The organism is Streptosporangium sp. NPDC004379 (assembly GCF_042873875.1).
In the GTDB taxonomy this organism is placed as follows: Bacteria; Actinomycetota; Actinomycetes; order Streptosporangiales; family Streptosporangiaceae; genus Streptosporangium.
In genome coordinates this window covers 57,177-114,007 of sequence record NZ_JBIAMC010000020.1, presented here as the reverse complement: position 1 = coordinate 114,007, position 56,831 = coordinate 57,177, and the positions used below count along the sequence as shown (strand labels likewise).

Annotated in this window: 48 protein-coding genes and 2 tRNA genes (2 of these 50 cut by a window edge); 19 read left to right on the top strand and 31 right to left on the bottom strand. The window is 71.7% G+C overall.

The window, feature by feature from the left end; genetic code table 11:
* From ACFYSC_RS32115 to ACFYSC_RS32100, 4 genes are all read right to left on the bottom strand, one after another.
* On the bottom strand, positions 1–61 hold the 5' end (the start) of the coding sequence (locus tag ACFYSC_RS32115; RefSeq protein WP_389969081.1) for a LacI family DNA-binding transcriptional regulator. It extends 935 nt beyond the left edge of the window; only the first 61 of its 996 coding nucleotides appear in the window; it begins with the start codon at positions 59–61; its stop codon lies beyond the left edge, outside the window.
* Positions 62–276: 215 nt separating this feature from the next.
* Positions 277–1,080 carry a carbohydrate ABC transporter permease gene (locus ACFYSC_RS32110; protein ID WP_362937670.1) on the bottom strand — a complete coding sequence of 268 codons (804 nt, stop codon included), beginning with the start codon at positions 1,078–1,080 and terminating at the stop codon, positions 277–279.
* A gap of 91 nt (positions 1,081–1,171) precedes the next feature.
* Entirely contained in the window at positions 1,172–2,155 is a 984-nt protein-coding gene (locus ACFYSC_RS32105; RefSeq protein WP_389969079.1) for a carbohydrate ABC transporter permease, read from the bottom strand.
* Between the two features lie 192 nt (positions 2,156–2,347).
* Positions 2,348–3,640, bottom strand: a complete 1,293-nt coding sequence (locus tag ACFYSC_RS32100) for an extracellular solute-binding protein (protein WP_389969077.1) — start codon at positions 3,638–3,640, stop codon at positions 2,348–2,350.
* 459 nt (positions 3,641–4,099) lie between these two features.
* Here ACFYSC_RS32100 and ACFYSC_RS32095 point away from each other — a divergent pair, with 459 nt between their 5' ends.
* From ACFYSC_RS32095 to ACFYSC_RS32085, 3 genes are all read left to right on the top strand, one after another.
* A complete protein-coding gene (locus ACFYSC_RS32095; RefSeq protein WP_362937662.1) occupies positions 4,100–4,474 on the top strand; it encodes an FKBP-type peptidyl-prolyl cis-trans isomerase in 375 nt (124 codons plus the stop codon).
* Between the two features lie 225 nt (positions 4,475–4,699).
* Positions 4,700–6,232: an ATP-dependent DNA ligase gene (locus tag ACFYSC_RS32090; RefSeq protein WP_389969075.1), complete on the top strand. Its 1,533-nt coding sequence runs from the start codon at positions 4,700–4,702 to the stop codon at positions 6,230–6,232.
* 480 nt (positions 6,233–6,712) lie between these two features.
* Entirely contained in the window at positions 6,713–7,576 is an 864-nt protein-coding gene (locus ACFYSC_RS32085) for a septal ring lytic transglycosylase RlpA family protein (protein ID WP_389969073.1), read from the top strand.
* Between the two features lie 191 nt (positions 7,577–7,767).
* Here ACFYSC_RS32085 and ACFYSC_RS32080 read toward each other — a convergent pair whose 3' ends face one another.
* The gene (locus tag ACFYSC_RS32080) at positions 7,768–8,397 is read right to left on the bottom strand and encodes a DUF1707 and DUF4870 domain-containing protein (protein WP_389969071.1); all 630 of its coding nucleotides are present in this window, start codon (positions 8,395–8,397) and stop codon (positions 7,768–7,770) included.
* Between the two features lie 144 nt (positions 8,398–8,541).
* Here ACFYSC_RS32080 and ACFYSC_RS32075 point away from each other — a divergent pair, with 144 nt between their 5' ends.
* The gene (locus ACFYSC_RS32075) at positions 8,542–8,880 is read left to right on the top strand and encodes a hypothetical protein (RefSeq protein WP_189245595.1); all 339 of its coding nucleotides are present in this window, start codon (positions 8,542–8,544) and stop codon (positions 8,878–8,880) included.
* 21 nt (positions 8,881–8,901) lie between these two features.
* Here the strand turns inward: ACFYSC_RS32075 and ACFYSC_RS32070 are convergent, their stop codons facing one another.
* From ACFYSC_RS32070 to ACFYSC_RS32050, 5 genes are all read right to left on the bottom strand, one after another.
* A complete protein-coding gene (locus ACFYSC_RS32070; protein WP_389969069.1) occupies positions 8,902–10,038 on the bottom strand; it encodes a DUF4192 domain-containing protein in 1,137 nt (378 codons plus the stop codon).
* A gap of 178 nt (positions 10,039–10,216) precedes the next feature.
* A complete protein-coding gene (locus ACFYSC_RS32065) occupies positions 10,217–10,987 on the bottom strand; it encodes an EI24 domain-containing protein (protein WP_389969067.1) in 771 nt (256 codons plus the stop codon).
* 68 nt (positions 10,988–11,055) lie between these two features.
* Complete coding sequence (locus ACFYSC_RS32060) at positions 11,056–11,649, bottom strand: Maf family protein (RefSeq protein ID WP_389969065.1); 594 nt, start codon at positions 11,647–11,649, stop codon at positions 11,056–11,058.
* A gap of 194 nt (positions 11,650–11,843) precedes the next feature.
* Positions 11,844–12,827, bottom strand: coding sequence for a hypothetical protein (locus ACFYSC_RS32055; protein ID WP_389969063.1), 984 nt, complete (start codon positions 12,825–12,827; stop codon positions 11,844–11,846).
* 120 nt (positions 12,828–12,947) lie between these two features.
* Positions 12,948–13,808 (bottom strand): peptidyl-tRNA hydrolase, encoded by an 861-nt coding sequence (locus tag ACFYSC_RS32050; protein ID WP_389969061.1) that lies wholly within the window; start codon positions 13,806–13,808, stop codon positions 12,948–12,950.
* Between the two features lie 487 nt (positions 13,809–14,295).
* Here ACFYSC_RS32050 and ACFYSC_RS32045 point away from each other — a divergent pair, with 487 nt between their 5' ends.
* From ACFYSC_RS32045 to ACFYSC_RS32025, 5 genes are all read left to right on the top strand, one after another.
* Complete coding sequence (locus ACFYSC_RS32045; RefSeq protein WP_389969059.1) at positions 14,296–16,008, top strand: ABC transporter family substrate-binding protein; 1,713 nt, start codon at positions 14,296–14,298, stop codon at positions 16,006–16,008.
* Positions 16,009–16,157: 149 nt separating this feature from the next.
* Positions 16,158–17,666 (top strand): ABC transporter permease, encoded by a 1,509-nt coding sequence (locus ACFYSC_RS32040; RefSeq protein WP_389969057.1) that lies wholly within the window; start codon positions 16,158–16,160, stop codon positions 17,664–17,666.
* 19 nt (positions 17,667–17,685) lie between these two features.
* On the top strand, positions 17,686–18,645 hold the full coding sequence (locus ACFYSC_RS32035; protein ID WP_389969055.1) for an ABC transporter permease: 960 nt from the start codon (positions 17,686–17,688) through the stop codon (positions 18,643–18,645).
* The gene (locus ACFYSC_RS32030) at positions 18,645–19,802 is read left to right on the top strand and encodes an ABC transporter ATP-binding protein (RefSeq protein ID WP_389969053.1); all 1,158 of its coding nucleotides are present in this window, start codon (positions 18,645–18,647) and stop codon (positions 19,800–19,802) included. The genes ACFYSC_RS32035 and ACFYSC_RS32030 overlap by 1 nt, the downstream gene beginning before the upstream one ends.
* Entirely contained in the window at positions 19,799–20,833 is a 1,035-nt protein-coding gene (locus ACFYSC_RS32025) for a dipeptide ABC transporter ATP-binding protein (protein ID WP_362937622.1), read from the top strand. The genes ACFYSC_RS32030 and ACFYSC_RS32025 overlap by 4 nt, the downstream gene beginning before the upstream one ends.
* A 181-nt stretch (positions 20,834–21,014) precedes the next feature.
* Here the strand turns inward: ACFYSC_RS32025 and ACFYSC_RS32020 are convergent, their stop codons facing one another.
* Complete coding sequence (locus ACFYSC_RS32020; RefSeq protein ID WP_389969050.1) at positions 21,015–21,437, bottom strand: HEPN domain-containing protein; 423 nt, start codon at positions 21,435–21,437, stop codon at positions 21,015–21,017.
* 26 nt (positions 21,438–21,463) lie between these two features.
* Entirely contained in the window at positions 21,464–22,057 is a 594-nt protein-coding gene (locus ACFYSC_RS32015) for a helix-turn-helix domain-containing protein (RefSeq protein WP_389969048.1), read from the bottom strand.
* A 316-nt stretch (positions 22,058–22,373) separates the two neighbouring features.
* Between ACFYSC_RS32015 and ACFYSC_RS32010 the strand changes: the two genes are divergently transcribed.
* Complete coding sequence (locus ACFYSC_RS32010) at positions 22,374–22,763, top strand: DUF3224 domain-containing protein (RefSeq protein ID WP_389969046.1); 390 nt, start codon at positions 22,374–22,376, stop codon at positions 22,761–22,763.
* A 112-nt stretch (positions 22,764–22,875) separates the two neighbouring features.
* On the opposite strand, the gene ACFYSC_RS32005 is transcribed toward ACFYSC_RS32010, so the two are convergent.
* From ACFYSC_RS32005 to ACFYSC_RS31980, 6 genes are all read right to left on the bottom strand, one after another.
* Entirely contained in the window at positions 22,876–25,788 is a 2,913-nt protein-coding gene (locus ACFYSC_RS32005) for a DUF5682 family protein (RefSeq protein ID WP_389969044.1), read from the bottom strand.
* Positions 25,785–26,900, bottom strand: a complete 1,116-nt coding sequence (locus ACFYSC_RS32000) for an AAA family ATPase (RefSeq protein WP_389969042.1) — start codon at positions 26,898–26,900, stop codon at positions 25,785–25,787. Before ACFYSC_RS32000 ends, ACFYSC_RS32005 begins: the two co-directional genes overlap by 4 nt.
* A 28-nt stretch (positions 26,901–26,928) precedes the next feature.
* A complete protein-coding gene (locus ACFYSC_RS31995; protein WP_389969040.1) occupies positions 26,929–28,530 on the bottom strand; it encodes a VWA domain-containing protein in 1,602 nt (533 codons plus the stop codon).
* Entirely contained in the window at positions 28,527–29,927 is a 1,401-nt protein-coding gene (locus ACFYSC_RS31990; RefSeq protein WP_389969038.1) for a hypothetical protein, read from the bottom strand. Before ACFYSC_RS31990 ends, ACFYSC_RS31995 begins: the two co-directional genes overlap by 4 nt.
* Positions 29,927–30,430, bottom strand: coding sequence for a hypothetical protein (locus ACFYSC_RS31985; protein ID WP_389969036.1), 504 nt, complete (start codon positions 30,428–30,430; stop codon positions 29,927–29,929). The genes ACFYSC_RS31990 and ACFYSC_RS31985 overlap by 1 nt, the downstream gene beginning before the upstream one ends.
* Positions 30,431–30,607: 177 nt before the next feature.
* A complete protein-coding gene (locus ACFYSC_RS31980; protein ID WP_389969034.1) occupies positions 30,608–31,369 on the bottom strand; it encodes a TetR/AcrR family transcriptional regulator in 762 nt (253 codons plus the stop codon).
* 88 nt (positions 31,370–31,457) lie between these two features.
* Here ACFYSC_RS31980 and ACFYSC_RS31975 point away from each other — a divergent pair, with 88 nt between their 5' ends.
* Positions 31,458–33,086, top strand: coding sequence for an ATP-binding cassette domain-containing protein (locus tag ACFYSC_RS31975; protein ID WP_389969032.1), 1,629 nt, complete (start codon positions 31,458–31,460; stop codon positions 33,084–33,086).
* A 150-nt stretch (positions 33,087–33,236) separates the two neighbouring features.
* Here the strand turns inward: ACFYSC_RS31975 and ACFYSC_RS31970 are convergent.
* Both ACFYSC_RS31970 and ACFYSC_RS31965 read right to left on the bottom strand, forming a co-directional pair.
* Positions 33,237–33,309 (bottom strand) — tRNA-Ala (locus tag ACFYSC_RS31970).
* Between the two features lie 215 nt (positions 33,310–33,524).
* Positions 33,525–34,994 (bottom strand): von Willebrand factor type A domain-containing protein, encoded by a 1,470-nt coding sequence (locus ACFYSC_RS31965; RefSeq protein WP_389969030.1) that lies wholly within the window; start codon positions 34,992–34,994, stop codon positions 33,525–33,527.
* Between the two features lie 180 nt (positions 34,995–35,174).
* On the opposite strand from ACFYSC_RS31965, the gene ACFYSC_RS31960 reads away from it, so the two are divergent.
* The 3 genes from ACFYSC_RS31960 to ACFYSC_RS31950 all read left to right on the top strand — a co-directional run bounded on the left by ACFYSC_RS31960 (position 35,175) and on the right by ACFYSC_RS31950 (position 39,204).
* Positions 35,175–36,947 (top strand): asparagine synthase-related protein, encoded by a 1,773-nt coding sequence (locus ACFYSC_RS31960; RefSeq protein WP_389969028.1) that lies wholly within the window; start codon positions 35,175–35,177, stop codon positions 36,945–36,947.
* A 113-nt stretch (positions 36,948–37,060) separates the two neighbouring features.
* Complete coding sequence (locus tag ACFYSC_RS31955) at positions 37,061–38,446, top strand: selenium-binding protein SBP56-related protein (protein ID WP_389969026.1); 1,386 nt, start codon at positions 37,061–37,063, stop codon at positions 38,444–38,446.
* 158 nt (positions 38,447–38,604) lie between these two features.
* A complete protein-coding gene (locus ACFYSC_RS31950; protein ID WP_389969024.1) occupies positions 38,605–39,204 on the top strand; it encodes a hypothetical protein in 600 nt (199 codons plus the stop codon).
* A gap of 85 nt (positions 39,205–39,289) precedes the next feature.
* On the opposite strand, the gene ACFYSC_RS31945 is transcribed toward ACFYSC_RS31950, so the two are convergent.
* Together ACFYSC_RS31945 and ACFYSC_RS31940 are read right to left on the bottom strand one after the other, a co-directional pair.
* Entirely contained in the window at positions 39,290–40,270 is a 981-nt protein-coding gene (locus ACFYSC_RS31945; RefSeq protein WP_389969022.1) for a diacylglycerol/lipid kinase family protein, read from the bottom strand.
* Between the two features lie 113 nt (positions 40,271–40,383).
* Positions 40,384–40,824: a winged helix-turn-helix transcriptional regulator gene (locus ACFYSC_RS31940; protein ID WP_389969020.1), complete on the bottom strand. Its 441-nt coding sequence runs from the start codon at positions 40,822–40,824 to the stop codon at positions 40,384–40,386.
* Between the two features lie 76 nt (positions 40,825–40,900).
* On the opposite strand from ACFYSC_RS31940, the gene ACFYSC_RS31935 reads away from it, so the two are divergent.
* The 3 genes from ACFYSC_RS31935 (at position 40,901) to ACFYSC_RS31925 (ending at position 44,405) form a co-directional block, all read left to right on the top strand.
* The gene (locus tag ACFYSC_RS31935; protein WP_389969018.1) at positions 40,901–42,298 is read left to right on the top strand and encodes an MFS transporter; all 1,398 of its coding nucleotides are present in this window, start codon (positions 40,901–40,903) and stop codon (positions 42,296–42,298) included.
* A complete protein-coding gene (locus ACFYSC_RS31930; protein ID WP_389969016.1) occupies positions 42,295–42,420 on the top strand; it encodes a hypothetical protein in 126 nt (41 codons plus the stop codon). Before ACFYSC_RS31935 ends, ACFYSC_RS31930 begins: the two co-directional genes overlap by 4 nt.
* A 152-nt stretch (positions 42,421–42,572) precedes the next feature.
* Positions 42,573–44,405 (top strand): hypothetical protein, encoded by a 1,833-nt coding sequence (locus tag ACFYSC_RS31925; protein ID WP_389969014.1) that lies wholly within the window; start codon positions 42,573–42,575, stop codon positions 44,403–44,405.
* Positions 44,406–44,586: 181 nt separating this feature from the next.
* Here the strand turns inward: ACFYSC_RS31925 and ACFYSC_RS31920 are convergent, their stop codons facing one another.
* From ACFYSC_RS31920 to ACFYSC_RS31895, 6 genes are all read right to left on the bottom strand, one after another.
* Positions 44,587–45,528, bottom strand: a complete 942-nt coding sequence (locus tag ACFYSC_RS31920) for a formylglycine-generating enzyme family protein (protein ID WP_389969012.1) — start codon at positions 45,526–45,528, stop codon at positions 44,587–44,589.
* On the bottom strand, positions 45,528–46,517 hold the full coding sequence (locus tag ACFYSC_RS31915) for an aliphatic sulfonate ABC transporter substrate-binding protein (protein WP_389969010.1): 990 nt from the start codon (positions 46,515–46,517) through the stop codon (positions 45,528–45,530). Before ACFYSC_RS31915 ends, ACFYSC_RS31920 begins: the two co-directional genes overlap by 1 nt.
* Positions 46,514–47,299 (bottom strand): ABC transporter ATP-binding protein, encoded by a 786-nt coding sequence (locus ACFYSC_RS31910; RefSeq protein ID WP_389969119.1) that lies wholly within the window; start codon positions 47,297–47,299, stop codon positions 46,514–46,516. The genes ACFYSC_RS31915 and ACFYSC_RS31910 overlap by 4 nt, the downstream gene beginning before the upstream one ends.
* Before the next feature lie 5 nt (positions 47,300–47,304).
* The gene (locus ACFYSC_RS31905) at positions 47,305–48,111 is read right to left on the bottom strand and encodes an ABC transporter permease (protein ID WP_389969008.1); all 807 of its coding nucleotides are present in this window, start codon (positions 48,109–48,111) and stop codon (positions 47,305–47,307) included.
* A 32-nt stretch (positions 48,112–48,143) separates the two neighbouring features.
* Positions 48,144–49,634, bottom strand: coding sequence for a sulfatase-like hydrolase/transferase (locus ACFYSC_RS31900; protein ID WP_389969006.1), 1,491 nt, complete (start codon positions 49,632–49,634; stop codon positions 48,144–48,146).
* Between the two features lie 86 nt (positions 49,635–49,720).
* Complete coding sequence (locus ACFYSC_RS31895) at positions 49,721–50,908, bottom strand: ROK family transcriptional regulator (protein ID WP_389969004.1); 1,188 nt, start codon at positions 50,906–50,908, stop codon at positions 49,721–49,723.
* A 172-nt stretch (positions 50,909–51,080) separates the two neighbouring features.
* Here ACFYSC_RS31895 and ACFYSC_RS31890 point away from each other — a divergent pair, with 172 nt between their 5' ends.
* Complete coding sequence (locus tag ACFYSC_RS31890; RefSeq protein WP_389969002.1) at positions 51,081–53,465, top strand: family 20 glycosylhydrolase; 2,385 nt, start codon at positions 51,081–51,083, stop codon at positions 53,463–53,465.
* A gap of 123 nt (positions 53,466–53,588) precedes the next feature.
* On the opposite strand, the gene ACFYSC_RS31885 is transcribed toward ACFYSC_RS31890, so the two are convergent.
* The gene (locus ACFYSC_RS31885; RefSeq protein WP_389969000.1) at positions 53,589–54,815 is read right to left on the bottom strand and encodes an MFS transporter; all 1,227 of its coding nucleotides are present in this window, start codon (positions 54,813–54,815) and stop codon (positions 53,589–53,591) included.
* Between the two features lie 489 nt (positions 54,816–55,304).
* Here ACFYSC_RS31885 and ACFYSC_RS31880 point away from each other — a divergent pair, with 489 nt between their 5' ends.
* A complete protein-coding gene (locus ACFYSC_RS31880; protein WP_362937553.1) occupies positions 55,305–56,105 on the top strand; it encodes an RIO1 family regulatory kinase/ATPase in 801 nt (266 codons plus the stop codon).
* Positions 56,106–56,306: 201 nt separating this feature from the next.
* Here the strand turns inward: ACFYSC_RS31880 and ACFYSC_RS31875 are convergent.
* Together ACFYSC_RS31875 and ACFYSC_RS31870 are read right to left on the bottom strand one after the other, a co-directional pair.
* Positions 56,307–56,379 (bottom strand) — tRNA-Ala (locus tag ACFYSC_RS31875).
* 19 nt (positions 56,380–56,398) lie between these two features.
* Positions 56,399–56,831 carry the 3' end of an MFS transporter gene (locus tag ACFYSC_RS31870; protein ID WP_389968998.1) on the bottom strand. Its footprint extends 998 nt past the window's final position, so the window shows 433 of its 1,431 coding nt (coding positions 999–1,431); the start codon falls outside the window, past its right edge; the stop codon is at positions 56,399–56,401.

Sequence of the window (56,831 nt, the reverse complement as noted above, 5' to 3'; positions counted from 1 at the left end):
AGACGGTCGCCCGGGAGACTCCCGCGCGGGCGGCGACCGCCTCCAAAGTGGGTCGTCTCATCTGCCACTCCCCCAGCAGTTCTTTTCCGTCGGACGCCTCGGGCGCCTCGGCGCGGTGCCCGAGGCCCTCGTCCGGCGCCCGGTGTCCTCGTCCGGCGGCCGGTGTCCTCGTCCGGCGGCCGGTGTCCTCGTCCGGCGGCCGGTGTCCTCGTCCGGCGGCCGGTGTCCTCGTCCGGCGGCCGCCCGGGACCGGGCGGCCGCTTCACCCGGGGTGGCTCACCCCTTCACCGCCCCCTGCATGATCCCTCCGATGATCTGCTTGCCGAGCAACGCGAACACCAGCAGCAGCGGAAGGGTGCCCACCGCGGTCCCGGACAGCCCGAGCACGAAGTCGTTGACGTATCCGCTGGCGAGCGTGGACAGGGCCACCTGCACCGTCGGGTTCTCCGGGGTCAGGACCACCAGCGGCCAGAAGTAGTCGTTCCAGGCGGTCATGAACGTGAGCATGCCGAGCACGGCCGCCGCCGGCCGGGCCGCCGGGATCACGACGTTCCGGAACAGCCCCCAGGTGGTGCAGCCGTCGATCCTGCCCGCCTCCAGCAGCTCCGTCGGCAGCGCGCGCTGCAGGAACTGCGTCATGAAGAACACGCCGAACGCGTTGACCAGCGCCGGGACCACCAGCGCGTACATGGTGCCGGTCCACTCGACCTTCACCATGAGCATGTACAGCGGGATGATGCCGAGCTGGGCCGGGACCATCATGGTCCCCACGGTGATCAGCAGCATGACGTTCCTGCCCCGGAACCGCAGCTTCGCGAAGGCGAACCCGGCCAGCGTCGAGAAGAACATCACGGTGACGGCGATCGAGCCCGAGACCACGAACGAGTTGAGCAGCGCCAGCCCGAACGGGACGGTGTCGAAGACCCGTTCCACGTTCGCGAAGAAGTTGCCGCCGGGCAGCAGCGGAGGCGGCACCTGGGCGAGCGCGGCGTTGTCGCGGGAGGCGACGACCACGCTGTAGTACAGGGGGAACGCGGAGAAGAACGCCACCGCGGTCAGCGTCAGATAGCGCAGCCTCATCGGCCGCTCACCTCCTTCGGCCCGTCGCGCCGGTCACCCCGGCCGTCCGGGCCGTTCCGGTCGTCCCCGGGTCCTCGGTGCGCCGGCCGGGTCATTTCAGGTCTCCCCGGGAACGGCTGATGAACAGGTAGTTGACGGCCGCGGCGACCACCACGAAGGCGAACATGACCCACGAGGCGGCCGAGGCGTAGCCGAAGTCGAAGTTGACGAAGCCGCGCTCGTACACGTAGAGCGCGAGTGTCTGGAACTGCCGGTCCGGTCCGCCGGTGACGATGTTGCCGCCGTTGGTGCCGGCGCCGAACAGCAGCGGCTCGGCGATGACCTGCATCGCCCCGATCGTGGAGACGATCACCACGAAGATGATCGTCGGCCGGATCATCGGGATGGTGATCTTCCGGAGCTGGGTGTACGGCGACGCGCCGTCGAGGGTCGCCGCCTCGTAGAGCTCCCGCGGTACGGCCTGCATGGCGGCGAGGAAGATCAGGGCGTTGTACCCCGTCCACCGCCACATGATCATGACGGAGAGGGCGATGTGGGAGGAGAGGGTGCCCTCGCTCCAGGCGACGCCGTCGGCGCCGAACCAGGAGAGCACCCAGTTGACCAGGCCGAAGTCGCGGCCGAACAGCTGGCTGAAGATCACCACGACCGCGACCACGCTGGTCACGTTGGGCAGCAGGAGCGTGATCCGGAAGAAGGTCTGCGCCCGCAGCGGACGGTTGAGCATGTTCGCCAGCCAGATCGCCATGACCAGCTGCGGGACGGTGGACAGCACCCCGATGGACAGGGTGTTGAAGGTGGCGTTCCAGAAGTAGCTGTCAGCGAACAGCGTGGCGAAGTTGTCCAGGCCGATGAACTCGTGGACGTCCGAGAGCAGGGTCCACTCGTGCAGGCTCACCCAGGCGGTGTAGATGAGGGGGAACAGGCCGAACGCGCAGAACAGGGCGAGGAACGGAGCGACGTAGGCGTACGGCGAGACTTTCACGTCGAGCCGGTGGCGCAGGGAGCTCCGGGGCGGGCGGTGGGACGCCCGCCCCGTGATCGTGGCCGCCGGCCGGTCCGGGGCACGAGTGGCCATGGCTGGGCCTTTCAGGAGGTCGGATGATCACTTTTCGGAGGGCCGGCGGGCCTGGGAACCGGGACGCCGATCCGAGGCCGGGGGCGCCGGCCCGGGACTCGGCGCGCCGGTGCGGGGCCTGGCGGGCCGATGCGGGGATCCGGCCCGTGCCGGGTGGGGAGCCGGCCCGGTCGTTCCGAGCCGGCCGCGCCGTCACTTGACGGTTTCGGCGTCCTTGAGGGCCTGGTTCCAGGCCTCCTCGGGCTGCTGCTTGCCCTGCTCGACCCGGCCGATGCCGTCACCGAAGGCCGCACGGACCAGGGCCTCCTTCGGACCGAGGTGCTGGGGCTTGAGCGCCTTGGCGGCCTCGGAGTAGATCTTGCCGACCGGGGCGTCGTTGAAGAACGGCTTGGTGAAGTCCTTGATCGACGGGTCGTCGTAGAGGGCGGGGATGGAGGGGAAGCTGCCCGTCTCCTTGAACACCTTGGCCTGGTTCTCCTTGGAGGTGAGGAAGTCGATCAGCTCGGCCGCCTCCTTGGGGTGCTTGCTCTGCTTGGGAACCATGAGGTGCGAGCCGCCGCTGTTGCCGGCGCCGCCGGGCACCGTGGCGATGTCCCACTTGCCCGTGGCGTCCTTGGCCTGCTCCTGGATGTAGGCGGTCATCCAGGCGGGGCAGATGATCGTGGCGAAGGAGCCCTTGGCGAAACCGGTGTTCCACGGCGGGGAGAAGGCGGCGAGCTTGGCCGACAGCCCGTTCTGGACGACCTTGACGGAGGTGTCCCACGCCTTCCGCACATCCGGGTTGCCGCTCGCGATGAGGTTGTCCTGCTGGTCGTAGAAGCCGGTCGGGGCCTGGTTGACCATGGCCCGGAACAGCTCTCCCGGGCTGTCGACGAACTTGGCGCCCGGAACCTTGGCCTCGGTGAACTTCTTGCCGGTCTCGATGTAGGCGTCCCACGTCGGCCAGAGCTCGGAGACCTTCTCCCGCTCGTCGGGCAGACCGGCCTTCTCGAACAGGTCCCTGCGGTAGCACATGGCCAGGCCGCCGACGTCGGTGCCGAGGCCGAGCAGCGTGGAGCCGTCCTTCGACAGGCCCTGCTGCCACTTCCAGTCGAGGTAGTCGCTCTTCCGCCGGTCCAGACCGAACTCCTTGAGGTCGTGGAACTTGGCGGGCTGGGCGGTGAAGGTGCTGATGAAGCCCACCTCGACGGCCTCGACGTCGGCGGCGCCCGCGTTGGTGGCCAACTGCTTGACCAGGTTGTTGTGATGGTCGTCGAACTTCGTCACCCGTTCGACGATCTCCACGTCGGGGTGGGTCTTCCGGTACTCCTCGTACAGCGGCTTGAAGCCGAAGTCGCCGAAGAGGGCGACCGTCAGCTTGATCTTCTCTCCCGGCTTGGCGGCGTCCGCGCCGCCTGTGGCGGCACCGCCGCCACAGGCGGCGAGGCTCAGGGCGAGTGCGGACGCGGCGACCACCGGGGCGAGCAGACGGCGTGGGGTGCTCATGGAACCCTCCCTGGGTTCTCAAGGTGATCATGAAGAGAGCGCTCTCAGGAAGAGAGGCTGATGGCACACGGAGGGCGTGTCAACATCTTCGGGGATAACGATCGCCGTTACCGAGCCGTGCGAAGCGGGGCGGCGCCCTCGGCGCTCCAGTCGCTTCCTCTTTATGTTTTTGCACTTCAAAGCCATTTTTAAGACAGTCGGCACGCTCCGTGGGAGCGCTCCCCCCGCGAGATGGAGCCGTACCGGGATCTTGTTCTGCAAGCGGACCGGAGGCGAACGGACGCTCGACCGGACCCGTTTGGGAAACCGCTCTCTCGTATGTGTCGGGCGGTTCTCCCTCCCGCGGCGCCACGCCGGGAGCGGGAGGGGACACCTGCGTCCCTCGCGTGTCCGCCCGACCCCGTAGAGTCGTCCGGTCGGCCGGAGAACGGCCGGCGCGCAACCGATAAGGAGAACCACGTGGCACTGGAGAAGCCGGAGATCGACTTCCCCGAGGGCGAGGCCCCCTCGGAGCTGCAGATCACCGACCTCGTCGAGGGAAGCGGCCAGGAGGCCAAGCCGGGTGACATGGTCACCGTGCACTACGTCGGCGTCGCCTTCTCCACCGGCGAGGAGTTCGACGCCTCGTGGAACCACGGCGACACCTTCCAGTTCCCGCTGGGGGGCGGACGGGTGATCGCGGGATGGGACCAGGGCGTCGCGGGCATGAAGGTCGGCGGCCGCCGCCGGCTCGTCATCCCGCCCCACCTCGGCTACGGCAACCGCGGCGCGGGACCCCTCATCAAGCCGGGCGAGACGCTCATCTTCGTCGTCGACCTGCTCGGCGTGAACTGACGTCACCGCGGGCGGCCGCCCGTTCCGGATGACCGGACCCGGCCGGCCGCCCGTCGCCGGGTGAGCGCCCGGTCCCGGCCGCCCGCCCACCGCCGGTCCCCCTGTCCCCGGGCAGGCACCCGCCGCCCGGCAGGGATCCGTTCCCGGGCAGGGACCCGTTCCCGGGCAGGCATCCGGAAAGCGGCGGCCCTCGTCGCCGGAACACCGGCCGCGACTCGTAGGGTGATGGCTGTGTTGCTGATCGAGCTCGCACGCACCTCGGCCGCCGTGGCGGCCACTCCCGCACGCCTGGCGAAGATCTCCCAGCTCGCGGAGCTGCTGGGCAGGACCGAGCCCGGCGAGGCGGAGATCGCCATCGCCTACCTCTCCGGCGAGCTTCCCCAGCGCAACGTCGGCGTGGGCTGGGCCGCCCTGCAGGACCCGCCCGAACCCCGTCTGGCCGCGACCGCCACCCTGCGCGAGGTGAACGACCTCCTCGACCGCATCAAGGCCCAGGCCGGCCCCGGTTCCCAGCTCGCGCGCAAGACCCTCCTCGAGGAGCTGTTCGGCGCCGTCACCCGCCAGGAGCAGGTCTTCCTGTCCCGGCTGCTCCGCAGCGAGCTGCGCCAGGGCGCGCTGCACGGGGTGATGACGGAAGCCGTCGCCAAGGCCGCCGGGGTCCCGGTGGCGGAGGTCCGGCGGGCGCTGACCCTGCGCGGCTGGCTTCCCGCCGTGGGCGCCGCCGCACTGGCCGGCGGGGTCGACGCCCTGCGCGCCTTCCGCCTGGAGGTCGGCCACCCGGTCGCCCCGATGCTCGCCCAGAGCGCCGTCTCCGTGGCCGCCGCACTGGACAAGCTGGGCGGGCCGGTCGCGCTCGAATGGAAGCTCGACGGTGTCCGGGTGCAGGCGCACCGCTCCGGCGACGAGGTCACCGTCTTCACCCGCACGCTCGACGACATCACCGCTCAGGTGCCCGAGCTGGTCGAGGCGGTCCGCGCGCTGCCCGCCGCGGACCTGGTCCTGGACGGCGAGGTCATCGCGCTGCGCCCCGACGGCCGCCCCCAGCCCTTCCAGGTCACCTCCGGCCGCGTGTCGAGCCGCCTCGACGTGCCCGGAGTGCGCGCGAAGACCCCGTTGAGCGTGTTCTTCTTCGATGCGCTGCGGGTGGACGGCGCCGACCTGCTCGACCTGCCCGGTGAGGCGCGCCACGCCGCCCTCGCGGCGGCCGTCCCCGCGGAGCTGGTGACCCCCCGCCTGGTGACCGACGACCTCGCGAGCGCCGAGACGTTCTTCAAGGACGTGCTCCGTAGCGGCCACGAGGGCGTGGTGGTCAAGTCCCTGCGGGCGCCCTACGCCGCCGGGAGGCGCGGCGCCGGATGGATCAAGGTGAAGCCCCGGCACACTCTCGACCTGGTGGTCCTCGCCGCCGAATGGGGGCACGGCCGGCGTCAGGGCAGGCTCTCCAATCTCCACCTCGGAGCGCTCGACCCGAGCACCGGCGGCTTCGTCATGCTCGGCAAGACCTTCAAGGGGTTGACCGACGAGTTGCTGGCGTGGCAGACCGGCCGCCTGCTGGAGATCGCCGAGGGTCCCGCCGACGGCTTGACGGTCACCGTCCGCCCCGAGCTCGTGGTCGAGATCGCGTTCGACGGGGTCCAGCAGTCGAGCCGTTACCCCGGTGGGATGGCACTGCGCTTCGCCCGGGTCATCCGCTACCGGCCCGACAAGAGCGCCGGTGAAGCCGACACCGTCGAGACGGTGCGCTCCCTCATGCTCTGAGGGCCGCGAGCCCCGCATCGGGGAAACACCCCGAAGCCCGCAGGCTCCAGCGTCCCCGAAGATTCACCGCCCGGATCACACCGGTACGCCGCGATGCGCATCACCATGCCCGGCGCATGCGGCGGGCCTCATTCGATCTAGGCGGAAATCCGCGTACCACCGGCATTTCCAAGATTCACCGCGTACGCTCACAACCCCGCGGACCAGCCCGGAGATCGCAGATCCGGACAGCTGAACGATCTTTTATGGCCCGTACACGATCATTTCTTTGCACATCAATCAAGATTCATTGACACAGTGATATGAATCACTTGCAGCGCTTTAAGTTGCCTTTACCGGTTCTTTGTCGCATATGTTCGACCGCATCGCGCGGGTGACATTCCGTCTCCCCGCCCACGAGAACGGCCTGCATCCCCCTCGTCCCCTCGTCCCCCATGGCCGTCTCGCGTCCTGCCCCCGACCTTGGACCCGTGATCACCCTTGGGCCTGCATTCCGCTCCCCCGTCCGACAAGACCCTCCCCTTCCGGAAACCGGAGACGAACCGGCGGCGCCTGGCCGTACTGGCCGTCGGCGCCACCGCGGTGGTGGCGGTCTCGAGCACCGCCTGGGCGCTCTCGGCCGACGACCACGCCTCGCGGGCGTCCACGGCGGCCGTCTTCAGCCCCCGGCAGGCCGGTGCCCCCGGCGACACCACGCCGCACGGCCTCGCCTCTCCCTCCGCGTCCCCCTCGGAGGGGTCCTCCTCGGGGACGCCCGGTCCGAACGCCTCCGAGGCCGCCGACGAGGCGAACTCCCGCGTCTCCCCCTCTCCGGCGGCCTCCCCCGGGACCTCCACCACGACGGGGACGTCCCCCGGCACCCGCCCCACCGCCGAGGCCGCCCCGCGGTCGCGGTCCGGGAGCGGGCGGGACACCGCCTCCGCGTCGAAGGACACCGGGAGCACGGCCGCGAACACGGCCAGGAGCACCGCGCGGAACACACCAAAGAGCAAGACGGCGGGCAAGCCGAAGACACGGCGGTCCGGCGCCCGCGACACGTCGAACGCGGAGCGCGTCCTCTCCAGCGGCGCCTGCGGCGCCTCCTACTACGACGAGCCGCAGATGACCGCCAGCGGCGAGCGCTTCGACCCGAGCGCGATGACCGCCGCTCACAAGACCCTGCCGCTGGGCAGCAAGGTCCGCGTGACCAACCCGGCCAACGGCGAGTCGGTGACGGTCCGGATCAACGACCGCGGCCCCTACACGGGCGGGCGCTGCCTGGACCTGTCCAGGGCGGCCTTCTCCGCCATCGGCGACACCGGTGCGGGCGTCATGCGGGTCAAGTACGAGGTCCTCGCCACCTGACCGGCTTCCCCGCAGGCCGATGAGGCCCCGATGGCCCACGAGGCCCCGGTTCAGGTCGGCATCCCCGGCACCCGGCCGGCGTCCCCCACCGACCGGCATCCCCTCCCGACCGGTGAAACCCTCCCGACCGGCGTCCCCTCCGGGGCGGCCGACGCCTCCGGACCGGTCGGCGCCTACGGGCCGGCGGACGCCTACTTCACCGGGCGCATCGCCAGCGGGTACCGGAAGTCATCGTCGGTCAGCGCCTTGACCCCGCCGATCACCGACAGCACCATGCCGCCGATCCATACCGCCGGGATCAGGACGGCGCCCACGACGGTGATGGCCAGGAGCACGCTCGCACCCAGCAGGGTCAGCTGGAAGTTGAGCGCCTCGACCGCGTGCCTGCGGACGTGGGGCGAGGTCCTACCGGCGGCGAGCAGCATGATGAGCGGGCCGATCGCGAACAGTCCGGTCAGCGGCAGCAGATGCGCCGCGGCCGCGCCCAGCCGTTCTCCTCCGTCCTTCGCCCGCGCGGCGGGGTACGGGAGGGGCCGCCCGCCCGTCTGCGGGTGGAACGCGGGGACGGCGGGGCGGGAACCGTACAGTTCGTACATGATCGGCATGAGGTCACCGTGGACGCGGGCCGTCATGGCCCGCTCCAGCCGGTCGTCGAACTCGAACTTGTCGAGCCGCCCTTCGGCATAGGCCGTCTTGACGTGCTCGACGACCTGCTCCCGGTCCTGGTTGCTGACCCGCAGACCGGCGTGGCCCGGCCCCGGAGCGGGGGACGCCCCGGTTTCGCGCCACGGGCTCGCCTCCGGTGTCGCTGTCCGTTCCATGAGACCGACATACCCTTCGTCGCTGGCTTACCTCCATGATCGCGGTGGGCTTCCGGCCGGTCCATCCGGATAAACCCTTGGATATCCCCTAGAGGGCACCCCGGTATGACCCCGTCGGACCCCTGGGAGATGTATATAAGAGGCATGAGATGGCGGGATCGCTACGGATTGAGGCGGCGAGGCGGCCCTAAGATCGCCAAGTTCGATCGTGAGGCCACCGACGCCGACATCGAGGCGCTCATCGCCTTCGCGAAGTCGCGCCGGGGTGTCGAGTTCTACGTCGAGCCGGAGACGTTCGCGACGGACACCACGGCGATGGCCATCGCGGACGACGGCGAGTGGACGAGGCGCCGGGTCGGCTCCCCCGCGGTGATCCGCAAGGTGGCCCGTGACCTGTCGCTTCCGGTCTACGACGTGCAGCTGACCGGCTATCCGCCCCGGATGCGCGCCTACAACGAGCGGCGCAGGCTCGCCGAGGACTGACCTCCGGGCATCCTGGGCCGGTCACCCGGCCGGTGCCGCGGGCTCCTCCAGCAGGGAGATCATGGGTAGCAGCCACGCGGCTCGGGGACTGCCCATCTCCTCGTCCAGCTCCTCGGGGCTGGGCATCCTGTCCTTCAGCGCCTGCGGCGGGACCAGGTGCCGCAGTGCGTGCATGAGCAGGTTGGCCATGGAGTAGCCGGGATCGGCCTCGTGCGCGCGGGTCAGGGCCACCCCGGCCAGCGCGGAGTCACCTTCCCGCCAGGCGACCACGCCGAGCAGGGAGGCGGTCGGCGCGACGAAGCGCGGCTCCAGCCGCAGGGTGAGGTCCTGCCATAACCGGCGGTGGACGTCGCAGGAGTCGTCGGTGACGAGCGCCCACGCCTCGTCGCGGACGCGGACCACCGCCAGGTCGAGCCCCAGCCTGGCCGCCTGCTCGTCGTCGAGCCGCCCGCCCGCGGCGTAGGCGCCGATGGCCGCGCGGACCCGGGTGACGCCGTCGGCCACGAACTCCGCCGCGAACCCCTCGACGTCGCCGCAGGTGGCGAGCCTCTCTCCGACCTCCCTCGTGACCCGGGCGGTGGCCCGTCGCATGGCCTCCCGCGCGGCGCCGCCGACGGGGTCGAGCGACCTGGCCAGAGACTCCCGGTCGGGGAAGGCGACCAGCCCCCGCACGGTCGCCTGGGCGGCGATCTCCCCGGCCCGGGGGTCGTACGGTGTGCCGTCCGGAGGACAGCATCCGGACCGGGAGCAGAGATAGGACCAGTAGCGGCCGTCCTCCACCCGCAGGGCGTCGACGACGACGAGGCCGCCCCGGCGGAAGAGCGCGACGGTCTCGTCCATGACCGGGGTCACCAGGGGGCCGGTGCCGTATCCGGCCAGGATGACCTGGGTGACCCCCTCCCGGCGGAAGACCGCGGCGACCTGGGCGGCGTCCGGGTCGACGGGCGGCAGGTCCCAGCGGACGGTGAGATGCAGCCGCCCCCGGGGAGGGCGGCCCCTCAGGCCGATCGCGACGAGGCTGTCGGCGGGGTGGAACCCCAGGAGGTATGGAACGGCGCCGAGGACGTCCTCGGTGGACCTGAGCAGGAGACCGGGCTGGTCGGCGAGGGAGACGGACTGGACGGACGGGGCCGGCGAGGCCGGGAGGTCGGTTGTCATGGCCCAGAGCCTCGCGCGTCCCCCGCCTCCTCCGTCCGGCCGAATCCCGTTCTGTGGACGGCCGGACGGGATCGGGCCGGCCTGTGGAAAACCTCCCGGCGGCCCGGAGCGCGCCGCGCCCGGCCCGGCGGCCCGACGGCCCGACGGCCCAGCGACCCGACGGCCCGGCGGCCCTGCTTCAGCCCCGCCGGTGGAGAGGCTCCGCGGGCGCCAGGCGCGCCCGCACCATGACGGTCGCCCCCGCCACGGCGGCGGGCATCGCGACCACCGCCGCCAGCGGGATCAGGAAGATGACGAAGAGCGGTACCCCGAAGCCGAGCACGACCGCCTTGTCCGCCCTGAGCAGGGCGAAGCGTGTCCTGCGCCGCATGCCCCTGCGCTCCATGGCCAAAGTGGTGAGCTCGGCGGTGAGGAAGAAGCCGGACACGATCGCACCCAGGACCGGCGCCACCGTCTGGCCGACCACCGGCACGAAGCCGAGGAAGAACAGCGGGATCGTGAACAGCAGCGTGTACCCGAGGATGATCAGGCTGTCCCTGATCGAGCGGGGGATCGATCTCCAGAGCGGGACCTCGGGCCCGTCCGGCACCTCCCCGTGGCTCTCCTCGACCTTCTCGGAGAGCTTCTCGTAGAAGGGCTCGCCCAGGATCAGCGTGACCGCGGTGAAGGTCACCACGGCCAGGACCACTCCCGCGCCGAAGAGGGCCATACCGAGCAGGGTGTACAGCGTGGAGCGCGCCGCCTCCCCCCACCCCGCGGCGAACGGCGTCATCCATTCGGCGATGTCCCGCGCGCTGGAACCGAGGAAGTAGAGCGCGACGGCGTAGAGCACGAACGCGATCAGCGCCGGGACCAGACCGAACAGCCACCACCGGGGGTTGCGCGCGACCCAGCGCAGTCCCTGGAGGAAGAAGCCGGCGCCCTTCGCGAAGGAGCGGAAATGACCCATGGCCGGAAGATTAGCGGGAGCGGCCGATCACCGTACGCCGCCGTCGCCCCGGCCGGAAGGCCGGAAGGTCAGGCGCGCCGCCACAGGCCCGGCACGGAGACCCCCAGTGTGGCGAGGAGACGGCGCAGGAGGGGCAGGGAGATGCCCAGGACGTTGCCGTGGTCGCCCTCGATGCTCTCGACGAACCAGCCGCCGGGGCCGTCCAGGGTGAAGGCGCCCGCGACCCGGCAGGGCTCGCCGGTGGCGACGTAGGCGGTGATCTCGTCATCGGAGGGCGCGCCGAAACGCACGACCGTGGCCCCCACCTCCGACACCTGTCCGCCGCTCGCGGTGTCGATCACGCAGTGGCCGGTGAGCAGGCGGCCCTCGCGGCCGCGCATGGACCGCCAGCGGGCGACGGCCTCCTCGGGCGAGGACGGCTTGCCGTAGGCCCGGTCGTCGAGTTCCAGCACCGAGTCGCAGCCGATGACCAGGCCGCCGGTCACGTCGCGCGCCACGGCCGCCGCCTTGGCGCGCGCCAGGGTGAGGCAGAGCTCTCCGGGGCTGGCGGCGGTGACGGCCTCCTCGTCGACTCCGCTGACGATGACTTCGGGGTCCAGCCCTGCACTGCGCAGGAGGGCGAGACGGGCGGGCGAGGCGGAGGCGAGAACGATCCTGGTCACGTCTGCCGAGCCTAGCGTCCACCGCGACCCGTGCGGACGGCCCCTCCCGCGGGCGGGGCGCGGCATCGATCGGGCCGGGGGAGGACGCCGGGCGAAGGACACCGGGTGGAGGACATGGCGCCGGTGGGAGGGCTCCGGAGCGGACGGCCCGTCCCGCGCGGGACGGGCCGTCCGCGCGGGTGCCGCGGCCGGGCCTACTCCGGCTTGATCGTGGAGATCGAGGAGATCGCGGTGTTGATGTCGCGCCAGCGGGAGCGCTGGACGTCGGGGATGGTCACGAAGACGAGGGCCGGCTTGTCCAGGCCGGGGACCTCCTTCACCGCGACCGCGGCCATGGAGCGATGGGGCTTGCCCTTGACCTTGTACCTCACCTGGTAGGCCAGCATCCACCCGTCCTTAATCGACTGGGAGGCCGTCCAGGTGATCTCCCCGCCGCGGGGGTGATGGTTGAGCGTCCAGCGCGCGGCCAGCAGCGCGGTGTCCTTGACGGTCTCCTGCACGTTGATCGGCACCGGGCAGCTCACGAGCATCGCGCGTGAGGCCGTGCCCCTGACCTTCGGCAGGACCTGCCTGGTGGCGAACGGCGCGGCGCCGTAGCCCTTCCACGGCTTGCCGAAGCGGATCAGCGAGACCCCGGAGCGGGTGTCGCGGACACGGCGCTTGGCGGGGTGCTCCTTGCCGGGCAGCCGGCCGAGCCGTTTGTCGTCCGGCAGTTCGGGGACGCGGGGATCGGCCAGGGCGGCGAGCACCGCGGCGCTCCGGGGCGGTGCGGCGGGGGCCGCGCTCGCGGTCGGCGAGGCGGAGGGGGACGCGGAGGCGGACGAGGACGCCGACGCCGACGCCGATGAGGACGCGGAGGCCGATGCCGGCGCCGACAGCGGCTCGGGCGAGGAACCGGGACCGGGCGGGGGCGTCGCGGCAGATGGCGCGGCGATCGGCCCCGGCGCCTCTCCGCCCGGTCGTTCTGAGGAGCCGGAAGACACGAAGCCGATCACCGCCGCCACGGCGGCCACGATCACGGTGACGGTCACGGCCAGGAACCGGTAGATCACGCGCATCGGCAGGTCGCCGATGCGCGACCGCTTCACCGCTGAGACCGGAGGATTCTTGGGCCCGGGCCCGGCGACGATCTTCGGCAGCTCGGAGGTCTCCGCCTCGGCCACCACGTATGTCGGCATGGAACCCGTCCCACGGGTCCCTTCGGTCCCACCCACCCCATCGAGCACGATCGGGAGCGTACGACAAATCGGCTTATCCCGTGCGGGATACCCATCACACTTAGAAAACGAGTGATTTTTTCACGTTTGGTCGGGCACCTGCCGAAAGGCGAACCGCAGCCACGGGACGTCCGCGACGACCGTGCGGGAACCGGGCTCGATCTCGGTGAACCCCGCGTCCCTGACCACGGGCAGACCGGAGCCGGCCAGCGCCCCCCAGTCGCCGGGCGCGGCGGTCCGCACGGCCACCGCCAGGCCGCGCTCCCGCCAGGCGCGGCGCGCGCCCTCGTCTCCGGCCCACCAGGCGAGCTGGGCGGCGTGCCCGGCCTGGGCCATCGCCTTGCCCGCCGACATCGCAAGGCCCGGGTTCACCCACAGGACCGGCTCCCCGGGCGCGGGCGGCGCCGGTTCGGCGGAGTCGGACAGGTCGGTGCCGGAGACCTGGAGACGCGACAGGTCCCTGGGCCAAGCGTCGAGCGGGACCGGCGGGTGGACCCGGACCTCGGCGGTGCCGTGGGTGACGGTGAGGCCGGGCAGTGCGAGCACCCGGCGCCACTCGGCTCCGCGCGCCCGCCGTACGACCTTTCTGATCCGGCCGTCCTCCCAGGCGCGGACCGCCTCGGCCCACTCGCCTCCGGGGGCCGCCTGCGGAGCGTCGAGCAGCGTCAGCACGGCCAGTGCGGCGGCCTCCAGGGCGTCGGTGCGCTCGGGTGGAGCCGCCCGTTCGATGCGGACCACGAGCGGAAGGACCCGCTGCCCGGCCACGTCCTCGTCCCGCCGGGGCCGTCCGGCCTCCGAGACCGCCCCCGGGGCCTCCGGGGCCCCCGTGAAGGTCCTCCCCGCCTCCGCCGTCCCCTCGGTCCTCACGTCCTCCGCCGCCTCCCCGGCCCCCGCGGCCTCCGCTGCGCCGTACCCGTCCCGCTGCCCGCTCGCCTCGTTCACGCCTTCCAGGGTGCCCGTCCGGCGGGGGTGCGTGGACCGGCGGGTCACGCCGTACCGGACGGACCGTCCCGGCCCGCCGGGCTCCCTCCACCGGAACGGGATCATCAGCCGCCCGATCGCGGAGAGTGACGACGATCCGGCCCGTCCGCATCCCGGCGGGCCGCCCACCTGCGACTCCATCGCTTCCCCACTCCCGCCGGGCCACATCCGAGCACTATGCGTTACCGGACATAGCGGACTTCACAGACATAAGGAACTTTCCTCCTTATTTTCGCAATTGCGTAGTTTCCCGATTACCGGCCCGCTTTGTTACAGGATGGGACGCCGCCGGTATCAGGTCTGCAACACCCAAGTCGCCCCACTTGTCCAGGGGAGACTCCCGATGCTCAGCTTTGTTCGACCATTGCTGACGGCTGACCCCAGACCGGACGATAAAAGGAGTGCTGCCGTGTTCCATGCGCGGACATCTGGCAAGTTTCTAGTAGCAGTGGCAGGAGGTGCACTCCTGCTGAGCGCCTGCGCGGGCACCGACTCGGCGAGCAAGCCCACCACGTCGGGCTCGGCCGCAGCCTCTTCGGGCTCCGGTGCGGGGAAGACGGTCACCTTCGCCTTCGACCAGGAGTTCAGCTCCTACAACGGCAACACCGGCGCTGAGAACGCCTCCCGCAACAACCTGCCGCTGCAGCGCGTGCTGACCGCTTTCTGGTACTTCGGCGGCGACGGCACGGTCACCCCGAACAAGGACTTCGGGACCTACGAGAAGATCTCCGACGACCCGCTGAAGGTCAAGTACACGATCAACCCCGCGGCCGTCTGGTCCGACGGCACGCCGATCGACTGTGACGACCTGATGCTGGCCTGGGCCGCCAACTCCGGCAAGATCAAGGGCTTCTCCACCGCCGGCACCACCGGCTACGAGCTCACCGACGTGCCGAACTGCGAAAAGGGCGGCAAGGAGATCACCCACACCTACAGCGAGCCGTTCGGTGACTGGGCCGGCGCGCTGTACGCGCAGGGCCAGATCATGCCGGCCCAGGTCGTGGAGAAGAAGGGTGGCCTGTCGGAGGACGAGTTCATCGAGGCCGTCAAGAAGAAGGACGCCAAGAAGCTCGCCGACGCGATCAAGTTCTACAACGACGGCTGGCTCATGAAGGGCCAGCTGCTCAGCGAGGACCTGATCCCCTCCTCCGGCCCGTACAAGCTGTCGAAGTTCGACGCCGGCCAGTCGCTGACCTTCACGGTCAACGACAAGTACTGGGGCCCCAAGCCGCAGGTGCAGACCATCGTCGAGCGCTTCATCGCGCTGGACCAGCAGGCGCAGGCGCTGCAGAACGGCGAGGTCAACATCGCCGTGCCGCAGCCCGGCCCGGACGTGCTGAACCAGCTGAACGCCCTTGAGGGCGTCACCGTCAAGACCGGTCCGCAGTACTTCTACGACCACCTTGACTTCAACATGGACTCCAGCCCGTTCAAGGACCGCACCCTGCGCGAGGCCTTCGCCAAGTGCGTTCCGCGGCAGCTGATCGTCGACAACCTGATCAAGCCGCTGAACCCGAACGCCACCATCCTCCAGGCCCGCCTGGTCTCCAGCGTCCAGCCGAGCTACGCCGACGTCGTCAACGGCATCGCCGGCGAGGACAAGAAGTACGACCAGGTCGACATCGAGGGCGCCAAGGCCCTGCTGAAGAAGGCCGGCAAGGAAGGCCTCGAGATCAAGATCGGCTACCAGTCGCCGAACCCCCGCCGCACCTCGGTCACCCAGCTGATCAGTGACTCCTGCAGCAAGGCCGGCTTCAAGATCAAGGACAACGGCGACGAGAACTTCTTCGGCAACGGCCTGACCAACAACACCTACGACGTGGCCCTGTTCGGCTGGATCGGCTCCGACCTGATCAGCGGCAGCACCTCGACGTACACCTCGCCCAGCAAGTGCGACAGCGAGCACAAGGGCAACAACAACGGCTGCTACTCGAACAAGAAGGTCGACGAGCTGCTGAAGAAGGTCAACGCGACCACCGACAAGGCCGCGCAGACCCCGCTCATCGCCGAGGCCGAGAAGATCATGTGGCAGGACCTCGCCACGATCCCGCTGTACGAGAACCCGAACCTGACCGCGTGGTCCGAGGGCGTCAACAACGTCATCCCGAACCCGACCCAGGCCGGCATCAGCTGGAACATGGACAAGTGGACGATCGAGTAGTCCCACCCGTTCCGACCGCGGGCCACGGCCACGGCCGCGGTTGACGGAAAACAGCAGTCCCCACGGGGCCGGGACCGGGAAGGCCACAAGCCCTCCCGGTCCCGGCCCTGATCCACGCAGTCCCTCTTCCATGAACGGGAGGTGACGAAGTGATCGTCTTCATCGCGCGGAGACTGGTCATCTCGTTCTTCGTCCTCCTGGCGGCGACCTTCATCATCTTCGTCCTCACCGCTTTCGCGGGCGACCCGCTTGAGGACCTCCGCCAGGACAACAGCCCCCAGAAGCTCACCAAGATCGCCGAGCGGTCCGAGCGGATGCAGCTCGACGTCCCCGTCGTGCTGCGCTATCTGGGCTGGCTGGGCCGGATCGTCCGCGGCGATCTCGGCGTGAACCGCGACGGCCAGGCCATCGCCCCCATCCTGAGCGACGCGCTCTCGGCGACCCTGCAGCTCGTGCTCGCCGCGACCGTGCTGGCCATCACGGTCGGCATCGTCATCGGCATCATCTCCGCGCTCCGCCAGTACAGCGGTTTCGACTACACCGTCACCTTCGCCGCCTTCATCTGCTTCTCCCTGCCGCTCTTCTGGGTGGCGGTCATGCTCAAGCAGTACGTCGCCATCGAGTTCAACAACTGGCTGAAGGACCCGGTCATCCCGCCCGCGGTGATCGGCGCCCTCGCCCTGCTCGGCGGCCTGATCTTCGGCGCCCTCACCGTCGGCGACCGCAGGCGCCGGCTCATCGCCTTCGCCGTCGGCCTCGTGGTCGGCGGCGCGCTGTTCACCGTCCTGTCGGTGACCCGTTGGTTCGCCGACCCCGGCCTGGGCACCCCCCTCATCCTGGCCTTCGGCCTGGCCGCCGCGGTCGGTTTCACCGCCCTGACCGCCGGCCTGCAGTATCGCGGCCCGCTGTACGCCACCCTCGCCGCCGCCGTGATCGGCGCGATCTGCTCGCAGATCCTCGGCCCCGTGCTGGCCGACCCGACCTGGCTGGAGATCGGCGGCCTGCTGCTGCTGACGATCGCCGTCTGCCTCGGCCTCGGCTACGTCCTCGGCGGCCTGCAGCGCCGTCAGGCGATGACCGCCGCCACGCTGACCGGCGTGTTCACCGGCGCCATGGTCTTCCTGGACCGGATGCTCCAGGCGTTCGCCGGCTACAGCGACACCGTGCGGCACCGCCCCATCTCGACGATCGGCGCCCGCACCCCCAACTACCAGGGCGACTTCTGGCAGACGGGCCTCGACAGCGCCGGCCACCTGCTGCTGCCGACCATGGCCCTCATCCTGATCTCTCTGGCCACCTACACCCGGTTCAGCCGGGCCAGCATGCTGGAGGTCATGAACCAGGACTACGTGCGCACCGCCCGGGCCAAGGGCCTCCCCGAGCGCACCGTCGTCCTCAAGCACGCCTTCCGCAACGGCCTGATCCCGGTCACCACCATGATGGCCTTCGACCTCGCCGGCGTGATCGGCGGCGCGGTGGTCACCGAGAACGTCTTCGGCTGGCGCGGCATGGGCTTCATGTTCACCAAGGGACTCATGGAGGTGGACCCGGGGCCGGTCATGGCGTTCTTCCTGGTCACCGGGGCCACGGTGGTCGTGTTCAACATGATCGCCGACATCCTCTACGCCTACCTCGACCCGCGCATCCGGCTGTCGTGAAAGCATCGGAGACCCACTCATGACACTCAGCGCACAAGCGCAGGCACCGGATGGCGGCGCCGAGCAGGGCATGACGATCGTCGCCCGCACCCAGGCCCAGATGGTGCGACGGCGGTTCTTCCGGCACCGGGCCGCGCTGGCCGGGATGATCGTCTTCGGCCTGGTCCTCGTGCTCGCTTTCAGCTCCATCGGTTTCGCCGGCATCCCGGGCTGGTGGCACCAGAGCTACATCACCACCGGGGCGCTGGTGAACCAGGGCAAGCCGACGCTCAGCCTGTCGCCGTTCACCATCGGCGACCATCCGTTCGGCCAGGACGACATCGGCGTCGACTACTTCGCCAAGTCCATGCGCGGCGCCCAGCAGTCGATCATCGTCGCCTTCCTGGTCGGCATCGTGGCCACCGTGGTCGGCGCCGTCGTCGGCGCGGTGGCCGGCTACTACCGCGGGCGCGTCGAGGCCGTCCTGATGCGCGTCACCGACGTGATGATCACCATTCCGGTCCTGGTCATCGCCGCCGTCCTCGGCCGCAAGTTCGGTGACGCCGGCGTGGTGCCGCTCGGCATCGTCCTCGGCCTGACGATCTGGCCCACCATGGCCCGCCTGCTGCGCGGCGAGTTCCTCTCGCTGCGGGAGAAGGAGTTCGTGGAGGCGGCCCGCGCGGTCGGCACCCCGGCCCGCCGGATCATCTTCCGGCACATCCTGCCCAACACCATCGGCGTGATCGTGGTCAGCGCGACGCTGGCCACCGCGAACGCGGTGCTGCTGGAGTCGGCGCTGTCGTTCCTCGGCCTGGGCGTGCAGGCCCCCGACACCTCCCTCGGTCAGCTGATCAACGAGTACCGCACCGCGTTCAGCACCCGTCCGTGGCTGTTCTGGTGGCCGGGCATCTTCATCATCGCGATCGCGCTGTCGATCAACTTCATCGGCGACGGCCTGCGCGACGCCTTCGATCCACGACAGACCCGGGTGCGTGCCTGATGACGACTCCTCCCAACGTGCCGATCGAGCCCCGCAAGGGCGACGTGCACACCTACGACATCGCCAGCACCATCCTCGACTCCTCGGGGGAGGTGCACACCGGCCTGCAGCGGGACGCCGTACGGCCCCCGTCGGAGGACGAGATCCTCCGGGTTCAGGACCTGAGCGTGGAGTTCCCGACCGAGGACGGCGTCGTGCACGCGGTCCGCGGCGTCTCCTACAGCCTGCGCGAACGCGAGGTGCTGGGCATCGTCGGCGAGTCGGGCTCCGGCAAGTCGGTCTCCTCCATGGCGGTCATGGGCCTGCTGCCCAAGAGCGCCCGGATCAAGGGCCGGATCCTGTTCCGCGGCGAGGACATGCTGAAGATGTCGCCTCGCAAGCAGCGGGGCCTGCGCGGCCGCAAGATCGCGATGATCTTCCAGGACCCGATGACCGCGCTGAACCCGGTGCACTCGATCGGCGACCAGCTCGCCGAGGCAGTGCTCGCGCACGAGCTGATGCCCCGCAAGAACGCGCTGGCCCGCGCCAAGGAGATGCTCGACCTCGTCGGCATCCCGCAGGCCGAGGCGCGGCTGCGCAGCTACCCGCACGAGTTCTCCGGTGGCATGCGCCAGCGCGCGATGATCGCCATGGCGGTCATCAACAACCCGGACGTCATCATCGCCGACGAGCCGACCACGGCCCTCGACGTGACCGTCCAGGCGCAGATCCTGGAGAAGCTCCTGGAGGTCAAGGACGCGGTCAACGCGGCGATCGTGCTCATCACCCACGACCTCGGCGTCATCGCGGGCATGGCCCACCGGGTGCTGGTGATGTACGCCGGGCGGCCGGTCGAGATCGGCGAAACCGACCCGGTCTTCGAGGGGCCCCGCATGCCGTACACGGCGGGCCTGCTGGGGTCGATCCCGTCGCTGGAGACCTCCGGCAGCCGGCTCCGGCCGATCAAGGGCACTCCCCCGTCGCTGATCAACCTGCCGACCGGCTGTCCCTTCTCGCCGCGCTGCCCGCTGGCCGACGAGGTGTGCCGGACCACCGAGCCGGAGCTGGCCGAGACCGACAGCGGCGGGCACTTCGCGGCCTGCCACCACTGGGACCGGCTGGCCGCGGTCGAGGACCCGACCGTGTTCTTCCGCACCGAGAGCGAGACCAAGGCATGAGTGTGACGACCGAGGAGACGCCCGCCCCGCAGCGGGAGCCGGACAGCGGCGACCACCTGCTCAAGGTCGAGGACCTGGTGATGAACTTCCCGGTCCGCGGCGGCGGTTTCCTGCGCCGGGTGGTGGCGCAGGTGCAGGCGGTCAGCGGCGTGTCCCTGCACGTGGACGAGGGCGAGACCCTCGGCGTGGTGGGCGAGTCGGGCTGCGGCAAGTCCACGACGGGCCGGGCGATCCTGCAGCTGCACAAGCCCACCTCGGGCTCGGTGCGCTTCCAGGGCAAGGAGCTGACCGCCATGTCGGTCAAGGAGCTCCAGCCCGTACGGCGCGACATGCAGATCGTCTTCCAGGACCCCTACGCCTCGCTCAACCCGAAGATGCCGGTCAACGACATCATCGCCGAGCCGCTGAAGGTCCACGAACGCTGGAAGGACGGCGGCCCCGACCGGGTCGCCGAGCTGCTGCGGCTGGTCGGCCTGAACCCCGAGCACGGAAACCGCTACCCGCACGAGTTCTCCGGCGGCCAGCGCCAGCGGGTCGGCATCGCCAGGGCCCTGGCCCTGGAGCCGAAGCTGCTGATCCTCGACGAGCCGGTGTCCGCACTCGACGTGTCGGTCCAGGCGGGCGTGGTGAACCTGCTGGAGGACCTGCAGGACGCGATGGGGCTGGCCTACGTCTTCATCGCCCACGACCTGTCGGTGGTGCGGCACATCTCCGACCGGGTCGCGGTGATGTATCTCGGCAAGGTCATCGAGACCGGCCTGCGGGACGACCTCTACGACCGTCCCGCCCACCCCTACACCCAGGCGCTGCTGTCGGCGGCTCCCATGGCCAACCCGAAGGAGGAGCGCGCCCGCGAGCGCGTCATCCTCACCGGTGACGTGCCGAGCCCGCTGAACCCGCCGAGCGGCTGCCGGTTCCGGACCCGCTGCTGGAAGGCGCAGGACATCTGCGCCACCGAGGAGCCCGCTCTCGTCGACCGCGGCAACGGCCACCCCGTGGCCTGCCACTTCGCCGAGGTCGCCGGAGCCTGACGAAAGCCCCCCGGGAGATCTCCCGGCACCCCCCACAGACGCGCGAGCCGTACGGGACGCCCCCCACCCGTACGGCTCGCGCCTTGTCCGGGCCCCGCGCGCCATCGCCTTCTCCGAGGATGACGAACGGGTGGATCCCGCTCGCGGAAGACGATCCCGAACCGGCCGGCGAAGACCCGGATCAGAACAGGGACAGGCTGGGCATGAGCTCTCCCGCCGCGTCGATCAGCAGTCCGGCCGCGGTGATCGCCGCCGCGGCCTCGCCTTGTTCGACGTCATCGCCTGGCCGCATCGGGTACTCGATCTCATTTCGGCGGCGGCGCAGCGCTCCGAACGACCTGAAGGCATCACCGAACTGGGCACGCAGCACCTCCTCTACGACATAGTGACCACCTGCCGTGGTGGGGCGGAGACCCTGATGGGCCAGCAGCGCCGTACAGGCGTGCCGGGCGGCGTCGTAGGCGAGAATGAACGCGCTGTCCGGATCAGCGGTTATCGCCTGCGCGGTGCGCAATGTCCGCCTGGCTCGTTCCAGCCATTCGGTGCCGTCGGCGGCCGAACCGCCGATCTTCTGGAGCCGCCTCTGCGCGAGCAGGTGTTCCACCTCTGCTCGCCCTTTGGACCAACGCATCACGCACCCTCCCCGGACGGCTCTCCGGCCCAGACCAGCGGCGACGACCGGATCTGCTCGACGAGCGGGTCCGCGGCCTCCTCCCAGCGCTCACGGGACAGGATGACGGGATTCACGGGAATCTCCAGCCGCCGTTCCACCCGATCGGCGGCCTCGTAGACGTCCGCCCGGGAGGGATGCCCTATGACCATGATGTCGATGTCGTTGGGAGGCGGGCCCGGTTCCCCGCGGTAACGGCTCGCCCAGGAACCGAAGATGCCCACCGCCTCCACGTCACGGACGGCGGCGAACTCCTGCTCTACGAGGGCGTGGGGTCCGAACGTCAATGTCAGCAGCTCGGTGAGCGGCCGGGCGTAACGACCGGATGTCTCGGCGCGGATCAGGTGTGCTCTGCCGATCCTGCGGCTGGAAAGAAGGCCGGCCTGTAGCAGGCGGCCCACCTCGCGTTGCATCGTCGTCAGCGGCACGCCGACTCGCCTGGCGAGCTCGGTCAGGGTGAACTCCCGTTCCGGACGAAGGTAGAGGAGCGCGAGCAACTCTGCCTGGTGCCTCGATCGGAAGATCGGCAACAGCGGAGGCGGCTCACTACGCATAGATGAAACTTATCACCCACCTATGCGTAGCGTCTCAGGTTTCGGTGCCGATATCACAGCCTGTCACTCCGCCGAGGTCACCGCATGCCACTTCGCCGAGATGGCCGGAGTCTGGCAGAAGGCCCCGGGAGATCTCCCGGCACCCCCACAGACGCGCGAGCCGTACGGGACGCCCCCCCACCCGTACGGCTCGCGCCTTGTCCGGGCCCCGCGCCGTACCTGACAGGAGCCGACAGGTACGGGCGGCAGGATGAGGTCCGTTCCACGGGCGCGGAAGGCCGGGCCCGTGCCGTACGACGACCGAGGAGCCCCTCAGATGCCCCGCGCCACCGGTACCTTCTCCATCGACAGCTGGGAGCCCGCCCCCTACGACGAGGCGGAGGGGGCCGCGCTCTCCCGGGTCCACGTCGTCAAGACCTTCGACGGCGGTCTGAAGGGCGCCAGCACCACCGACATCATCACCGCCGTCGTCAGTGAGGACTCCGCGGCCTACGCCGGCTTCGAGCGGTTCACCGGCGTCCTCGACGGCCGCGAGGGCACCTTCGTGCTCCACCACAACGCCACCGCCCACGCCGGGGAGTCGGCCCTGAGCTGGACCGTGCTCCCCGGCTCGGGCACCGGCGGTCTGGCCGGCCTCAGCGGCGGAGGGCAGATCGTCAATGACGGCGGCGCCCACTCCTACCACCTGGACTACGAGCTCGGCTGAGCCCTCGCGGGCCGTCCCGCCGCGACCGTCCGGGCGGCCCCGTGGCCCGGACGCCCGGCAGCCCAGGAGGTCCGGCCCTCGGGCGGGATCCAGCCTCCCGGGGATCCGGGTCTCAGGCGCCGAGCAGCGCCGCGACCGCGCCGGTCGCCGCCGGATACCGACCGAGCAGCGCCCGCACCCGCTCCTCCCCCGCGTCCGGCACGCCGCCGGCGGGCCCCTCCGGCCACTCCGGCCACTCCGGCGGGCAGCCGAGCAGTCCGGCCACGGCATCGCACGCCGCGGGGTGCCGCGCCAGCAGACCGGTCACCGGACCGCTCGGCGCGGGCGCCGCCCCGCCGGGCCGGCCGGTCCGGGCGGGACCGGCCAGGCGGTCCCACGGCGGGGTCCATCCGTCCAGCTCGGCCAGCCCGCCGGGGAAGGTCCGGCCCGCCTCCCGGACGAGCACCGGCACCAGCTCCGGCACGTTCCGGCGCAGCGTCGCGATCAGCGTCGGCAGCCACGGCAGCAGGACGGGGTCGGGCAGCCGCGCGAACGCCTTGGACAGCGCCTCCACCACGAACGGCGCCAGCCCCGGGACCGGGTCGAGCGCCTGGACGAACCCGCTCAGGTAGAGCGGGAAGGCGGGGACGACCAGCGGGTTGCCCAGCAGTCCGTCGCACCGGGCGCGCAGCTCCTCCCTCGGGAGCAGGCCCAGCTGCGTCTCGGCGGCCCACAGCAGCGCCACCTTGGCCGGGGCCTCCGGGTGCGACTGCCGTACGGCCAGCTCCAGCTGGGTCCGGTCGCAGCCCAGGGACAGCGCCAGGCCCTCCATGGAGAACAGGAAGCCCAGCATCGCGCCGACCTGGCGGACACCGCTGTCGTCGGCGAAGGCGGACGGCAGCAGCGTGCAGTAGTGGGCGTACCCGGCGGTGACGAACGCCTCGCACCAGGCCGGCAGGCCCGGCGCGGCGGCGCGGTGGTGGGCCAGCAGCCGCCGCATCCGGCGCAGCACCTCGGGGGCGTCGTCGACGGTGCGCTCGGCGGCCAGCAGCTCCACCGCGCGGGCGCCCAGCTCGTCGGCGAAGCGGCCGCCGCCCAGGTAGAGGATGGCGTCCTCCACCGCCTCCAGCGCGGTCCCCGCGGTGGCCCGCGGGTCCCGGACCTTGCGGCGCAGCCGCTGCTCCAGCACCTGCTCGACGGTGACGCCCTCGTAGCCCAGCTCGACGATGGACCGCTGGTGGCGGCCGATCGCCAGGTCCCAGCTCTCCTGGATGGGCCGCTCACCGAGGCGCCGCACCCCCATGATGGGCCGGGCCGCGTCGTCGGGCAGCAGGTAGCGCAGCATCCACAGCAGGTCCGAGCACGGCCGGAGCTCCGGGTTCGCCGTCAGGTCCAGCAGAACCCGCTGCTGGGTGCGCCGGCCCAGGTCGATCCCCAGGGGCTCCAGCCGGTCGTAGACGTCACGGGCCAGCGGGGGAAGCGCCTCATAGCCGACCACGCCGACCCGGTCGCCGCCCAGCAGGATCTCGCACAGGCGGCGGACGTCGCGACGGCCGGGCACCGCGTCCTTCTCGATGCAGGTCACCGCGGCGTCGGCGAAGTCGTACGGCGTCGGCCTGGCCCGGCCGCGCACCCCCGCGAGCAGGATCGACGTCTCGAACACCGCGATGGCGTCGGCCGTGCTGGCGAGGTAACCGTTGCGGCGGGCCAGCCGCACGATGTCCACGCACCACCCGCGCAGCTCGTCCTCGTCCAGGCCGTCCAGCGCGGGCGGGGCGGCCAGGAACCCCGACAGCCGGTCGGGGGCCGGCTCCGGCGCCGCCGCCGTGACCGCCTTCCCGGCCTTCCCGTTCTTCCCGGCCTTCCCGGATCTGGCGCGGCCGCCCTGCTGCCCCGCCAGCCGGTACGGCGTGACACCGCCGCGGGTCGCGGCCTTTGCCCAGGTCGCCGCGGCGATCGACACCGACCCCTGGGCCAGTCCGAACTGCGCCTCGATGGCCGAGTGGCTGGAGGGGATGAGCCCGTACAGCCAGTCGGTGGCCGTGCGGGGGGTGATGACGTACGGAGGCGCGCCGGACTCCAGGCCGAACTCGGCGACCCGGCTGACGGCGTGGAAGGCGCCGCACACGTACAGGCACTCCGCCGGGTCGGCGCCGGACGCGGCGAGGTGCTCCCGGATCCGGGTCCACATGTAGCGCTCGCGCTCCTCGTCGACGGCCAGGCGGTCGCCGTCGGAGGGGCGCAGCCGGCGGAACAGGCTGCCGATCAGCGCCATGGCCTGCCGGTAGGTGTCGTGGTCCGCGCCGGTCAGCGGCTGCTCGACGTACTGGTCCCACCACTCCGACCAGTGGCGGACCTTGCCGTGGTGCAGCAGGTACGCCTCCAGCTCGGCGAAGCCGGGCCGCAGGTCGCCGATCTCCACACCCACGGCGTCGCCGTGCAGGGCCGCCTCCTCGTCCCGCCCGTCGTCGGCCTCACCGGCCGGGGAGGCCGGAGCGACCGCACCGCCCGGGGAGGCCGGGGCGCCCGGGGAGGCGTGGCCGTCCGGAGCGCCTCCGGACCCGTCGCCGGCCGGCTCCCGGGGCAGCCACTGGAAGACGTGGTCCACCGAGCGGTCCACCAGCACCAGCTCGACACCGGGGGTCTCCAGCGCGTAGGCGATGGCCTGGTACTCCGCCGACGCCTCGGTCACCGGCGCCACCACGCTCAGCGGGCCCGAGCCGGGCGGGAAGCCGTCCAGCCGGGTGGCGAACGCCTGCAGCGCCACCGGCAGCCGGCAGTTGCGCAGCTCGGAGAGGAGCGGCTGCAGGTCCTCGCACAGCTCCAGGTAGACGACCTTGGGCCGCTTGCCGCGCAGCCGCCGCGTCATGGCCAGCGCGGAGGCCGGCGAGTGGTGGCACACCGGGAAGATCTCCAGCTTCTCCCCCAGCATCCGGTCGACGTCGTCGACCATGCCGGCCAGGATGCCGGACAGGGCGTCCCCGCCGCCGGAGAACGCCTCGGCGGCGTCGAGGAGCTGCTCGCGCAGCGCGTCGAAGGCGCTCATGACAGCGTCGAGATCGCCTGGCGGCCGCCCTCGAGGAAGCCGGTCCACTCCCCGCCGTCCTTGCGGCTGCGCGGCTCGACGACGCCGTGCCAGTACTTGTTCAGGATCGCGAGGTCCTCGGGGGAACGCCTGGCCAGCGACCCCACCAGGGCGCCGCCCAGCGTCTCGGCGCGCAGCGCCCGGTCGCCGAAGAAGTGACTGTGCAGGATGGCGTCCTCCAGCACGCCGATCTGCTCGGCGGTGGACAGCGCCGACTCCAGCCTCTCGTCCTCGCTCGCGGCCGACGCCGCGGCGGCGCGCAGGTCGGCGAAGCTCTGCAGCAGGACGTCCAGCAGCGTGGGCGGCACGTCCAGCTCGATGCTGTGGCGGCGCAGCAGCTCCGTGGTGCGGAAACGGACGATCTCCGCCTCGCTGGTCCTGTTCGTCACCACCGGGATGCGGACGAAGTTGAACCGCCGCTTCAGCGCCGAGGACAGGTCGTTGACGCCCCGGTCACGGCTGTTGGCCGTGGCGATGATCGAGAAACCGGGCCGGGCGAACACGGTGTTGTCGGTGTCGAGCTCGGGGATGGACACGTACTTCTCGGACAGGATCGAGATCAGCGCGTCCTGCACGTCGCTGGTCGAGCGGGTCAGCTCCTCGAAGCGGCCGATCATGCCCCGCTCCATCGCCGTCATGATCGGCGAGGGGATCATCGACTCGCGGGACTGCCCCTTGGCGATCACCATGGAGACGTTCCAGGAGTACTTGATGTGATCCTCCGTGGTGCCCGCCGTACCCTGGACGACCAGGGTGGAGTTGCGGCAGATGGCGGCCGACAGCAGCTCGGCCAGCCAGCTCTTGCCCGTTCCCGGGTCGCCGATCAGCAGCAGGCCGCGGTCGGAGGCGAGCGTCACGATGCTGCGCTCGACGAAGCTCCGGTCACCGAACCACTTCTGCGGGATCTCCCGGTCCAGGCCGTCGGAACGCTCGGAGCCGAGGACGAAGAGCCGGACCATCCGGGGGCTGAGCCGCCAGGAGAACGGCTTGGGCCCGTCGTCCACGGACTCCAGCCAGTCGAGCTCCTCGGCGTACTTCACTTCGGCGGGCGCGCGCAGCATCTCGTTGTTCATCAGGGGTTTCTCCTAAACGGGGAGGTTCTCAGGCGAGGAAGTTCTTCAGCTCGACGACGAGCTTGCGGATGTGTCCGGAGATGACCGGCGTGCCGAGGTTCTTGAGCTTCTGCCGGAACCACGGGTTGACGCTCTGCTGGCCGCCGCTGCTCACCGAGCCCACGGGGATGACCCGGACGCCGGAGCGGTGCAGCGACTCCATCCCGGCGAAGACGGCGTCGCAGTTCCACTCGTAGAAGTCCGAGATCCACACGACCACGGTGTTGCGCGGGTCGGCGACCTTCGGCTGGGCGAGGGCCAGTGCGGCCGTGCCGTCGGTGCCGCCGCCGAGCTGCGTGCGCAGCAGCACCTCGAACGGGTCGTGCACCCAGGGGGTGAGGTCGAGCGCGCGGGTGTCGTAGGCGATGAGGTGCACGTCGACCTTGGGCAGCCCGGCGAAGATCGAGGCCAGGATGGTGCAGTTCACCATGGCGTCGACCATCGAGCCCGACTGGTCGACGACCACGATCACCCGGGCCGGGGTGACGCGCTTGGCGGTCCGCCGGTAGTACAGCCGGTCGACGTAGAGCCGCTGGTCCTCGGGGTTGTAGTTGACGAGGTTCTTCCAGACGGTGCGCTCGACGTCGAGGTTGCGGAACACCCGCTTGGGCGGGATCGACCGGTCGACGACTCCCGCGCTGGCCTTGGCGACCTGCGTGCGCAGCACCTCGGCGACCTCGTCGACGAACCTGCGGATCAGCGCCTTGGCGTTGGCCAGCGCCACACCCGAAAGGTTGGCCTTGTCGCGCAACAGCTGCTCGACGAGCGACATGCTGGGGGTGAGCCGCTTCGCCAGGGCGGGGTCGGCCAGGACCTCGCGCAGCCGCATGCGGCGGACCAGGTCGGCCTCCAGGTCGGCCAGCACCCCGGACAGCTCGCGGCCGCTCTCGCCGTATCCCGTGCCGGGACCGTGTCCCGCACCCGCGCCGTGTCCCGCGCCGGGCCCGCCGGAGCCGCTCCCGGAACCCGGGCCCGCGCCCGGACCGGTCCCCGCGCCGGGCCCGGCGCCGGGCCCGCCGGAGCCCGCCGCGGCTCCCGGAGCACCGCCCTGGGCGCCGCCCGGAGCGCCGCACGCGCCGAGGGCCTGCGTCAGCCAGCCGGCGTCCTGCTGCCAGGCCGCCAGCTGCGTCGCGGTGACGTCGCCCGCCCCGGTGTCGAAGACGTTGAGCAGCAGCTTCGACACCAGGGCGGCCCTGCGGACCTCGTCACCGGGCACGGGCTCCCCCGGCGCGAACAGGTCCCGGAACTCGCCGGCCAGCTCGGGGAAGCGCTGCACCAGCGTGTCGACCGACACGGAGGGGTCGAGCAGCGCCGCGGGCAGTCCGAGATCGCCGACGACCGCCATGCTCGCGGTCTCCAGTGCGGGCTGCTCGTCGTGGTCGAAGAGGCGGGCCAGCAGCCGCCAGTAGAGCACCTGCCGCCGGTTCCGCGCGGCGCCGGCGGGGAGGCCGTCGCCGGCCGCGGGACCGCCGGCCGGGGCGTCCGCACCTTGGAGGGCGTCCGTACCTCCGGCCGCGCCCCCGTCCGTACGGATGTCGCCCGTGTGGATGTCAGCCGTGTGGATGTCAGCCGTGTGGATGTCGTCGCTCATCTCCGCAGCAACCGCCCGGCTCGCTCGCGCAGCACCGCGACCGGGTCTCCGGCCCTGGCCTCGGCCTTCACCGCCTTGGGATCGGTGGGGCCGAGCGCCCAGTCGCCGGTGGCGACCTCGACCGTCTCCTTCTTCACCTTCGTCTGTACGGCGAGCGGCTGCAGCAGCCAGCGGCCGCCGTCCCAGCGGAGCAGCCCGACGCACGCCGTGGAGCCCGCCACCAGCTTCGGGGTGAGCGGGCCGCAGGCGGGCAGCCGCTCGGTGTCCACGGCGAGCACGTTGCCGCCCAGGTCGAACGAGCCGTCCTTGGTGACCTTGTAGTCCTCCACCAGCACGGGTTCGGCGAGGCGCACCGGGACGCGGTCCAGGGGCGGCACCGCCGGGGCGAGCGCGCCCGCGAGGTGCAGCCGGGCGGCGGTGAAGGGGTCGGCGGGCCTGCCCGGCAGGGCGCGGTCGTCGTCCCAGAGCAGGTCGCCGCCGTCGAGCAGCGGCAGGTCCGTGACGTCCAGGCAGCGGCGGTCCGCCAGCGCGGTCAGCAGCGCGCCGTGGCGCTGCGGCAGCCTCCACATCGCGGGACCGGTGATGGTGTCCACCTTCGCGGCGGTGACTCCGGTCCGCACCAGCCTGGGCCTGCCGCCGTCCGCGGGTTCCAGGACGGCGTGGACCTGGAACTGGACGGCGGTGCCGTGCTCGTGCACGTCGACGCCGAGGATCAGCAGCCGTCCCGACACCGTCTCCACGGGCCGGGGAGCGCCGGAGGGGACGCCGTCGTGCGACAGCAGCACGGCCCGGGTCCACAGGTCGGCCCAGCGGCGGACCGGCAGGTGCTCCATCGTGCCGACCGGGCAGGAGGCGCGCAGCTCGGCGGCGAGGCCGTCCAGCAGCACCGCGAGCCTGCGCCTCCCCGGTACGGCCGGCAGCGCCTCGGCGACCTGGTCCGCGGCGGAGACGAGGTCGTGGTCGACGCCCCGCCATCCGGTGATCGCCAGCTCGCGCAGCCAGGATCGGACCCCGCCGAACGGACTCGCCGCGTCGTCCTCCCCGGGCTCCGGCCCGGCGCTCCAGGGGGCGCGCTCGCGGCCCAGCGCCGCGTCCAGGCCGGCGAGCAGGGCGTCGTGCACGGCGCCGAGCAGCGCGGCCCGGCCGCCGGCCAGGGCCGTCAGGTGGTCCTCGGTGATCGAGCCGGAGGCGACCCCGGCGGCGGCCTCGGCCAGCCGCCCGCCGATCGGGGTGGCCGCGAACGCCCCGGCCAGCGCGGCCAGCGCCTCAGTATGCTCCTCGGCGAGCCGGGCCAGGCCGTGCACCAGGGCGTCGTCGAAGCCGTTCACCAGGCCGAGCGCCTCCCCGGTGCCCTCGGGTTCGCCGTCGAGCAGTGTGGCCAGCTGTACGGCGAGCATCAGGCCACCGTCCCCGAGGACGGGAACCAGTGCAGTTCGGGGATCGGCTCGGTGGTGTCGGGGATCTCCAGGTAGGCCAGGTGGCGCAGGAAGCGGCTGAACACCATGGCCGCCGGGGCGGGCTGGTGGGAGCCGTTCAGGCAGCCGACCAGGTCGCCGCCCTCGGGGACGTCGACCCGCAGGTAGCGGGCCACGCGGCCGAGGCCGTACTGCAGAACCGCCTCGGCGGCGAGGGCGCGCAGGTGTTTGCACGGCGCGCCGTACAGGCCGCCGCAGGGGCGGTTGTTGTTGGTGCTGCAGTTGTAGGCGTGGGTTCCGGCGGCGATGGAGGAGACGTAGACCCGGCCGATGTCCGAGCCGCTCGACACCACGCCCTGCAGCCGGCCGTCCGCCAGCTCGACGAAGGGCACCTTCGCCAGCCTCCGGGGCTGGACGGGCGGCACCACCCGCACCCTGCTCAGATGTTCCCGCACGGCTCCGCCGCCGGGTGAACTTTCGATCATGGTCAGGGACCGTAGTAGATCACTCCGACAGAAATCCGCGGAAAAGAGTCACTCCCTCGCGAGGACGTCCCACCGGCACGCGAGCGCCCCGGCGGGGAGGGGCCCGCGGACCCGCCGTCACGCTCGCGCCGCGCCGCCGGTGGCGTCGGTGGCGTCGCGGGACCCACGGGCCCGGCCTCAGGCTCGTGCCGCGCCGCCCGCGGTGCCGCCGGTGGCGGTGATCCCGGCCCCGATGCCGGCCTCGATGCCGTCGAGGAGCCAGGTCAGGCCGAGGGCGAAGCCGGTGTCCCAGTCGCCGTCCGCGACGAGGGGGCCGTGGGCGGCGAGGGCGGGGTAGCGCTCCCGGTCGGCGCGCAGGCGTTCCCGGGCGGCCCGCCGTACCTCCTCGTCCGCGTCGGCCAGCCAGGTGGACTGCATCAGCGCCGAGCCGATGACGTAGTTGGACAACCCGTACGCCGCCGCGGTCAGGCGCGGCTCGACGACCCCGGCGCCCAGAAGGGTCGCGTAGAGGAACTCGCTGCGGGCCAGCACGTTGGGGCCCAGCATCGGGCGGCCCAGCAGCGCCGCCGACCAGGGATGCCTCAGCAGGACGGCGCGCCATCCGTCGATCAGAGCGGTGATCCCGGCACGCCATCCCCGGCCGTCCTCCGGCGGGATCACGACCTCGGCGAAGATCAGGTCGAGGGCGAGGTCGATGACGTCGTCCTTGGTCTTCACGTGCCAGTACAGCGTGGTGGAACCGGTGCCGAGCCGCTCCGCCAGGCGCCGCATGGTCAGCCGGTCGGCCCCCTCGGCGTCCAGGAGGGCCACCGCCTCCTCGACGATCCGGTTCCGGCTGAGGGGCGGGGCGTCGCGGCCCGTCCGCCCCGGCGGCCGCAGCCACACGTCTCCCGCGGCGCCCTGGCGGTGTGTCGCGGATTCCCTCTTGCTCGTGCCCACAGGGAAGAGTCTAGTATGGCGATCGACGACCGGATCATTGGTCCGGTCACTCGAACACCGATCCAGAGCCGATCGCGAAGGGGCCGCCGTGGCGGGACATGTCGAGGTCGACCGGCTGACCTACCTGCTGCCGGACGGGAGGCTGCTCCTGCACGAGGTGTCGTTCCGCGTCGGGGACGGGGTCAAGGCCGCTCTGGTGGGACCGAACGGCGCGGGCAAGACCACCCTGCTGCGGCTGATCGCCGGAGATCTGCGACCCGACGACGGCCGCGTGGTCTCCTCCGGCGGCCTCGGCGTGATGCGGCAGTTCATCGGCGGTCTCCGCGACGGCCGGAGCGTCCACGACCTGCTGCTGTCGGTGGCGCCGGAACGGGTCCGCGCCGGCGCGGCGGCCCTGGTCCGGGCGGAGACGGCGATCTCCGCCCGCGACGACGAGGAGACCCAGCTGGCCTACGCGCAGGCCGTCGCCGACCACGCCGACGCCGGCGGATACGACATGGAGGTCGTCTGGGACGTCTGCGCCACCGAGGCCATGGGCCTGCCCTACGACGCGGTCCGGGACCGCCCGGTGGCAACCCTGTCGGGCGGCGAGCAGAAACGCCTCGTCCTGGAGGCCCTGCTGCGCGGCCCGGACGAGGTCCTGCTGCTGGACGAGCCTGACAACTACCTGGACGTGCCCGGCAAGCAGTGGCTGGAGGCCCGGTTGCGGGCCACGGACAAGACCGTGCTGCTGGTCTCCCACGACCGCCGGCTCCTGGCGGAGGCCGCCGACCGCATCGTGACCGTGGAGGACCGGGGCGCCTGGATCCACGGCGGGGGCTTCGCCACCTACGCCAGGGCGCGCGAGGAGCGCATCGACCGGCTGGAGGAGCGGCGCCGCCGCTGGAACGAGGAGCACGCGAGGCTCAGGCGGCTGGTGGGCACCCTGCGGCAGACCGCGGCCGGCAACGACGCGGTCGCCTCGTCGTACCGGGCCGCGCGCACCCGGCTGAGCCGCTTCGAGGAGGCCGGCCCTCCGGAGCGTCCGCCCAGGGCGCAGAACGTGCGGATCCGGCTGCGTGGCGGCCGCACCGGCAAACGCGCCGTCGTCTGCGAGGACCTGGAGCTCACCGGCCTGATGCGGCCGTTCGGCACCGAGATCTGGTACGGCGAGCGCGTCGGGGTGCTCGGCTCCAACGGCTCGGGCAAGTCCGCCTTCCTGCGGCTGCTGGAGCAGGCCGCGGACGGCGCGGTGCCCGCGGTGCCGCACCGCGGCTCGGTGCGGCTCGGGGCACGGGTGGCGCCCGGCCTGTTCGTGCAGACCCACACCAGGCCGGACCTGCACGGGCGCACCCCGGCCGAACTGGTCATGGCCGGCCACGCGCTCACCCTGAACGACGCGATGGCCGCGCTGGCCCGCTACGAACTCGCCGCCGCCGGCGGCCAGCGGTTCGAGACCCTGTCGGGCGGCCAGCAGGCCCGGCTGCAGATCCTGCTTCTGGAACTGTCCGGCGCCACCCTGCTGCTGCTCGACGAGCCCACCGACAACCTGGACCTGGCCAGTGCCGAGGCGCTGCAGCAGGGCCTGGCCTCCTTCTCCGGCACCGTGCTGGCCGTCACCCACGACCGCTGGTTCGCCGCCGACCTCGACCGCTTCCTGGTCTTCGGCGCGGACGGGACCGTCTACGAGAGCGCCGAGCCGGTCTGGCACGAGGGCCGGGTCGAGCGCCCGCGCTGAGGCCGCGGACCGACATGCGACCTCGCGGAGACCGGCCGGGCCCGGAGCACCGGCCGCGTCGGCCGGGAAACGACGAGATCCCGCCCGATCAAACCGATCGGACGGGATCTCGTCAACCGCCTTCGGGCCATCTCGAGAACGGCCCTTCGGTGGAGCTATGGGGATTCGAACCCCAGACCTCCTCCATGCCATGGAGGCGCGCTACCAGCTGCGCCATAGCCCCTCGGTGCTCCGCCCGGCCTTCCGCCCGGCGGCACCAAGCCAGTGTATAGGACATCGGGCCGTAGGCCGTACTCGATAAGGCGCCGCCGGAACGGCGCGGCGCGACCCGGCGGCGCCTGATCGAGTACGGCGTGACGCCCGGCCGGCTCCGTGCCGCCGCGAGGAGCGGCACGGTTCAGTACGGCCCGGCGCGGCCCGGTACGGCCGGCCCGGCGCTCAGCCGAGGGTCACGGCCCGGCCGATCAGGTCGGCGAGCTCGCGCACGGAGACGTCCTCGGTGAGGGCGGCCAGCCGGGCGGCCTGCCGGGAGAGCTCCCCGGGGTCCGCCCCGGCGATCGGCTCGCGGGCGCGGAGGTACTCGGCGAACGCGGCCGCCACCACGTCCACCTGGAACCTCGGCGACGGCCCCTCCCACGGCGAGGCGGCCAGGTCGCCGGTCTCCACCGAGCGGCTGGTCTCGCCCGGGGCCCGGGTGTCGGGGTCCTGCCAGCGGACGGCGGCGGTGAGGAGCTGGCCGCCCGCCCCCTCGCGCAGCCGCACGTCGTACAGGGCCGTCACGGCGTGCCCGGGGCCGACCTCCCCGCCGTCCGCCGCGTCGTCGCGGAAGTCCTCGGCGGCGAGCCGGCGGTTCTCGTAGCCGACCAGCCGGTAGGACTCCACCGTCGAGGGGTTGAACACGACCTGTGCCTTGGCGTCGCGGGCCCGCAGGTCGAGGTTGGCGGCGAGCTGCTCGGCGAAGATCCGGCGGGCGTCGTCGGCCGTGCTGACGTAGACGGCGGCGCCGTCGCCGTTGTCGGCGAGCTGCTCCATGAGCTCGTCGCCGTACTCGCGGCCGACGCCGACGCACAGCAGGGTGATCCGCCGCCCGGCCTGCTCGGCCACCCGGTCCAGGATGCCCCGCCAGCTCGTCTCGCCGGTGTTGGCCAGGCCGTCGGAGAGCAGGATGACCCGGTTGGTCGCCGCGGGGCTGAAGCTCCGCGACGCCTCGGCGTAGCCGGCGGTCAGCCCGGACTCCAGGTTGGTGGTCCCCCGTACGGCCAGCCGGTCGACGGCGGCGTGCAGCCGGTCGCGGCCGCCCGCCGAGGTCATGGGGATGATCAGCTCGCCCTCTTCGCTGAAGGCGACGAGCGAGACCCGGTCCCCCGCCCCGAGCTGGTCGACGAGCGTGTGCAGGGCCTCGCGGACCAGGTCGAGCCTGCCGGGCTCGGCCATCGACCCGGAGACGTCGACCACGAAGGTCAGGTTCGCCGGGCGCCGGGCTCCCGCCTCCGCGCCGCGGGTCCGCAGTCCGACCCGGACCAGCGCGGCGCCGTTGCCCGGCACCCGGGCGCCGTCCACCTGGACGGTGAAGCCGTTGTCGGAGGGTTCCGGGTAGTCCTGCCGGAAGGAGTTGACGAACTCCTCGGGCCGGACCCGGGCCGCGTCCGGCCGCTGCCCCTCCTTCAGCAGCCGCCTGGCGTAGTCGTAGGACGCGGTGTCCACGTCGAGGGCGAAGGTGGAGATCTGCTCGGCGGTGGCGTCCCGCCGGCCGGAGGAGTCGTGCTCCTGGGAGACGGCCGGGGGCGCCTTCCCGGAGTCGCTCTCCGGGTGGGAGGCCGTGGGGGAATCCTGCCCCGTTCCGCCGCAGGCGGCGGCGAGCATCAGGAGGATCACGGCGAGGACGATGGCGAGCGGGCGCGGGTTCATGTCGCCTCCCTGGGGGGTACGCGTCACCTGTTACGACGGCCCCTGCCGCGTCCGCGCCGGACGCTTGACCCAAGCGAGTGCCAACCGTGCCCGGCGCGTGACCCGCGCGCCCGCCCGGCTTCCGAAATTCATAACGAATACCTGTATATCTGGAAAAAACAGACCATAAGATCTCTCACCATGCGTGTGTATCTCGGCCTGGCGGTCAGAAATCCGGGGGCGGCGATCCCTGAGGAGACGCTGCGCACCGTGCGGAACTCGATCGAGACCGCCTTCCCCGTCCCCCCCGAGGTCATCAGGGGCCGGGAGTGGCACCGTCCCGGGGTCTCGATGTTCGCCTGGACCAACGAGCCCGACGACTCCCGCAAGCCTTCCCTGCTGGTGACCGGGCCGGACCGGGTGACCGGGGTGAACGGCTACCTCGCCGCGCCCGGCGAGGTGGACCGGCTGGCCGGCGCGGCCCACCTGGACACCCAGGCGGTGAGCGGGTGCTTCGCGGTGTTCCGGGCGACCGCGGTAGAGCTGTCGGCCGCCACGGCGATCCACCGCGCGAGCCCCGTCTACCACGCGGAGACGCCCGACCTGCACATCGTCGGCAGCCGGGCGCTGCTGGTGCACCTCGCCGCCACGGGCGAGCGGGTCGAGTGGGACGTCCTCGCGCTGCAGTCGATGGTGCGCCAGGGTTACTTCCTGTCCGACGAGACCCCCTACCGCGGGGTGAGCGCGCTGCCCCCGGCCTCGGTCCTCACCGTCGCGGGCGGGCACCGTACGATCACCGGGAGCCGGCTGCCCACCGCCGGGCCCGCGCCCGTCTCGCGCAGGCAGAAGAAGGCGCTGGTGGAGGAGCTGGCCGACGCCCTGCTCGCGACCGTGGAGCCGCTGCGCGCGGCCGGTGAGCCGGTGAACCTGGCCCTGACCGGCGGCCGCGACAGCCGCCTTGTCGCATCGGTGCTGCACGCGGCCGGCATCCCGCTGCGCGCCACCACCAACGGCCTGGACGCCCACCCCGACGTGATCATCGCCGGGCGGATCGCCCAGGCGCTCGGCATCGAGCACAAGGTCATCCCCCCGGCCCGCGCGGAGAAGAAGGACGCCATCGTCGTCGAGCACCCGCTGGCGCGGGCGTACGAGACGCTGCGGGCGTGCGAGGGCATGACGTCGGCCTACGAGTCGATCGTCGGCTACCTGCCCTACAACGCCAGGCCCACCATGTCGGGGCAGAGCGGGGAGATCCTGCGGGCGGGGGGGTTCCTTCTGCTGCAGTCCGACCTGAGCGCCGAGGCGCTCCGCCGCCGGATCGACACGACGTTCCTGCGGGAGAAGGCGCTGTTCCGCGAGGAGGCGAACGAGCACGCCCTCGGGCTGGCCCGCCCCTGGCGGGAGCGGCCGCCCCTGGAGGCGCTCGACCACATGTACATCGCCTACAAGGTCGGCCGCTGGCAGGCCGGGTCGCGCGCCGGGGCCCACCGCCGGGGCGACCCCGTCTGGCCGTTCCTCGACAACCGGGTGGTGCGGGCGGCGCTGGGCCTGGACCAGCTCTGGCGGTTGTCGGAGGAGGTCATCTACGAGCTCATCGGCCGGCTCGCGCCGCCGCTCCGGCGCATCCCGATCGAGGGCAAGGCGTGGCGGTTCACCGCGGGGAGGCGCTACTACCCCTGGCAGCGCAGGCCGCAGACGCTGTCGGCGCCGAAGACCGGCGGCGGCGGGTGGAACTGGCGGACGAGCCCCGGGGAGGAGCTGACCGGCCTGCTGCGCGACCACGTGCTCGGCCACCTCGACCTGCTGGAGCCGATCGTGAACCCCGACGCGGTACGCGCGCTGTTCGACGGTCCGGTGCTGAAGAAGCCCACCCAGGTCTGGCATCTCTACACCGTGGCCACGATGCTGTCCGGCGCCTACCCGGGCAAGGCCCCCGAGGGACTGGAACCGGTCACCATCCCGATTCCGTCCTGAGCCCGGCACGCCGTCCGCGGGCCCGCCGGGCCGGTCACTTAAAATCACCTCTGGACAACGAGGAGTTTTCCCACTTTATTGGTAGGGTATCTGAACCGGCTCAGGAGTCCGCGATGGCACTCATCCAGCCCGATCCCACCTTCTATCCGTCCGCCCGCGAGGCCATGCTCGCGCCCCGGGAGGAACTCGCCTACGTCGCCCTGCTCGACGCGGAGGGCGGCGGGCGCCCCGACGCGATCGCCACCGTCGACCTGTCCGACGGGTCGATCGCCGCCACACTCGACATGCCGGTCCCCGGCGACGAGCTCCACCACTTCGGCTGGAACGTGTGCAGCGCGGCCCTGTGCCCGTACGCGCCGCACCCGCACGTCGAGCGGCGCTACCTCGTCGTGCCGGGACTGCGCTCCAGCAGGATCCACATCCTCGACGTCGGGGACGACCCGAGGCGTCCCCGGATCGTCAAGACGATCGAGCCCGAGACGATCTTCGCCAGAACGGGCTACAGCCGCCCGCACACCGTCCACTGCGGCACCGACGCGATCTACGTCAGCGCCCTCGGCGACGTGAACGGCGACGCCCCCGGGGGGATCTTCACCCTCGACCACGACACCTTCGAGCCCCGGGACCGCTGGGAGGCCGACCGCGGCCCGCAGGAGCTGCACTACGACTTCTGGTGGCACCTCGGCCACGACACGATGGTCACCAGCGAGTGGGCGACCCCCAACCAGATCGAGCCGGGGCCGTCGCTGGAGATGCTGGCCGGCCGCCGGTACGGTCACCGGCTGCACGTCTGGGACCTGGTCAAGCGCCGGCACCTGCAGGAGATCGACCTGGGCGACGAACACCAGATGGCCCTGGAGCTGCGCCCCTCCCACGACCCGACGAAGACCCACGGCTTCGTCAACACGGTGATCAACGTCGAGGACCTGTCGGCGGCCGTCTTCACCTGGTATCTGGAGGACGACGTCTGGAAGGCCCGCAAGACCATCACGATCCCGGCCGAGCCCGCGCCCGCCGAGGCCCTCCCGGAGCCGCTCCGGCAGTTCGGCGCGGTCCCGCCGCTGGCCACCGACATCTCGCTGTCCCTCGACGACCGGATCCTGCTGGTCTCCTGCTGGGGCACGGGCGAGCTGCGGGCCTACGACGTCTCCGACCCGTTCGCGCCGCGCCAGACCGGCTCGGTACGGCTCGGCGGCATCGCCCGGCGCGCCGCCCACCCCGCCGATCCCGGCCGGGCGCTGAACGGCGGCCCGCAGATGGTCGAGACCAGCAGGGACGGCCGGCGCGTGTACTTCACCAACTCCCTCTACCGCTCCTGGGACGACGTCTTCTACCCCGACGGCGTCTCCAGCTGGATGGTCAGGGTGGACGTCGGCGAGGACGGCTCGCTCTCCCTCGACGAGTCGTTCCTCGTCGACTTCGCCGCCGACGGCCGGCGCGCCCACCAGATCCGGCTGCAGGGCGGCGACTCCTCCTCCGACTCCTACTGCTTCCCTTAGAAGCCGCTCCCCTCAGCACGGAGCCCCGGCCACCGGAGGAGACGGGCGGGCACCGCGGACACCGGGCCGGGCCCGCGGTCGCCGGGGAGAGACGGAGCGGACCCGACCGGCGCCCCGGGCATCGGGCCGGACCCACACGAAGGGGGTGAGGCGAGCCGATGGACCTGACGTCCCTGCTCGTCCTGGCCGGGCTCGGCGCCTTCCACGGTCTGAACCCGGCGATGGGCTGGCTGTTCGCGGTCGCCCTCGGCCTGCAGGAGCGCTCGCGGGCGGCGGTGCTGCGGGCGCTGCCGCCCATCGTGCTCGGCCACGCGGGATCGGTGCTGGCCACGCTGGCGCTGGTCTCGGCGGCCCGGCTGGCGGCCCCTCCCCGGCTCGTCACGTACGGCGTCGCGGCGCTGGTGGCCGGGTTCGGCGTCTGGCGGCTGCTGCGACGCCACCGCCACCGGCGGACGGGCATGCGGGTCAACGCCCGGCAGCTCGCCGGGTGGTCGTTCCTGATGTCCACCGCCCACGGCGCGGGACTGATGGTCGTCCCCGTCACCCTGCACGAGGGCGACGGGGCCGCCGCGCTGGCCTCGCAGAGCCTGGCCGCCACGGCGACCCACACGCTGGCCATGCTGGCCACGACCACCGTCGTGGCACTGATCGTCTACGACCGGCTGGGCGTGGCGGTGCTGCGCAGGGCGTGGTTCAACCTCGACCTCGCCTGGGCCGTCGCGCTCATCGGCGCCGGCGCCTTCGTGGCGCTTTCCTGAGCGAACGCCCTCGCCGCCGGGACCTTCCCCGGCCGGGACCGTACCCGGGCCCGGCCGGGGCGGGGCGGGGCGGGTGCGGCGCCCGTCAGCTCCGCCCGTCGGCCCGGCCGTCGGGGTGCTCGCGGTCGCCGGGGTGCTCCACGGTCCGGTCGGGCTCGTCCCCGGCGGCGACGGGGACACGGACGGTGATGCCACCGGGCACGACCTTGGCCTTCAGCTCGGTGACGGTGCCCTTGGCGCCCCCGTCCAGCTCGTACGACATCGGCGCGGCGAGCTTGACCCTGATCTTGCGGGCCCGGGTCATCCGGATGAAGGGGGACTCGTCGGACCGTCCGGCGCTCATCCGGCCGAGCACCCGCGCCCACTGGATGGGACCGCTGGCCGTGGTGACGCCGATCTCCAGCCACCCGTCGTCGGGCTTGGCGTCGTCGAACGCCTCGATGCCCCCGGTGATGGTGCCGACGTTGCCCAGCAGCAGGCAGCTCGCCTCCCCCTCGAACCAGGTGGTCTTGTCGAGCTTGACCTCCATGTGCACGAGCTCGCCGCGGACGTGCCGCAGGCCGGTCCAGAAGTAGGCCGCCCGGCCCAGCCGGTCCTTCAGCCCCCGGTCGGCGTCCTTGATCATCTCGGCGTCGAAGCCGAGACCGGCCATGACGGCGAAGTGCTCCCCGTTGACCTTGCCCAGGTCCAGCTTGCGGCTCTCCCCGTGGAAGGCGATCCGCACCGCCTCGGGGAGGTCCTCGGGGATGCCGAGGTTGCGCGCGAAGAGGTTGGCCGTACCCGCCGGGATGATCGCCATGGTGACGCCGGAGCCGGCGAGCACGTCCACGCAGCGCTGCACCATGCCGTCGCCGCCCCACACCACGACCAGGTCCACGTGGCCGTCCTTGAGGACCTTGCGGAGCTGCTTGGGCGCCTTCTTGCTCTTGGGCACCTCGTGCCAGAGCAGGTCCTCGACGCCCTCCTCGGCGAGGAGCCTGCGCAGCTCGTCCAGCCCTCCGCCCATCGTCTTCTTCTGGTGGGCGATCACCGCGACCGTGCCGGCCTTCCGATCCTGCCGCAGCATGGGAACCTCCGTAACCCCGTGTCGATCCCGACGACCGACCCAGCCGACGGCTTCCCTCCCCGGGAGGCGGCAAACGCGGCCGGCCTCCGCTCCCCCGTCGCCGGCCGCCCGCGCTAGGAGGAGCCGAGCAGCCGCTCCTCGGCGGCGACCCTGGCGTCGTAGGCGGAGCGCGCCGCGGCGATGTGGTTCTGGTGCTCCTCGGTCCAGACGACCAGCGTCTTGATCGCCTCATGCAGCGTCGCGCCGAGCGGGGTGAGCGCGTAGTCGACGCGCGGCGGCACCACGGGATGGACGGTCCGCTCCACGAGACCGTCGCGTTCCAGGTGGCGCAGCGTCACCGTCAGCATGCGCTGGCTGACGCCGTCGATCTCACGGCGGAGCTCGGTGAAGCGCATGGTCCTGCGGTCCAGGAGGGCGATGACGAGCAGCGACCACTTGTCGGCGATCCTGTCGAGGATCTGGCGGACCTCGCAGTCCGCCCGCGTGTCCCACTGCCACACGTCCTCCATGGTTTCGCAGAGGTAACCCGGTGCCTTCGAAGTGCCGTCTTCCATGCCTCCCCATGGTCACGGATGATTCTTTCGGTTACAAGAAGGAACCGACTCACTTTTCCATACCTGGGGATTCACCGTGTCTGCCACCGTCCGATCCACCGTCCAATCACCCCCGCTCGGCCGGATGACGCCGCGCGCCTGGGGCATGCTCCTCGTCCTGTGCGGCGCGATCTTCCTTGAGGGCATCAACGTCGCCATGCTCAGCGTCGCCCTGCCCGCGATCAGGGCCGACCTCGGCCTGTCCACCGGCGAACTGCAGTGGGTGATGAGCTCCTACGTACTCGGCTACGGCGGGTTCATGCTGCTGGGAGGCAGGGCCGCGGACCTGTTCGGGCGGCGCTCCATGTTCCTGTCCTGGCTCGCGGTCTTCATGGTGGTGTCCGCGCTCGGCGGCCTGGCGAGCGAGGGGTGGGCGCTCATCGCGGCCCGGTTCCTCGCGGGGGTCGCGGCCGCGGTCATGACGCCCGCCGGCCTGTCGATCATCACGACCGGCTTCGAGGAGGGCAGGCAGCGCAACCAGGCGCTCCTGGTCTACTCGGGCACCGCGGCCGGCGGGTTCTCGCTCGGGCTGGTGCTCGGCGGCCTGCTCGCCGAGGCCGGCTGGCGGTGGGTGCTGTTCACGCCCGCCCTCCTCTCACTGGTCATCCTCGTGGCGGCGGTGCCGCTGATCCCGAAGTCCGGCCCGCGGCGGCCCGCGGGGCGGCGGATGGACCTGGCGGGCGCGGTCACCGTCACCGGCGCCATCATGCTGCTGGTCGGCGGCATCGAGCGCGCCACCCACGTGGACGCCGGCGTGACGGCGGCGACGATCTCCGTGGCACTCGCGCTGTTCGCCGCCTTCGTGGTGATCGAGCGCAGGTCGCCCCACCCCCTGGTACGGCTCGGCATCCTCCGCTCGGGGCCGCTGCTGCGCGCCAACGTGATGGGCCTGCTCTTCTCGGCCGGATTCTTCGGCTTCCAGTTCGTCGCGGTGCTCTACCTGCAGGAACTGCGCGGCTGGTCCTCGCTGGAGACGAGCCTGGCCATGCTCGCCGTCGGCGCCGACGCGATCCTCGCACCGACCCTGACCCCCAGGCTGGTGAACCGCTTCGGCAACGCCAGGGTCATCCTGTGCGGCCTGCTGCTGGCCGTCCTGTCGTACGCGCTGTTCCTGCCCGTCGGCATGGACTGGACCTACGCCGCCATGTTCCCCACGATGATCATCCTCGGGATGGCGTTCGCCCTCGCCTACGGCCCGCTGACGATCGCCGCCACCGACGGCGTCGACGAGAGCGAGCAGGGGCTCGCGGGCGGGCTCCTCTACACCTCCTTCCAGTTCGGCGCCGCGCTCGGCCTGGCCGCCACCACCGCCGTCATCGTCAGCTCGCGGGACCTCGCCGACGGCTACCGGCCCGCCCTCGCCGTGCCGCTCGTCGCGGCGGTCCTGGCCGCGGTGATCAGCGCCTTCGGGCTCCGGAAGGGAAGCGCCCGATGACCGCCGTCTTCGCCGACATCGAGCAGGAGTTCAACGCCTTCGTCGGCTCGGCCGTCTACGCCACCATGGTCACCGTCGACGCCGCCCACCTGGCGGGGAACCCGAACACGAGCTTCTCCTAAGTCCCGGCAGGGGCCGGACGGTTCCCTAGCGACCCAAGCGACCCAAGCGGACCGGACGACTCAAGCGGACCGGACGACTCAAGCGAATCCCAAGTGAATCCCAAGCGGTGATCACGATCATGGTCCCTTCGCATGTGAAGAAAGGGACCCCAATGAGAAGGACAGCGTTGCTGCTGAGCGCCCTGCTGCTCGGTGGGCTGCTGGCCGCACCTCCCGCGCTCGCCTCTCCCGCCGTCCGGGCCACGCCCGCCAAGACCGTACCCGCCGCCGCACCCGCCCGGGCCGTGTCCGCCGTCAAGGCGGCCGTGGCCCGGGTCGGGGCGAGCCCCGCCAAGCGGTCGGGCGACTGTCCCACCACGGTCGGGTTCTCGGCCGTGGTGACGGCCAAGGGCCGGGGAACCGTCCGCTACCGGTGGGTGCGCAGCGACGGCGGCAAGGGAGCCGTCAAGAGCCTGCGTGTCAACGGCGCGCGCAGAGCGGTCGTGCGGGATCGCCAGACCTACGACCGCACCACCTCCGGCTGGCAGGCCATCGAAATCCTCGGCAGGAAGGGCCTGTCCGCCAAGGCCCGGTTCCGCGTCACCTGCGCGGGTCCCGCCAAGGTGTGGGACGTCGCCGATCCGCTGCCGGCCCGGCCCGGCGAGCCGCTGACCGTCGCGGCCGCCCTCGACGTCCGCCCGCCGGTCCACAACGGCGCCTGCCCCGCGACCGTGACCTTCACGGCCACCATCCAGGTGTCGCGCACCCCGGCCAGGGTCGGCTACCAGTGGATCGACAGCGCCACCGGCGAGTCCCGGCCGGAGTCGATGTACTTCGCCGCCGGCGGGCCACGCAGCCGGCAGGTCGGTCTGCCGCTCGGGGTGGGCAGCTCCACCAGCGGCTGGAAGGCCGTCCACATCCTCAACCCCGACGGCCACGACTCGGGGCGCGCCGCCTACGCGGTGACCTGCAGGACCACCCCGCAGTCGCCTCCGCCGTCGGCCACCCCCACTTCGACCCCCACTTCGACCCCCACCGGGCCGCCGGCGGGGAAGCCGGAGCCGTGGATCGTCGACGTCACCCCCGGCGACTACGAGGGAGACTGCACCGAGCCGCTCGCCTACCAGGCCGCCGGACGCGTCACCCTTCCGGCGGGCCCCGCGAGGCAGGTCACCTACTGGTGGATCCTCGACGGCACCGCCTGGCAGCACCAGGTCCTCGACTTCCCGGCCGGTGACCGGCCCCGGTCCCAGGACGTCTCCGCCGTCTGGAGCCTCGGCCCCGGCGCCGACGGCGGCCACACGATCGGCCTCATGACGGAGGGCGGCCCGGCCGGACCCGCCGAGCGCCGGTTCACCGTCGCCTGCGCCGCGGAAACCGAGAGGGCCGAGCTGACCGTCCGCTATCTGCTGACCCCTCTCTTCAGGGGTGACTGCGACGGTTCCTTCGGCGCCAGGGCGGACGCGCTGGTCATGACGGACCGGGAGACCGAGATCAGGTATCGCTTCGTCGTCGACGGCAAGCCCGGTCCGGCCAGGAGCGAGCACCTCAGGCCCGGCGTCACCCAGTCGATCGGCGACTTCTGGTACAGCTCCGCCAGGACCAGCGGCACCGGCGTCGTGCGTCTGGAGGTGCTGAACCACAACAAGCCGGTCAAGCAGGGGGCCTACAGCTGGACGTGCGTTCCGACGGACCCCTCCCCGGGAACCGTGCGCATCAACGAGCTCACACCGGTCGCCTACTACGGTGACTGCGTCGCCGCGCCGTACGTGACCGCTTACGGCGGGTTCGCGGCGGCCCCCGGGACGCAGATCACCTACCGCTGGGTGATCGACGGGGAGCCGCAGGCGTCCAGAACGCTCACCGTGGAGGGCGGCGGAGTCGTGCAGTTGCAGTCGGCCCACTGGAGCCGCAACTCGAAGACCAGCGGAACCGTCGGCCTTGAGGTGCTGAACCACAACAGGCCGGTCGCCCAGGCCGCCTATCCGGTGACCTGCCAGAGCTGACCTGACGCGCCGGCTGAGCCGCACCGGTCTTCACGGGATCCTCGCGGGATCTTCCCGGGATCCTCGCGAACCGGTGCGGCTCACTCCGGCGGACGGTCGCGCTCCGGCCGCTTCCCACCCCCACCACCGCCCCCTGGGTCCGGGTCCGGATCCGGCGGCCGGTGGAGGGCCGCGGGGCGGGTCAGGGGGAGAGTGCGCAGCGGAAGCCGCTGTGCCCGGTGGAGGAGTCCGGTGTGTTGCCGGTCCGCGCGGCCACCCGGTAGCGGTTGCAGTAGGACTCGTGGCACATGTGGGAGCCGCCGCGGATCACGCGTGCCGCGCCGGTCGGCGGGCCCTGCGGGTCCACCCGGGTGAGCGCGGACTCCGCGACGTGCCAGTCGGTGCTCCACCGGTCCAGGCACCACTCCCAGACGTTGCCCGAGGTGTTGTAGAGGCCGTACCCGTTCGGCGCGAAGGACTTGACCGGCGCGGTGCCGACGTACCCGTCGGCTCCGGTGTTCGAGTGCGGGAACGTGCCCTGCCATATGTTGCACCGGTGCCGCCCGTGCGGCGTCAGCTCGTCGCCCCAGGGGTAACGGGCCTGGACGAGCCCGCCGCGCGCCGCCATCTCCCACTCGGCCTCGGTCGGCAGCCGCTTGCCCGCCCAGACCGCGTAGGCGGCCGCGTCGTTCCAGGAGACATGGACGACCGGGTGGTTCTGCCGCGACGTGACGTCCGATCCGGGGCCTTCCGGGTGACGCCAGTCGGCGCCCGCCACCGCCACCCACCAGGGGGCGCCCGGGACGGTGCCGTCGATGACGTGGCGCGGGTCGGCGAAGTGCCGGAAGACGAACGACCAGCCGTACCGTTCGGCGTCGGTCCGGTAGCCGGTGGCCTTGGCGAAGGTCGCGAACTTGGCGTTGGTCACGCACACCGGGTCGATGAGGAACGGCGACAACGTCACCTCCCGCACCGGTCCCTCACCGTCCGCCGCCCACCCGTCGGGGTCCTCGCCGCCCATGAGGAAGGCGCCGCCCGGGATGGCCACCATGCCGCCGGCGTTCGCGCGCCGCGCGGGGGCGGAGGCGGGGATGGAGCGTTCCCGGGCGGGATCCCGGCCGGGCGCGCAGCAGGCGTCCGCCATCAGCCGCTCGCCGCGTTCCGGTAGAGGTCGGCGGTGAAGTAGGTCCCGGGGTCGGGCGACTCCGTGATCTTGCCCATGCCGACGAAGACGTCGGCCAGGTTCTTGTACCAGCCGCCCACCGTTCCGTCACCCGCGAGCTTGACCAGCTCGGAGGTCGGAAGGATCCTGGTGACCGCCGACGCGCCCTTGAACTGCTCGGCGGGCGCCTTCAGGAAGGCCGCGGTGAGCTGTTCGGCCTCGGCGGTGTGCGCGGCGATCCAGTCGTCGGCCTCCTGGATCACCTTGATGACCTTGGTGGTCGTCGCGGGGTCGTCCTTGACGATCTCGTTGCGGGCGACGAACGAGCTGGGGAAGCTGACCTGGGGGTAGAAGTCCTCGCTCTCGGTCAGCTCGACCAGGTCGGGGACGTTCTTCTTGATGGTGCCGATCAGCGGGTACCAGATGGCCGCCGCGTCGACCTGCTTGGCGGAGAACGCCGTGACCACGGTGCTCGGGTCCATGTTGACCTTCTGCACGTCCTTGACGGTCAGTCCGGCCTGCTTGAGGGCCAGTTGCAGGATCATGTCGCCGGAGGTGCCCTCGGGCACCCCGATCTTCTTGCCCTTCAGGTCGGCGATCCCCTTGACGCCCGAGCCGGCGTGAGTGATCACTCTGTCGGCTATGCCGAGCATGTTCGGGGCGATGATCTTCGCCTTGCCGCTGGCCGGCAGCCAGGCCGCGCCGGAGCCGATGTAGCCGAAGTCGAGGTCGCCCGAGCCGAGCGCCTGGACCTGCAGCGGGCCGTTGGTGAAGACCTTCAGCTCCGGCTTGAGGCCGTGCTTGGCCCACAGGCCCTGTTTGTCGGCGACGGCCAGGACGGCCGCGCCGGAGAAGTCGGCGATGTAGCCGAACCGCACCGCCTTGGCGCCGTCCTCGTCGCCTGAGGAGCAGCCGGTCAGGGGAAGCAGGAGGACCAGAGCGGCGGCGGCCACCCGGAGGGGGAACTTCATCGGGGCGATCCTTCGAGTGTGGTGGGCTGGTGGTAGACGGCGTGCCAGACCTGCCGGCGCAGCTCGGCGAACTCGGGTGACAGCCTGATCTCCTCCGAGCGGGGGTACGGCAGGCCGACGTCGATGACCTGGTGGACACGGCCCGGCCGGGCGGCCATGACGATCACCCGGTTGGCCAGGTAGACGGCCTCGTCCACGTCGTGGGTGATGAACATGACCGTGCGCCGTTCCCGGCTCCAGGTGTCCAGGAGCCGGTCCTGGAGCTGGACCCTGGTCAGCGCGTCGAGGGCGCCGAAGGGCTCGTCCATCAGCAGGACGGTGGGGTCGACGGCGTAGGCGCGGGCGATGGCGCAGCGCTGCTTCATCCCGCCGGACAGCGTCCTGGGCAGCGCGTCGGCGAAGTCGGTGAGACCGACCAGGTCGATGAAGTGCTGGGCCCTCGCCCGCCGTTCGGCCTGACCGACCCCGGCGATCTTCAAGCCGAACTCGACGTTCTTGCGGACGCTCATCCAGGGGAAGAGCGCGTACTGCTGGAAGATCACTCCTCGCTGCGGGCTGGGCCCGTGCACAGCGGCGCCGTCCACCAGGACCTCGCCCCCGGTCGGGGTCAGCAGTCCGGCGGCCGCGTTCATCAGGGTGCTCTTGCCGCATCCCGACGGGCCGACCACTGTGACGAACTCGCCCTCGGCGATCGACAGGTCGACGTCGTCGAGTGCGGCGAAGTCGCCGTCACCGAGTTCGAAGCGATGCGAGAGCCCGCGAAACTCGATCTTGGGAGTCACTGTGCTCACCTCCGTTCCTGCCAGCCGGTCAGGCGTCGCTCGGCCAGCAGCAGGGCGCGGTCCATGAGCAGGCCGACGAGGCCGATGACGATCAGTTGGACGAAGATCGTGGAGAGGTCGTAGTACAGCTGTGCCTGCTGCATCCGGTAGCCGAGCCCTTCCTGGGCGGCGATGAGCTCGGCGGCGACGACCGTGGCCCAGGAGGCGCCGAGGCCGATCCGCATGCCGACCAGGATGAAGGGGGTGGAGGCCGGGACGACCACGCCGGTGAAGACGGTGCGGTCCTTCGCGCCGAGCACCCGGGCCGCGTTGATCAGCGTGTTGTCGACCGAGACCACGCCCTGGAAGGTCGAGACGACCGAGGACAGGAACGAGGCCAGGAAGATGACGAAGACCTTGGGCGTCTCGCCGATGCCCAGCAGGACGATGGCCAGCGGGATGATCGCCAGCGGCGGGACCATGCGGAAGAACTGCAGCCACGGCTCGACCAGGCCGCGGATCGCCGGATACCACCCCATGAGGAAACCGACGGGTACGGCGAGCGCCACGCCGAGCACGAAGCCGGTCAGCACTCTGCGGAGGCTGGCGAGCAGGTCGAGGGGGAGCGTCCCGTCGCCGACCAGCGTGCCGAAGCGCTCGACGACCGACAGCGGGCCGGGGAAACCCTGGATGCCGCTGTTGGCGAGCAGCGTCCAGACCAGCAGGCCGAGCACGCCCGAGCCGATGGTGAGCGGCAGGGCCGACCTCTTTCCGGTTCTCTTCCCGGACGTCTTCGCGGATCTCTTCCCGGGTGTCTTCACCGGCGTCTTCACGGGCGTCTCCGCGGACGTCTCCGTGAGCCGCCTCACGGCACGACCTCGTCCGCGACGCCGTCCACGTCGGCGGCGCGGTCGCCGCCGATGTCGGCCATGTAGCTCATCCAGGTGTAGGCGGGGTCGCCCCGGCGCTGGAGTTCCCGGTAGAGCCGGAGGGTGAGGTTCCGGCGCACTCCCGCGTAGGCCGGGACGGTGTAGACGTTGTTGAGCTCGTGCGGGTCGCTTTCCAGGTCGTAGAGCTCGTGAACGCTCTCGGGGTTGAAGACGAACTTGTGCCGCCGGTCCCTGATCATGCGCTGGGAGTAGGGGAAGTGGTGGCCGTGGAACTCGGTGACGACCTGGTCGCGGCCTTCGGCCGCCTCACCCCTGATCAGCGGCAGCAGGCTCTCGCCGTCGCACGGCGACCGCGGGGGGAGCCCGGCCAGTTCGAGGATCGTCGGGTTGAGGTCGATGAGCGTGACGAAGTCGTCGACGACGCGGGGAGCCGCGCCGGGTACGCGCACGATGCCGGGGATGCGGTAGATGTCCTCGTACATCGCCGGCCCCTTGTCGTTGAGGCGGTGGGAGCCGGTGAACTCACCGTGGTCGGCGGTGAACACCACCGTGGTCTCGTCCCACAGGCCCAGCTCGCGCAGGCGGGTCAGCAGCCGGCCTATCTGGTCGTCGATCATCGTGACGTAGCCCCAGTACACCGCGATCAGCTTGCGCCAGGCGTCGGCGTCGAAGTGGTCGGCCGACCAGTACTCGGCGTAGCGGCGCTGCACCTCGGGCTTGCCGTGGAAGGTCTCGGCCATCGAGGCGGGCAGCGGGACCAGCGACGGGTCGTACATGTCGTAGTAGTGGTCGGGGATCAGATAGGGCAGGTGCGGGCCGTACCAGTGGCAGGAGAGCATGAACGGCTTCCCGCCGTCGTGGAAGTCGCGGGCGTAGCGGTCCAGGAGCTCGACGGTCCGGTCGGTGAGGAAGGTCTCGACGGTGGCCTCGGCCGGCTGCCGGAGCCGCCCGGCGATCAGGTGGCCGCGGCCGGAGTCGTTGGGGGCCTTGCCGAAGACCGCCTCGCGCACCGCGAAGGGCGGGTGGTCGTTCTCCTTCAGCCACCGCTCGTAGGACGGGTGGTGGAAGGGGTTCAGCGCGCCCGGCAGATGCTCGCCGTCCATGGCGTAGAACTCCGGGCCGCGGTTCCGCCCGATGTGCCACTTGCCCACGTGGCCCAGGTTGTATCCGGCCTCCAGCAGGGGCCCCGGCAGGACCGGGTGCTCGTCGGCCACCTCGTCGCGGGCGCCGCCGTTGCGCTCGGGGTTGACCAGCAGGCCGTGCCTGAACGGGTGCAGGCCGGTGAAAAGGGACGCCCGGGCGGGGGTGCAGATCGCGGTCGGGGTGTAGAAGCGGTCGAACCGAGCACCCTCCGCGGCCAGGCCGTCCAGCGCCGGGGTGCGCACCACCGGGTTGCCGTAGCAGCCCAGGGTGTCGGTGCGGTGCTGGTCGGTCATGAGGAACAGGACGTTGCGTGGGGTACTCAAGCTCACCCTCCGGTCAATTTTTTCCTGAGGCTTGACGTTAATTGGCGGAGAGGTGAACCACAAGAGGCGGGAGAGAGATCTTTTTGTCAGCCGACCGTCGGACGCAGGTGCTCGGCGATGACCGGCTCCTCGTGCAGCATCAGCGCGATCGCGCCCAGGGCCGAGGCGCTCGGCCCCAGGTCGCCCGGGACCACGTCGATCCTGCGCGGCGAGTTGGGCAGCGACAGGGACGCGACGGCGCCGCGGACCGGGTCCAGCACCAGGCTGCCGAGGGCGGACAGCTCGCCGCCCAGGACCACCCGCTCCGGGTCGAGCTGCACCACGGTGTCGGCCAGGACCCTCCCGAGGTCGCCCGCGGCGGTGGAGACCACCTGGCAGACCTCGGGCACGCGGTCCTGGGCCGCGGTGACCAGCTCGGCGAGGCCGGGTAACGTCACGCCGCGGGCGGCGCAGGCCTCCAGCAGCGCGGGACCGCCGATGCGGCCCTCCAGGCAGCCCCGGCCGCCGCAGTGACAGGGCGGCCCGTCCGGGTCCAGGGAGACGTGGCCGAGCTCCCCGGCCGCGCCGTGCGCGCCGCGCACCAGCCGGCCGCCGAGGATGTAGCCCCCGCCGACGCCGACCGACCACCGCACGTAGACCACGTTGTCGACGGATCTCGCCGCACCCCAGGTGCGTTCCGCCAGCGCCGCCAGCCTCGCGTTGTTGTCGACCGCCACCCGGACCCCGAACTCCCGCTCCAGGCGTGCGGCGATGGGAGAGTAGCGGGCCGGCACCAGGCCCAGCGGCACGGCCGGGTCGTCCACGACGCCGACGATCCCCAGCCCGATCGCCTCCAGCGCGCCCAGGCGCACGCCGCGCTCCAGGGCCACCCGCCGGACCAGGGAGACGGCGATCTCGGCCTGCGCGTCGAGGTCGCTCTCCCCCGGCAGGTCCGTCGCGTCGGTGGCGACGATCTGGTGGGAGACGTTGGCGACGGCGACGCGGACCTGCTGCCGGGCGAGTTCCAGCCCGATGAGCTGGCCGGCCTCGGGGTTGAGCCTGACCCGTGCCGCCGGCCGGCCACGGCCCCGCGGGCCGGCCTCCGGGTCGCGGGTCTCGACGATCGCCCCCTGCTCGACCATGTCCGAGATGATCGCGAACAGGGTGGTCCGGGACAGGCCGGTGCGCGCCATCAGCTCCGCCCGGCTCAGCGCGCCGCCCGTCCGGAGGTTGTCGAGCACCGCCTCCTCGTGAACTCGTCGGAGGCGCTGCAACGCGTCGGCGGGCCTGCTCATGCCCGCATGATGACAGTCCGGTCAATTTTTGTCAAGTCTTCGGAATAAAGGCGACATGCCTCGGAAGGTTATATTCCGAACTATTGACTAAATAGGAGTCGGGGCGAAGACTCTGGCGTTACCGACCGGGCCCCCGGCGCCGCCGGCCCGGTCACCGTCCCCGAGGAGACTCATGCCCGACGCCCCCCGTCGCCCGATCCCCCCGATCAAACGCCTCTCCCTCGCCGCCCTCCTGGCCGTCGCCCTCCCCCTCGCCGCACCGGCGCCGTCCACTGCGACGGCCGTACCGGAACCCGTCAACCTGGCGCCGGCCGGCACCGCCGCCGCCTCCAGCGTGGAGCTGGACCGGCCGGACTTCGCGGCCGCCCACGTGATCGACGGAGACGCCGCCACCCGCTGGTCGTCCGCGTACGCCGACGACAACTGGGTGCAGGTCAAGCTCGCCGAGCCGTCGAAGGTCGACCACGTCACGCTCAGGTGGCCCAACGCCTGCGCCCGCGACTTCGTGCTGCAGACCTCGGCCGACGGTCTCACCTGGACCGACGTCGCCTCCCTCCAGCGCGACACCTGCCCGCGCGTCGACGTCATCGACGTCGGCACCGACCAGCCGGTCTCCTACGTCCGCATGCAGGGCCGCAAGCGGTGGGCGGCCTACGGCTACTCGATCTCGGAGTTCGAGATCTGGAACCTGCCCCAATCGCCCAAGCCGACACTCGGCCTGCTGCCCAAACCCGTCTCCCTGACCGAGGACGGCGGGCAGCCGTTCGTCCTGCACACCAACACGCGCATCGTGGCCTCGGGCACCGGCGCGCAGGCCCCCGCCGAGTACCTCGGCCGGCTGCTGCGCACCGCGACCGGATACCGGGTCCGCGTCGCCGCCCACGGCAACGGCCCCTCGCCGATCCTCCTCTCCGTCGGGCCGGGCAAGGGACCCGCCGGGCACGAGGAGGAGGGCTACACCCTCAAGGTGACCTCCGGCGCCGTCACCATCGAGGCCGCCACCGCCAACGGCGCGCTCAACGCGGTGCAGACGCTGCGCCAGCTCCTGCCGCAGTGGACCCCGGCCGGCGGAACGCCGTCGGTGCCCGCCGTGACGATCACCGACTACCCCCGATTCGCCTACCGGGGCGTCATGCTCGACGTGGCGCGCAGCTTCTACCCCGTCGCCGACGTCAAGCGCTACATCGACACGGCCGCGCAGTACAAGATCAACCGGCTGCACCTGCACCTGACCGACGACCAGGGCTGGCGCATCGCCATGGACACCCCCGCCGACAACCCCGCGGGCATCGACTACGGGCTGCTCACCCGGGTCAGCGGCGCCACCGCGATGACCCGGGACGCCAACGGCAACCTGATGGGCACCGAACTCGGCCACACCGGTTTCTACACCAAGGCCGACTACACCGAGATCGTCCGGTACGCGGGCGAGAACGGCATGGTCGTCGTGCCCGAGATCGACCTGCCCGGTCACACCAACGCGGCGTTGCACGCCGTCCCGCAGCTGAACACCGCGGGGTCGCTCCCCCGCCCGGCGCCCGGCCAGGCCACCGTGCCGGCCAACGGCACCGGCGCGGTCGGCTACTCCTCGCTGGACTCCGCCTCGCCGGTCACCTACGAGTTCGCCGAGCAGGTGCTGACGCAGCTCGCCCGGCTCACCCCGGGACCGTACCTGCACATCGGCGGCGACGAGGCCCACTCCACCGGCCACGACGACTACACCAAGATGGTCGACGCCTTCACCGCGGACGTCGCCGGCCTCGGCAAGACCGTGATGGGGTGGAACGAGTACTCCTCCACCGCGCTCCCCCGGGACAAGGCGATCGTCCAGTACTGGAACGGCGACAAGGCGCAGGTGGCCGGCGCCGTCGCCCGGCGCGGAGCCCGGGTGGTGCTCTCCCCCGCCTCCAACACCTACGTGCCCCAGAGGCAGGATCCGCGCCAGCCGCAGGGCGGCACCTGGGCCTGCGGCGGGGTGTGCGGGCTCGACCGGCACTACGGCTGGGACCCCGGCACGTTCCTGCCCGGCGTGGCCGAGTCCAGCGTGCACGGTGTGGAGTCGGCCCTGTGGGGTGAGTGGATCCGCGGCGTCCGCCAGGCCGAGTACTGGAACTACCCCCGGGTGATCGCCACCGCGGAGGTCGGCTGGACCCCCCAGGCGCAGCGCGACTACCAGGACTTCAAGGAGCGGCTGGCGGTCGCGGGCGGCCGGCTGACGGTCGCGGAGGTCAACTTCTTCCCCACGGCCGACGTCCCCTGGCGGATCGCGATCCTGGGCACCTCGGGCTCACCCGGCCAGGCGCGGTGGACCGTCACCGCGCCCGGGTACGCCGCGGGCGACCTGCCCGCCACGATCTCCTGGAGCGACGGCGTCCAGGAGACGGTCACCCTGACCACCGACCGGCCGGGCAGCATCCCCGAGATGTGGAACAACGGCGTCTTCACCGCGGTCTCCACCCGCGCCTTCCCCGACGCGGGACGCTACACCGGCACACTCCGGATCAAGAGACCCGGCTGGGCCGCGGTCGAGGGGACGCTCACCGTGACGGCGGGCTGACCGCGGCCGGGTGGGCCCGATCGCGGGAATCGGCGCCCACCCGGTCGCCCGGGGAGAACGGGGATGTCGCCGCCCCGCCCGGCGGCTCAGGGCGGTCGGCCGGGCGACCTCGCCGGTCACGTCTCAGTCGTCGTGGGCGATGAGCATGAGCTGCCGCCACAGCAGCACGACGAACACCGCGGAGCCGGCGAAGGCGAACCAGAAAGGCGCCGTGACACCGAAGCGGGCGGCCAGGATGCCGCCGATCAGCGAGCCGACCACCAGACCGGCGTAGACGCAGACGGTGTTGACGCTGCCCACCCGGCCCTGGAGTTCGCTCGGGACCGCGCGCTGACGGACGGTGACCGAGGTCGTGCCCCAGATGAACGCGTGCGCGCCGAAGGCCAGGAAGATGGCCCCGGCGACCCACGGGGAACGGGTCAGGGCCAGGCCCAGATGGGTGAACGTCTCGATGACGAGCCCGATCCGCATCAGGGCGCCGAGGCTCACGCTGCGGGTGATGACCCCGTACAGGCCGGTGCCGATCAGGCCGCCGATCCCGCCGATGGTGGTCATCAGGCCGAACCCCACGGCGCCGAGGCCGAGCCGTTCCTGGGTGTAGAGGACGAGAACCGACCAGGCCGCGCCGAACGTGAAGTTGAAGATCAGGATGGTGAGCGCCAGCGTGCGGACCGCGGCGTGCCGGACGGTCCAGGTGAACCCGGCGACGAGTTCCCGTACGGTGCCGGGCCCGGGATCGCCGGTCCGCCGGCCGTGCGGCGGCAGCGTGATCCGGGAGACCAGGACGATCCCCGCCACCACCAGGAGCAGCTGGGCCGCGAACGGCCAGGTGAAGCCCAGGCCGAACAGCGCCGCGCCGATCGGCGGCCCGGCGAGCTGGTTGAGCGTGATGAACCCCGTGCCCAGGCGGGCGTTGGCGATGACGAGATCGTCCTTGCCGACCATCATGGGCGTCAGCGTGGCCGTCGCGCTGTCGGCGAACACCTCGGCGACGGCACGGAGCGTGAGCGCCACCAGCGCCGTCGCCACGGTCACGGTGCCGGTCAGCATGAGCGCGACGAGCGCCGCCAGCACCACGGCCCGTGCCGCGTTCGCCACGAGCACGATCCCGCGCCGGTCGTGCCGATCCGACAGCACTCCCGCGTACAGGCTGAACAGCAGCGGCGGCGCCCAGCTCACCAGGGCCGACAGTGAGATCATCAGCGGGTCGCGGGTCAACGTCGCGATCAGCAGCGGACCCGCGGCGGCCGCGACCCCGTCACCGAGATTCGTCAGCCAGCTCGAGGCCAGCAACCACCGGAACCCCGTCCCCAGCCGGGCGGGCAGGGCCTTCTCCACCACTGCGATCACAAGCGCAAAACGATACGTTTCGCGGGGATCCACGGCAACGCGTTTTCACGGCCGCACGCTGCGCCGTGAGGACGAGGACGTGGGGAATGCCGGGACTGCGGCGGCGCCGGCGCGGCTTCGCGGCCACGGGCGGATGGGCCGCGCCGGGATCGATGGCGGCCCCGGTCCGCCCCGAGTCCCGTGGAGCCGGGACGGACCACGGCTCCGGTAAACACGTTGCGCGGCCTGGAACGGGCAGGGCATGCTGGGGCGATCGAGCGGCGGAGAGCGCTGCCTGGACTAAGGAGGGCTGACGGATGGCCATCACTGCGCTGCGGCATGTCCGCATCGGTCCCATCTCTCTGTTCAGGAGCACACCCGTTGTCTTCCGAGTCTTCCGAGTACGAACTCTCTGACGCCTCTTCCGCCCTCGACCCCCACCGGCCCGAATCCACCGGTGAGGAGTCCCGGCCGGATCCGGCCGCGGCCTTCGTCTTCACGTTCCATTCGGTGAGCGAGGAGCTGGGCCCGGACCAGCGATGGTCCACCTGGTTGGAGGTCGAGCGCGGTTGCCGCGGCCCGGAACCACGCCCCTCATGGGTCGTGACGGAGCAGGCCGCGATCGACACCGAGCTCGGCGTCCTCAAAACCGGTAAGGAAGCCGATGTCTTCCTGCTCGAACGGGCCGTCGAGGCCATCGGCGACAATCCGGCGAAGTCCTCGCTGCTGGCCGCGAAACGGTACCGCACCGAGGAGCACCGGTCCTTCCACCGCAGTACGTCGTACGTCGAGGGCCGCCGTACCCGCAACAGCCGCGACAGCCGGGCGATGGCGAAGAAGACCTCGCACGGCCGCGGTGTCGCGGCCGGTCAGTGGGCATACGCCGAATGGGACGCCCTCAACCGGCTGTGGAAGGCCGGCGTCCCGGTGCCGTATCCCGTGCAGGTGGACGGGACCGAGCTGCTGATGGAGTTCATCGACGACGGCGAGGGCGGCGCCGCGCCCCGGCTGGCCCAGGTCCGGCCGCCTGCGGAACTGCTCGGCGTGTACTTCGAGCAGCTCCGCGACGGCATGCGTGAGCTGGCCCGCGCGGGGCTCGCGCACGGCGACCTGTCGCCGTACAACGTCCTGGCGCAGGCCGAGCGGATCGTGATGATCGACCTGCCCCAGGTCGTCGACATCGTCGGCAACCCCAAGGGCATGGACTTCCTGATGCGCGACTGCCACAACATGGCCACGTGGTTCACCAACCGCGGGTTCGAGGTCGACGAACAGGAGCTGTTCGCCGACCTGCTCACGATGGCGCTCTGATCACCCTCCGCCCGGCGACGCACTCCGGCGTCGCCGGGTCCGTCCGGAGCCTCCAGCGCTGCGGCGAAGGGGACGGCACCCGGCCGGATCCGGCGACGACGACCACGTCAGCCGGGAGAACGACGAGATCCCGCCCGATCGAGCCGATCGGACGGGATCTCGTCAACCACCTGCGGGCCGTCTCAGAAACGGCCCTTCCGGTGGAGCTATGGGGATTCGAACCCCAGACCTCCTCCATGCCATGGAGGCGCGCTACCAGCTGCGCCATAGCCCCTTGCGGTGCAGATGAAATCTTAGCCCACTTCGGACACCCCGCGTGCCATCCGGCCGGAGACGAGGGCGACCGCCGCGGAGATCACGGTGCCCACCGTGATGACGGCGAAGCACAGGACGTAGGCGTCCCGGGACGGCACTGCGGTCCCGGCGATGGTGACCGAGGTCAGGATCGCCGCCGTGACCGCCCCGGAGACGCTGCCGCCGATCGCGCGGACCAGGGAGTTGATGCCGCTGGCGATGCCGCTCTCGCTCATCGGGACGTGCTGTACGGCCAGCGTCCCCAGCGCCGCGTAGGCGATCCCGAAACCCAGGCCCTGTAGCGCGTTGGAGCAGACCAGGTCGAGCACGGAGGAGTTGGAGAGGGTGAACCAGCCGAATCCGGCCGCGGTGAAGGCCGCGCCGAGGGCCAGGCAGTGAGCCGCCCCGAGCCGCGCGGACAGGCGGCCGGCC

Bases quoted from the DNA above. Each gene is read 5' to 3' on its own strand.
- ACFYSC_RS32110 (WP_362937670.1), bottom strand. From the start codon at position 1,080: ATGAGGCTGCGCTATCTGACGCTGACCGCGGTGGCGTTCTTCTCCGCG.
- ACFYSC_RS32105 (WP_389969079.1), bottom strand. From the start codon at position 2,155: ATGGCCACTCGTGCCCCGGACCGGCCGGCGGCCACGATCACGGGGCGG.
- ACFYSC_RS32100 (WP_389969077.1), bottom strand. From the start codon at position 3,640: ATGAGCACCCCACGCCGTCTGCTCGCCCCGGTGGTCGCCGCGTCCGCA.
- ACFYSC_RS32090 (WP_389969075.1), top strand. From the start codon at position 4,700: ATGGCTGTGTTGCTGATCGAGCTCGCACGCACCTCGGCCGCCGTGGCG.
- ACFYSC_RS32080 (WP_389969071.1), bottom strand. From the start codon at position 8,397: ATGGAACGGACAGCGACACCGGAGGCGAGCCCGTGGCGCGAAACCGGG.
- ACFYSC_RS32075 (WP_189245595.1), top strand. From the start codon at position 8,542: ATGAGATGGCGGGATCGCTACGGATTGAGGCGGCGAGGCGGCCCTAAG.
- ACFYSC_RS32070 (WP_389969069.1), bottom strand. From the start codon at position 10,038: ATGACAACCGACCTCCCGGCCTCGCCGGCCCCGTCCGTCCAGTCCGTC.
- ACFYSC_RS32065 (WP_389969067.1), bottom strand. From the start codon at position 10,987: ATGGGTCATTTCCGCTCCTTCGCGAAGGGCGCCGGCTTCTTCCTCCAG.
- ACFYSC_RS32055 (WP_389969063.1), bottom strand. From the start codon at position 12,827: ATGCCGACATACGTGGTGGCCGAGGCGGAGACCTCCGAGCTGCCGAAG.
- ACFYSC_RS32035 (WP_389969055.1), top strand. From the start codon at position 17,686: ATGACACTCAGCGCACAAGCGCAGGCACCGGATGGCGGCGCCGAGCAG.
- ACFYSC_RS32030 (WP_389969053.1), top strand. From the start codon at position 18,645: ATGACGACTCCTCCCAACGTGCCGATCGAGCCCCGCAAGGGCGACGTG.
- ACFYSC_RS32025 (WP_362937622.1), top strand. From the start codon at position 19,799: ATGAGTGTGACGACCGAGGAGACGCCCGCCCCGCAGCGGGAGCCGGAC.
- ACFYSC_RS32015 (WP_389969048.1), bottom strand. From the start codon at position 22,057: ATGCGTAGTGAGCCGCCTCCGCTGTTGCCGATCTTCCGATCGAGGCAC.
- ACFYSC_RS32010 (WP_389969046.1), top strand. From the start codon at position 22,374: ATGCCCCGCGCCACCGGTACCTTCTCCATCGACAGCTGGGAGCCCGCC.
- ACFYSC_RS32005 (WP_389969044.1), bottom strand. From the start codon at position 25,788: ATGAGCGCCTTCGACGCGCTGCGCGAGCAGCTCCTCGACGCCGCCGAG.
- ACFYSC_RS32000 (WP_389969042.1), bottom strand. From the start codon at position 26,900: ATGAACAACGAGATGCTGCGCGCGCCCGCCGAAGTGAAGTACGCCGAG.
- ACFYSC_RS31995 (WP_389969040.1), bottom strand. From the start codon at position 28,530: ATGAGCGACGACATCCACACGGCTGACATCCACACGGCTGACATCCAC.
- ACFYSC_RS31990 (WP_389969038.1), bottom strand. From the start codon at position 29,927: ATGCTCGCCGTACAGCTGGCCACACTGCTCGACGGCGAACCCGAGGGC.
- ACFYSC_RS31985 (WP_389969036.1), bottom strand. From the start codon at position 30,430: ATGATCGAAAGTTCACCCGGCGGCGGAGCCGTGCGGGAACATCTGAGC.
- ACFYSC_RS31965 (WP_389969030.1), bottom strand. From the start codon at position 34,994: ATGAACCCGCGCCCGCTCGCCATCGTCCTCGCCGTGATCCTCCTGATG.
- ACFYSC_RS31960 (WP_389969028.1), top strand. From the start codon at position 35,175: ATGCGTGTGTATCTCGGCCTGGCGGTCAGAAATCCGGGGGCGGCGATC.
- ACFYSC_RS31955 (WP_389969026.1), top strand. From the start codon at position 37,061: ATGGCACTCATCCAGCCCGATCCCACCTTCTATCCGTCCGCCCGCGAG.
- ACFYSC_RS31950 (WP_389969024.1), top strand. From the start codon at position 38,605: ATGGACCTGACGTCCCTGCTCGTCCTGGCCGGGCTCGGCGCCTTCCAC.
- ACFYSC_RS31945 (WP_389969022.1), bottom strand. From the start codon at position 40,270: ATGCTGCGGCAGGATCGGAAGGCCGGCACGGTCGCGGTGATCGCCCAC.
- ACFYSC_RS31940 (WP_389969020.1), bottom strand. From the start codon at position 40,824: ATGGAAGACGGCACTTCGAAGGCACCGGGTTACCTCTGCGAAACCATG.
- ACFYSC_RS31930 (WP_389969016.1), top strand. From the start codon at position 42,295: ATGACCGCCGTCTTCGCCGACATCGAGCAGGAGTTCAACGCCTTCGTC.
- ACFYSC_RS31925 (WP_389969014.1), top strand. From the start codon at position 42,573: ATGAGAAGGACAGCGTTGCTGCTGAGCGCCCTGCTGCTCGGTGGGCTG.
- ACFYSC_RS31920 (WP_389969012.1), bottom strand. From the start codon at position 45,528: ATGGCGGACGCCTGCTGCGCGCCCGGCCGGGATCCCGCCCGGGAACGC.
- ACFYSC_RS31915 (WP_389969010.1), bottom strand. From the start codon at position 46,517: ATGAAGTTCCCCCTCCGGGTGGCCGCCGCCGCTCTGGTCCTCCTGCTT.
- ACFYSC_RS31895 (WP_389969004.1), bottom strand. From the start codon at position 50,908: ATGAGCAGGCCCGCCGACGCGTTGCAGCGCCTCCGACGAGTTCACGAG.
- ACFYSC_RS31890 (WP_389969002.1), top strand. From the start codon at position 51,081: ATGCCCGACGCCCCCCGTCGCCCGATCCCCCCGATCAAACGCCTCTCC.